This is a genomic window from Streptomyces triculaminicus (assembly GCF_017349075.1).
Taxonomy (GTDB): Bacteria; Actinomycetota; Actinomycetes; order Streptomycetales; family Streptomycetaceae; genus Streptomyces; species Streptomyces triculaminicus.
The window spans coordinates 229,878-285,624 of sequence record NZ_JAFMOF010000005.1 but is presented as its reverse complement, the minus strand read 5'-3'; the positions used below and the strand labels follow the sequence as shown (position 1 = coordinate 285,624).

The following is a 55,747-nucleotide window of genomic DNA, read 5'->3' as shown; positions in this document are numbered from 1 at the left end:
GACTCATGGTGATGCCGTCGCTGTCGGCTTTGGCGAGCTCGATCAGATGCAGATCGGCGGCGTCCTCAAGCGTGGCGCGCCTGACAGTGTCTTCGCCGGCGGTGTCGATGACGGCCTGCCGCCACCAGTCGTCGATGGTCATGCGGGCCGAGATCCCGTCGTGGATACGACGTACGTCGTCCCAGAACTTGTCCTGCCAGTGCGTTTCGAGAGCGGCAGCGATCCCGCCGATGGTGCGCGGGATGTCGGGGAGTTCCGTCGTTCGTGGCGTCGACATGGCAGTCAGTATGCCGCCGCGCCGGGGCCGGTGGGTGTTCTTTGGGCGTCACGCTCCGGAGCGCCCCGGCTCCGCGACGGCACCGCACCGGCGGGGCCGAGCCGCCCCAGGTGTCAGCCGTCCCGGTCGTTCTCGGCGAGGGCCGCGGTCACCATGGGGCGGAGGTGGTGGAGGGGTGGGAGGCGGGAGAGGAGCCAGTGTTCCAGGGTTCTGTCCGGGTCGGCCCGGGGTGTGGTGCCCTCGGTGACGTGGCCGGCGAAGACGCGGGTCACCTTGTCGCCGTCCGTGACGATGAAGCCGCGGTAGCCCAGCCCCGGCGTCCGGGGCCGGGATGCCGTGCCGGCCGGTGGGAGGGCGGCCGTGAGCGTGCGGAACTCCTCGGCGGCGCCGGGGTCGAGGCGCCAGCGAGGGGCGGGGCGGCCGCTGAAGAGGTCCAGTTCCACCAGCATCGGTCTCTTTTTACTCCGCTCGGCTTCGGCTGACGACGGCCGGCCCGGTCACCTGATGACGACCGAGCGTCCGGCGTAGAAGTAGCCGCAGAAGTCGCGGTAATTTCCGCGGTTGCACGTTTCCGGGTTGGTGATCCGGTTGCCGCTGTTGTCGTAGTCCCGGGCCGGCGTCGAGCCGGGCTTGTGGCCCCAGAAATTGCCGCTCTGGAGCCGGTACCAGTGGAAGTCGTAGCCCGGCCAGATGACAAGCGCTGTGAGCCAGCGGGGTTTCTCGCTGTCCGGCAGGCATTGGAAGCGGCGGACGAAACCGTCGGCGAGGGCGGCGTTGGTGACGTTCGGGCAGGCCATGGTCCCGGTCTGGGCGCTGTGCGCCCGGCCGGGCTGGGCGAAGGTGTCGGTGCGTATGTTGCGCGCGTAGTTGTAGCAGTTGTTGCGCGGCTGGACTTGTGGGGTGTTCCAGAAGCCGGGGTTGAACTGGCCGAATTCGATGTAACAGGTGGCGGCCGGTTCGATTTCCCGGGCGGTCGTTCGCAGCGGGTGCGCGGGGAGCGCCGGGGAGCGGGTCCAGGCCGGCGGTTCGGCCGCGAAGGCGTCGATCTCGCCGAGCACCAGCTCGCGCAGCCCGTCGTCGAGCGGGGTCTGTTCGTGCTCGGCCAGCCGCGTGTCCGTGTGGCGGGTCATGCCCTCCACGACGTGGCGGGCCAGCTCGGCCGAGCGGCCCGGGTTGCGGGCGCCCAGGGTGCCCAGGGAGAAACTGCGGGGTACGGACTCCGGCCAGGGCTCGTCGTCGCTGACGGCGGAGACCACGACTTCGCGGTATCCCAGGCCGTCGTACCCCGCTCCCGGTATCCCCACCGCCTCTTCCGCCGCATCGGCCACATCCGACAACAGATTTCTCACCACACTCTCGTCGGTGATGATCCAGGACGGGTCGGGACGGCCGGAGAAAATGCTGACATCGATGCGCAGCATATCGCCACTCCTCATCTGCGGAAGAATCGATGCCCTTTGTGGTAGCAGTGCCGCGTGGGCAGGGTCAATCCTTTTCACAGAAGTGAAGTTGAGCCCCTCCGATTACCGTTCCGAACGTGCAGCCGGCGGAATTCTGGAGTCCGGCTCAGGCGAATTCCGAATTGCCGACGGGCGCGATTCGCGCATAAATGCAAGATGCTTGGCGGAGAGGCCGCCCCGTCCGCCCGCCGCGCGCGGAAGCGCCCGGCCCGAACAGATCCTGCACGCACTGCCCGGCGGTCGGTCCACCAGGCAGTGCGCGTCTCTATGATGCCTCGCCCGGAGCAGGGTCAGGGCCCAGGGCTCAGCTGAAGGGCACGTTCACGCAGGCGAGCCGGGCTCCGGCCGTTCCGGCGTGGCCGGGGGTGGTGTCGGTGGCGTGGTCGTGGATGACGACGGAGCGTGCCTCGCCGGGGCGGAAGCGCCATGCCACGGTCGCCGAGGAATGGGCGCCGCCGCGCGCGTCGGTGGTGAAGTCGAGCCACACCTCGTTGAGGGGGTTGGCGTACGCGGGGTCGGTCGACGGCTGCTGGGGGTCCTTGACGTTCTGGTAGTGCGGCCCGGACGCCTCGGGCGTGCTGCCGCACGGCTGGGTGTGGACATGCGCGCCGAACGTGCGGTTCGGCTGAACGCCGTCCAGGCGCAGTTCGACGCGGGTCGTGCCGGCGCCGGGGCTCTCCACGACCGTGACCCGGCTACCGCTCGGTATCGCCTTGGCGTCGAAGGTCACCGCCTGATGCGCGCCGCCTCCGGCGGCCCGGAACTGGCCGCCCACGAAGACCTCGGGATCGGCCGCCCCCGTCATGGGCGACACGACGGCCATCGCGGCGGCGAGCACTGATACGAGAACGGCCATAATCCACCTCTTCCAGCGCGAACTGCGCGACTGCCCCGGCGACTGCCCGGTCCGGGCCATGCCCCCGACCCACGGTAACGAGCCCCCGTACCCCCGCGCGGCGAACGCGGGTGAGCGCCTCGGCGTACCGGGGCGTGAACGCCCGAGGACACCGCCCCGCCCTTCGCCGCGAGCCCCTGACGTAGCGTCAAATATTCGGCCCCACAGGCCTTCACAGTCACCCCCGTCCCGCGCAGTCTGAAGGCATGACCCCCCTCACCGAGAATCCCTTCACCCTCGGCGTGGCCTCCGGCGACTGCCTGCCCGACTCCGTCGTCCTGTGGACCAGGCTCGCTCCCCGTCCCTACGAGCCGGGCAACGGCCTGCCCGCCGAGGGCGCCGTCGACGTCCAGTGGGAACTGGCCTGCGACGAATCGTTCCGGCGGCTCCGGCAGAGCGGCACCGTTCCCGCACCCGCCGCCGACAACCACACCGTGCACCTCGAGGTACGCGGCCTGGATCCCGGCGGCGTCTACTGGTACCGGTTCCGGGTCGGCAGATGGATCAGCCCCGTGGGCCGCACCCGTACCGCTCCCGCGGCGGACGCCGTGCCGGACGGCGTCGGGTTCGCGGTCGTGTCCTGCATGCAGTACGACGAGGGCTACTACACCGCCCTGGGCCATCTCGCCCGGGAGGACCTCGACGCCGTCCTCTGCATCGGGGACTACATCTACGAGAACGCCATCAACGCCCAGGCCGGTGCGCGGCAGTACACCGACGATCCGCTCCCGGAGTTCTTCGACCACTGGACCTGGAACCTGACCGACTACCGCCTGCGGTACGCGCTCGGCAAGTCCGACCCCGACCTGCAGGCCGCGCACGCCGCGCACCCCTGGTTCGTCACCTGGGACGACCACGAGGTGGAGAACAACTACGCGGGGCTGGTCTCCCAGAACAACGACCCCGTCGACGTCTTCCGCGCCCGGCGCGCCGCCGCCTACCAGGCGTACTGGGAGAACATGCCGCTGCGCGAGGCGCTCCGGCCCACCGGGCCCGACATGCCCCTCTACCGCCGCTTCCACTACGGGCGGCTGGCGCAGCTCGACATCCTCGACACCCGGCAGTACCGCTCCGACCAGGCGTACGGCGACGGCTGGAAGTACCCGGGGCCCGAGTCCGAGGACCCCGCCCGCACGATCACCGGGGACGCCCAGGAGCGCTGGCTCCTCGACGGTCTGAGCGCCTCCACCGCCCGCTGGAACGTCATAGCCCAGCAGGTCGCCTTCAGCCGGCGCAAGAACACCACCGCCGACCGCTCCGAGGTGTCGATGGACGCCTGGGACGGCTATCCCGCGTCCCGCGAGCGCGTGCTGGCCGGCGTGGAGCGGGCGGGCGTGGAGAACCTGGTCGTCCTCTCCGGCGACGTCCACGTCCACTACGCCATGGACGTCAAGCGGGACTTCGACGACCCCGGCTCCCGCACCCTGGGCGTCGAGGTGGTCGGCACGTCCGTCTCCAGCGGCTTCGACGGCGAGGAGCGCCCGGACGACTGGAATCTGATGCTGGCGGCCAACCCGCACATGAAGTACTACGACGCCCGCCGCGGGTACGTGGTCGTCACGCTCGACCGGAGCCGGCTGCAGGCCGACTTCCGCACGGTGAGCGGGGTCGTGACACCGGGCGGGGACATCTCCACCGCCGCCCGGTTCGTCTCCGAGGCCGGGGCGCCGGGCTTCAGCCGGGCGTAGCGCGGGCGCGCGCCTTCAGGGCGTACGCGGCAGTGCCGGACGCGGCAGCGCCGTACGTAGCGCAGATCACCAGATGTAAGGGACACGCACCGGGGTCGCTCATGACACCATGGAAGTCTCTTGAAAGTTGCAGATTCTTCCATGGAGTCACCCATGACGGACCCCGGCCGCTCCCAGGCGGCAGACGGCCGGAGCACCGGCCGTCCCGCCGCCTCCGCGGCCGCTCGCCGCACCAGTCTGCTCGTCACCCTCATCCTCGGCGGCCTCACGGCCGTCCCGCCGCTGTCCATGGACATGTACCTCCCGGCCCTGCCGGAGGTCACCGACGCCCTGCGCTCTCCCGCGGCGACCGTCCAGCTCACCCTGACCGCCTGCCTCATGGGCATGGCGCTGGGCCAGCTCGTCGTCGGCCCGATGAGCGACAAGTGGGGGCGCCGGCGCCCCCTCCTGGCCGGCATGGTGATCTATGTCCTGGCCACCGCCGCCTGCGCCCTGGCGCCCGACGCCGGGCTGCTGATCGCCTTCCGCCTGCTCCAGGGGCTGGCCGGCGCGGCCGGCATCGTCATCGCCCGCGCGGTCGTCCGTGACCTCTACGACGGCGTGGCCATGGCCCGCTTCTTCTCCACCCTCATGCTGATCTCCGGCGTCGCCCCCGTCGCGGCGCCGCTCATCGGCGGGCAGATCCTGCGGCTGACCGACTGGCGCGGCGTCTTCGTCGTCCTCACCGCCATCGGCCTCCTCCTCACCCTCCTCGTCTGGCGCCGGCTGGACGAGACGCTGCCGCCGGACCGCCGGCAGGCCGGCGGGCTGGGCGAGGCGCTGCGGGCCATGCGGGGCCTGCTCGCCGACCGCGTCTTCACCGGCTACATGCTCGCGGGCGGCTTCGCCTTCTCCGCGCTCTTCGCCTACATCTCCGCCTCGCCCTTCGTCATCCAGGCCATCTACGGGGCGTCGCCGCAGACCTTCAGTCTGCTCTTCGGCGTCAACTCCGTGGGGCTCGTCGTCGTCGGCCAGATCAATGGCAAGCTGCTGGTCGGCCGCGTCAGCATGGACAAGGTCCTGGCGGTGGGCCTGAGCGTCATCGCCGTCGCGTCGGCGGCCCTGCTCGTGATGGCCTCCGGGGTGTTCGGCCGGGTGGGGCTGGCGCCCGTCGCGGCCGGGCTCTTCGTGCTGATGTCCGCGATGGGCCTGGCCATGCCCAACACCAACGCCCAGGCCCTGATGCGCTCCGGCAACGCCGCCGGCTCCGCGTCCGCCCTGCTGGGGACGTCCACCTTCCTGCTCGGGGCCGTCGCCTCCCCGCTCGTCGGGATCGCGGGGGAGGGGACGGCGGTGCCCATGGCGGCCGTCCAGCTGGCCTGCGCGCTGGCGGCCCTCGTCTGCTTCGCCGGGCTGTGCCGGCCGTGGCGGAAGCGGCCGGAGGCTTCGGACGGGCCTGAAGGGGCTGCAGGGACTACAGGGTCGGAAAGGGCAGAAGGGGCGGGAGCGGCGGAAAGGACCGCCACAGGAGTCACAGAAGCAACAGCAGACACGGCAGCCGCCTAAACTTGCAGGAATGCACGCCCCCGCACACCCGCCGACCGGCGAGGCCCGGCTCACTGGTGAGACCCTGCGCACCGCTCTCGCCGGCCTCCTCGACGGGCTTCCGCCCCGGCAGGCCACCCAGGCCGTCGAGCGGCTGATCGCCAACTACCGGGGGCGCACCCCCACCCACACGCCCGTCCTGCGCGACCGTTCCGACGTCGTCGCCTACGCGGCGTACCGGATGCCCGCGACCTTCGAGGCCGTACGCTCCGCGCTGGAAGCGTTCCGCGACCGGCTGCCGGAGTGGACGCCCGCCTCGCACGTGGACGTCGGCGGCGGCACGGGCGCGGCCACCTGGGCGGTGGCGGCCGCCTGGGCGGAGGGCGGGCACCGCACCACGGTCCTGGACTGGGCCGAGCCCGCCCTGTCGCTGGGCGCGGAACTCGCCCGCGAGGCCCCGTCCGAGGCGCTGCGCACGGCCCAGTGGCGGCGGCAGACCATCGGGGACAAGCTCGTCATACCCGAGGCCGACCTGGTCACCGTCTCGTACGTGCTGGGCGAGCTCACCGAGGACGGCCGCCGGGCGGTGACCGACGAGGCCGCCCGCGCCGCGCGGGCCGTGGTCGTCATCGAGCCGGGCACCCCGGACGGATACCTGCGGATCATCGAGGCCCGCGACCGTCTGATCGCCGCCGGGTTCCGCGTGGTCGCGCCCTGCCCGCACAGCGCCGCGTGCCCCATCGAGGCGGGCACGGACTGGTGCCACTTCTCGGCGCGGGTGAGCCGTTCCTCGCTGCACCGGCAGGTCAAGGGCGGTTCGCTGGCGTACGAGGACGAGAAGTTCTCCTACGTGGCGGCGGTGCGGGACGTCGCGGTCCCCGAGTCGCCCTCCCGGATCGTGCGCAGGCCGCAGATCCGCAAGGGGCAGGTGCTGCTGGAGCTGTGCACGCCGGAGGAGGGCCTGGCCCGCGAGACGGTGACCAAGCGGCACGGCGCCCTCTACCGGGCGGCGCGCGACGCCGACTGGGGCGACGAGTGGCCGCCGCCCGAAGAGCCGTAGAGGTGGTGGCCGGGTGGCCGGGGCGGGGCCCCGGTCACCCGGCGCGGGCGGTCAGCCCCTGAGCTCCTGCGTGCAGCACTTCACGCTGCCGCCGCCCTTGAGCAGCTCCCCGAGGTCCATGCCGATCGGCTCGAACCCTCTCTCCCGCAGCGGCCCGAAGAGGCCCACCGCGGCCTGCGGCAGCAGGACGTGGCGCCCGTCGGAGACGGCGTTGAGGCCGAGGGCGGCCGCGTCCTCCTCGCCGGCGATCAGCGCGTCGGGGAAGAGCCGCTCGAGCACGGCCCGGCTGCCGGGCGAGAACGCGCCGGGGTAGTACATGAGCTGGCCGTCGGTGGAGTCGTCGAGGACGCACAGCGCCGTGTCCAGGTGGTAGTAGCGCGGGTCGACCAGGTCGAGGCCGATGACCGGGCGGCCGAAGAACTCCTGCGCCTCGGGGTGCGAGAGCGGGCTGCTGCGGAAGCCGCGCCCGGCCAGCAGCCAGGTGGCGGTGACGGCGAAGTCCCCCTCGCCCTCGTTGATGTGGTTCGGCTCGCGCACGTCCGCGTAGCCGTGCGAGCGGAACCACTCCAGGTGCACCCCCGCCTCGGCCCAGCGCTCGGGGTGGGCGAAGCGGGCGCCGAGCACCCGGCCGTCGACCACGGTGGCGCCGTTGGCGGCGTAGACCATGTCGGGCAGGTCGGGGCGCGGGGTCAGCTCCTCCACGGTGTGGCCGAGGGAGCGGTAGCGGTCGCGGAGGTCCTCCCACTGCGCGAGGGCGAGCGGCAGATCGACCGGCTTGCCCGGGTCCATCCAGGGGTTGATCGAGTATGTGACCCGGAAGTACGTGGGCGGGCACATCAGGTAGCGCCGAGGGGTGGATGCACGCGGGGCTGTACGCAAGTCGCGCTCCTCACGGTGGTGTTGGGCACGTACGCCGGAGTCGTACGTGCCCAAATCGTCCACGCTGCGCGACCTTCGCGCATGAACCGTACGGGTGGTTTATCGGCCACCCCGTGACGTAGTCCCGGCGGCTACGCACCGCCGCGGCCGGCCCGCCCCTCCCGCAGCGAACGCAGCAGCTCCCGCTTGGCCGCGTTCGCGTCGGTGCCGCCGCCCCCGCGCCCGCCGCGGCCGCCGCCGCGCAGCGTGGCGCGGGAGAGGTTGCTGCGGGTGCCGCCGACTCCGAGCATGCCGCCCGCGTTGCCCTTGCTCATGGGGTTCTCCCTTCGTTCGATCTCGAGACGGTCCGTCTCGCGACATCCCTTACTTTGGACGAGACGTATCGTCTTGTCAAGGAATAGAGACGATACGTTTCGCCTCAAGCGCTCGCTACACTGCGCCGCATGGCCACTACCAAGACCCCCGACGCCACCCGACGCAGCGAACGTTCCCGCCGCGCGATCTTCGACGCCGCCCTGGAACTGGTCGGCGAGGTGGGCTACGACAAGCTCACGATCGAGGGCATCGCCTCCCGCGCGGGCGTCGGCAAGCAGACGATCTACCGCTGGTGGCCCTCCAAGGCCGCCGTGCTCCTCGACGCGTTCATCGTCGACGCGGGGGACGAGCCGATCGAGCTGCCCGACACCGGCGACCTGGCCGCCGACCTCAAGTTCGTGCTGCGCGCCACCGTCGACGAGTTCAACGACCCGAAGTTCGAGGCCCCCTACCGGGCGCTCGCGGTCGCCGGAGCCAATGACCCCGAGCTGTCCGAACAGTTCGTGAACCGGCTGCAGGACACCGGCGTCCAGGCCTACGTCGAGCGGCTGCGGCGCGCCCAGGAGGCCGGCACGGTCGCCGAGCGCGTCGATCTGCGGATCGCCGCCGAGATGATCCTCAGCCCCTTCTCCCAGCGCTGGCTCATGCGTACGGCCCCGCTCACCTACGACTTCGTCGACACCCTCGTCGACCTGGTGCTGACCGGCATCACCCGGCGCTGAAGCCCCCTCGAACTCCGCGGACGCCGCGCCGGGGGCCGCGCACGGCCCCCGCGCGAGCCTCCGGCGCGTCCGGTCTCACACCCCCCGGGTACGTTCGGCGGTCACACCAGGAGCAGGATGGTGGCAGCATTGACCGGAGACCGCGGTCGAAGTGAGGGGATAGATGGAACGCAAGAGCAGGTTCTCCCAATGGCTGCGCCGCCCCCGGAGCGGAGCGGGCGGCGATACGGGTACGGGGGCGGCCACCGGAGCCGCCCGCGAGGAGCTGCTCCTGGCCGCGGCCGCCGCCGGATTCCCCCTGGCGCCCGCCGCGCACCCGTCCGGCTACGGCTGTTCCTGTGAGCGCATCGGCTGTCCCACCCCCGGGCGCCATCCCGTCTCGTTCGCCTGGCAGACCCTCGCCACCACCGACGCCGACAAGGTCACCAAATGGCTGCGCAGCCAGCCGGAGGCCAACTTCGTCACCGCCACCGGCATCGCGCACGACGTCCTCGACGTCCCCGCGCAGGCCGGCCGGCAGGCGCTGGACCGGCTGACGGCGGCGGGCGTCGACGTGGGCCCGGTCGCCGTGGTCGCCCAGGACGAGCGGATGCTGTTCTTCACCGCCACCCGCGGCACCCCGGACGACGAGGACGAGTGGTGGCCCTGCGAGCTGGACTGCCATCCGGAGACCATGGACGAGCATCCGGGCCTGCGCTGGCACTGCCGCGGCAGCTATGTGCTGCTGCCGCCCTCCCTGCTGCCCGGTGACGAGCCGGTGGTCTGGCTGCACGGCGCCGAACGCCCCCTGCCGGACCCGCTGACCCTGCTGGAGGCGCTCACCGACGCCTGCGCCCAGTACGCGGGAGAGCGCCAGGACCACGAGCCGGCCCACCCCTGGCCGATCGGCCGCTGACCGACGCGGGACACCCGCGGGTGCGGGCGGCCGGAGAGGGCCGGGACGTCACTCGCCCTTGACGGCGGTCAGCGACTCGATCCGGTTGAGGAAGACGGTCCGGGCGCCGCCGTCCGCGCCGGGAGCCTCCTGCGCCGGCACCCGCACCGCCGACTCCGAGACCCGCGTGTACGTCACCGCCTGCTTGAGGTCGCCCTTGAGCAGCGCCTTCGTACGCGGCTCGGTGACCGACGGGCGCACGCCCTTGACCATCGTGCGCTTCTCCCGGTGATGCGCGGTGAAGAACACCATGGCCCCGCCGCCGACCGTGCGCAGGGCCAGCGGGGGGAAGTCCGGAGCCTTGTCCGGGGTGTCGATGTACTCGGTCCAGAACGTGGGGGTCCGCGCGAGCTGAGCGCGCTCCTCGCGCAGTTGCGCGGGCTGGCCCCCGGGCAGGAACGGCCCGTTGTTCCCGGTGCGCAGATACTCGGTGTACGCGCGGCTCAGCGCGCCCGGCGCCACGGCCGTCCCGGTGTCGCCACTGGCCGGCACGGCCTCGGCGTACCCGTCCTTGTCGACGGCGAACTCCGGCACCTTCCCCGCCGCCAGCAGCGTCAGGTACGAGGCCTTCCAGGGCTCCCGGGCGCCGTCGCGCGTGAAGACCACCAGCCAGCGGTTGCGGTCGCGGTTGCTGAGGGTGTCGGCCACGAAGAACTTCGGCCAGCCGGCCGCCTTCGGGATCGTGAAGCGGGCGTCCCGCAGCTTCAGCGCGGGGTACCCCGGATTGCCGCCCGGGGTGGCGGCACGCTGGGCGGCCAGGTCCGCCTTGGCTATCTCGGCCAGCGCACCGCCCTCGACCCGGTCCACCAGGGCCGGGTCGAGCGTGCGGTACGCCTTGTTGTAGCCGTCGGTGAAACTGTCGAGGACCTTGGCGGCCTCAGCCCTGCTGCTCACCGACGGGATGAGAGCCCGTTCGCCGTGCACCGTCACGCAGCCCGTCGCCGTCGCCAGCAACGGCAGCGTCAGAGCCGCCGCCGTCAACACTCGGCGTGGCCGTGGCGACCGGCGTCTCATCGCGCTTCGACTCCTCGGTGGCTGCTCGGGACGGCGCCACCCTACCCGCCCGGCCCGGGGCGAAGAACACCACCAGGGTCGGGACCAGGTACAGCCCCCACGCCGCGACCTGAAGCCACGTCGGATCGGGCTGGAAGTTGAAGACGCCCTTGAGCAGCGTGCCGTACCAGCTGTCGGCGGGGATCTGCTCGCTGACGTCGAAGGCCCTGTTCGCCAGGCCCGGCAGGAAGCGGGCCTCCTGCAGGTCGTGGAAGCCGTAGGCGAGCACGCCCGCCGCGACCACGATCAGCATGGCGCCGGTCCAGGTGAAGAACTTCGCCAGATTGATCTTCAGGGCGCCCCGGTAGAACAGCCAGCCGAGCAGCACGGCCGTCAGCAGGCCGAGCATCGCGCCGACCAGCGGCCGGATCCCGTCGTCGGTGGCGTCGGCGGCGGCCCAGATGAACAGCGCGGTCTCCAGGCCCTCCCGGCCGACCGCCAGGAAGGCCGTGAGGACCAGCGCACCGGTGCCCATGGCCAGCGCCGCGTCGAGCTTGCCGTGCAGCTCCTTCTTCAGATGCCGCGCGGTGCGCCGCATCCAGAAGACCATCCACGTCACCAGCCCGACCGCGATGATCGACAGCGAGCCGCCGAGCATCTCCTGGGCCTCGAACGTCAGGGTCTGCGAGCCGAACGTCAGCAGCGCGCCGAAGCCCATGCTGATCAGCACGGCCACGCCGATGCCCGTCCACACCGGCGGCAGCGCGTCCTTGCGCCCGGTCTTGACCAGGTACGCGACCAGGATGCAGACGACGAGGCTGGCCTCGAGGCCCTCACGCAGGCCGATCAGGTAGTTGCCGAACACGCGGCCTCTCCTTCCGTGCGGGGGTCGTTCACGCGAACAGACCCTTGCCCCACCAGTCGTCGTCGCCCTCGATGCCCGGCGGCACCGCGAAGATCGCCGAGCCCACGTGCTGGATGTACTCGTTCAGCGCGTCGTTGCGGGAGAGGTTCGTCTGCAGCGGCACGAAGGCGTCCCGCACGTCGCGCTGGTACGCGATGAAGAACAGCCCCGCCTCCAGCCGGCCCAGCTTGTCCGTGCCGTCGGTGAAGGAGTAGCCGCGACGCAGGATGGTGGCGCCGCTGTTGCTGTCCGGGTGGGCCAGACGCACATGAGAGTCCGGCTTCATCATCTTGAGGTTGGGCTCGTCGCGCTCGCGCTGCTTGCCCACCGGGGCACCCTGGGCCTTGTCACGGCCGAAGATGTCCTCCTGCTCGCGCAGCGAGGTGCGGTCCCAGGTCTCGATGTGCATCCGGATGCGGCGGGCGACGAGGTAGGAGCCGCCGGCCATCCAGGCCGCGCCGTCCTTCCCGCTCGCCCAGACGTGCTTGTCCAGGGCGGCGGTGTCGGTGCCCGAGACGTTCCGGGTGCCGTCCTTGAAGCCCATCATGTTGCGCGGGGTCTGGGCGTCCGGCGTCGTCGAGGACGTCTTGCCGAAGCCGAGCTGCGACCAGCGGATGGCGACCTTGCCCATGCCGATGCGGGCGAGGTTGCGGATCGCGTGCACCGCGACCTGCGGGTCGTCGGCGCAGGCCTGGACGCACAGGTCGCCGCCGCTGCGGGCCGGGTCGAGGTTGTCGCCGGGGAAGGCGGGCAGGTCGATCAGGGCCTGCGGGCGCCGGTCCTTGATCCCGAAGCGGTCCTTGCCGTCCTTCTCGAACAGGCCGGGGCCCACGCCGAAGGTCAGGGTCAGCCGGGAGGGCTTGAGGCCGAGGGCCTCGCCGGTGTCGTCCGGCGGCAGCTCCTCCTGCCCGCCGAACGCGCCGTCGCCGATCTCGTGACCGGCCGTCATCCGCTCGGCGGCGGCCGTCCACTCCTTCAGCACCTTGATCAGCGCCTCGCGGTCGGACGTGGTGACGTCGAACGACGCGAAGTGCAGCCGGTCCTGGACGGGCGTGGCGATGCCGGCCTGGTGGGCGCCGCGGAACGGCACCGCGTCGCCGGCCGAGGCGGCCGGACGGGCGTCGCCGCCGGTGCGCAGCGCGACGGCGGTGCCGCCCGCGGCGGCGGCACCGAGCGCGAGCCCGGCGCCGCCCCAGCCGAGCACGGAGCGGCGGGAGGGGGCGGCCTTCGCCGTCGTCTCCTCGGCCGTCTGCCCGGCCGTGGCGTCGGTCGTGGCGCCGGTGGTGGTCTGTGGTGTCTCGTCAGCCATGGAAGTTCCCCCGCCCTTACTTCGCGACCGCGCCGGCGAGCTTGGACAGCGGCTCGGCCAGGGCGTTGACGGCGTCGGAGAGCTTCTTGCGGTCGTCCTTGCCGACGCTGTCGTACGCCTTGAAGGTGTCGCCGTCGCGGTAGTCGTCCAGCAGCTTCTTCAGCTCGCCGAACTGCTTGTCCAGGTCCTTGGTGAGGCCCGAGTCGTTCTTGGAGGCGACCGGCTTCAGCAGCTCGTAGGCCTTCTCGGCGCCCTCGACGTTGCCCTGGAAGTCGATGAGGTCGGTGTGGCTGTAGCGCTCCTCCTCACCGGTCACCTTGCCGGTGGCCACCTCGTCGAGCAGCTCCTTGGCGCCGTTGGCCATGCTGGTCGGGGTGATCTCGGCGGTGCCGACGACCTTCTGCCAGCCCTTGAGGTCCGTCATCAGCTGCTCGGCCAGCTTCTTGTCGTCCTCGGTGATCTGCTTGTCCTCCCAGAGGGACTTCTCCAGCTTGTGCCAGCCGGTCCACTTCTGGTCCTTCTCCAGGCCGTCCTCGCGGACGTCCACCTTCGGGTCGATGTCACCGAAGGACTCGGCCACGGGCTCGGTGCGCTCCCAGCCGATGCGGGAGACGGCGTACTGCTTCTTCGCCTCGTCCACGTCGCCGGCCTTGACGGCGTCGGCGAACTTCTGCGCCGCCGGGATCGTCTCGTCGGCCTGCTGCTGGACGTACTTGCGGTACTCGGCGACCGCCTTGTCCAGCGCGGGGTCGCTCTTCTCCTGCTTGCCGTCGCCGGTGACGGTGACCTTCTGGCGGATGCCGTCACCCTTCATTCCGGGCTTGCAGGCGATTTCGTACGCGCCGGCCTTCTTGATCGTCGCGACGATCTCCGCCTTGGTGCCGGGGCCTATGTTCTCCCGCTCCGCGACAATCCGGTCGCCCGAGCCGTAGACATAGACCTCGGTGACCTTCGAGCCCTTGTTCTCGACATTGATCTTGATGTGACCGGCCGGGAAAGAGGTCTTCGAGACCTCGCACTTGTCATCCGTGGCCTTGACCAGAATGGCGTCCGAGTCCTTCTTGTCCGACTTCTCGGCACAACCGGACACGGTGGTCAGGGCCGCGGCCACCGCGATGGCGGCGACGGCGGAGGAGCGGAGGACTCGCATGAAGGGCTCCAGCTTGCTCGGAGAGCGGACGAGGGTGTGGCCTAAAACGATCGGTCGAATTAGGCCGCCCTAACTTATCTGAGGCTTGCCTACCCTGTTCCCCATCGGGTGAGTGATTCTGCTCTCACGAAGCAAAATCTCGTCCCGCCCGTCTCGGGATCACCAAAGGTTCTCCGGTGTGCGGATGATCAATTACATCGACGGGCTGTCCATAGACCCTGCCGAGCAATGCGGGCGCATAGACCTCGGCCGGCGGACCGTCCGCCACGACGCGCCCTTCGTGCAGGACGACGACGCGATCGGCGTATGCCCCGGCCAGGCCGAGGTCGTGCAGGACGACCACCACCGCGTCCCCGGCGACGGCGCGTTCGCGGCACACGCGCAGCACGAGCTCCTGATGCCGCAGGTCCAGCGCGGCCGTCGGCTCGTCGAGCAGCAGCAGCGGGGCGCGCTGCGCGAGGACGCGGGCCAGCGCGACCCGGGCCCGTTCGCCACCGGAGAGCGCGGCGAACGGGCGGGAGACGAATCCGGCCGCCTCCGTGGCGGCCATCGCCGCCTCGACGGCCGCGTCGTCCTCGTCCTCGGCGGGCGTCCCCGCCCAGGGCGCGCGGCCCATCCGGACGACCTCCCCGGCGGTGAAAGGGAACGACAGCTCGGCCGCCTGCGGCAGCACCGCCCGGCGCAGGGCCAGTTCGCCGGCGCTCCACCCGCCGGCGGGCCCGCCGTCGATCCGCACCTCGCCCTCGGCGGCGGGCAGATCGTGGGCCAGCGCGGCCAGAAGCGTGGACTTCCCGGCGCCGTTGGGCCCGACGAGCGCCACGACCTCGCCGGCGGCGACGGAGAGGCAGACCCCGTCCAGCACTGTCCGGCCACCGAGCCGCACCCGCAGGGCGCGGGCCTCGGCCCGTACGGAGCCGAGGGGGCGGGGGGAGGGGAGACGCCGCCTCGCCCGGCGGGCGAAGAACGAGCGCATCACGCCCAACCTCCCTGCTTCCGCCGCGTCCTGCGCAACAGCCAGAAGAAGAACGGGCTGCCGAAGAGGGCGGTCAGGACGCCCAGCGGCAGCTCCGCCGGCTGGGCGGCCGTGCGGGCCGCGAGGTCGGCGGCGACCAGGACGAGCGCGCCGCCCAAGGCGCTGCCCGGCACGAGGAAGCGGTGTCCCGGGCCCGCCGCCATCCGCAGCAGGTGCGGCACCAACAGCCCTACGAACGTGATGATTCCGGCCACGGCCACCGCCGCCGCCGTCAGCAGGGCCACCACCAGCACCAGGATCAGCCGGAGTCGCTCGACCTCCACGCCCAGGTGGCGGGCCGGACGCTCGCCGAGGGCGAGGAGGTCCAGCTTCCGGGCGTACCAGGGGGCGACGGCCAGCCCGGCCAGGGCGCACGGGAGGACCGCGAGCACCTTCGGCCAGGTCGCCTGGGCGAGCGAGCCCAGCTGCCAGAAGGTGATCTGTGTGAGCTGCGCGTTGTCGGCGAGGAAGACGCACAGTCCGATGAGCGCGCCGGCGAAGGCGTTCACCGCGATGCCGGTGAGGATCAGCGTCACCACCTCCGTACGGCCGCCCGAGCGCGCGAGCGCGTAGACGAGCAGGACGGTCGCCAGCCCGCCCGCGAACGCGCAGGCGGTCACCGTCCAGGTGCCGAGGAAGCCGAGCCCCAGCGCGATCGAGGCGACCGCGCCGACCGCCGCGCCCGAGGAGACGCCGATGACGCCCGGTTCGGCCAGCGGATTGCCGAACACCCCCTGCATCAGCGCCCCCGCGCACCCCAGTGCCGCCCCGACCAGCAGCGCCAGCGCCAGGCGCGGCAGCCGTACGTTCCACAGCACGCTCTCGCCGACCCGGTCGAGCGGCTCACCGCCGAGGCCGGCGCGGTGCAGGAGCGAGCCCAGCACGTCGCCGACGGGGATGTCGTACGCGCCGAGGCCGGCGGACAGCAGGCAGAGGGCGAGGAGGGCGGCGGTCATGCCCAGGGCGAGGAGGGGGCCGGCACGGCGGCGTCCCGCCGGCGCGGGGGCGGCGCCGGCCGGGGACGCTGCGGCGTGCTCCCGACAGGCGGCGGGAGGAGCGGGCTTCGGCGAGAGGGCCATTCAGCGGCCGCCCTTGTGGATCTGCTCGACGAGGGTCTTGAGCACGGCGTCCGTGCGCGGCCCGAAGTTCAGCAGGACGCCGTCGTCGACGGAGGCGACGCGGCGGTCCAGGCCGGCGGGGGTCTGGCCGACGCCGGGGATCTTCAGCAGGCCGTCCACGCCGCCGACCGATGCCAGTCCCTTGCTCATCACGAGGATCACGTCCGGCGCGGCCTTGGCCAGTGCCTCGCTGGTGAGGGGGGTGAAGTCCTTCTGCAGGCCGGACTCCTTGCCCGCGTCGACGCCGCCCGCCGCCTCGATGAGCGAGTCGGCTCCCGAGCCCGCGCCGCCCATGAGGTAGACGGAGGCCGAGCCGCGCAGGTAGAGGAAGGCGACGCGCGGCTTTCGGGCGCCGCCTCCGGGGATGCCCTTCTTCACCGCGTCGAGGCGCTGCGCGGTGCGCTCGCGCAGCCGGTCCCCGGCGGTGCGGACGCCGAGCGCCGCGGCCACCTTCTCGATGCGGGTGCCGACGTCGGCCAGCTTCTTCGCCGGGTCGAGGACGACGAGCGGGACGCCGGCCGCCCGGATCTGGGCGACGGCCTCGGCGGGGCCGGTGGTGGTCTCGGCCAGCACGAGGGTGGGCTTGAGCGAGAGCACGCTCTCGGCCGAGACGTCGTGCGCGCGCGTGACGACCGGCAGTTCGCGCGCCTGCTCGAACGTGGCGGTGATGTCGCGGGCGACGACCCTGCCGCCCAGACCGAGGCCGAAAACCACCTCGGACAGCGAGCCGGTGAGTGGGACGATGCGATCAGTGGCGGTGACGGTGACGTCATGGCCGTCGGCGGACCGCACGGTGACGGGGAGTCGTGACTCCGGTGTCCCGGGGAGCGGTTCGACGCGGTCGGCCGCCGCCCGCTGCCCCTCGGCGGTGCCCGCCGGCGTGCCGGACGCGCCGCAGCCGGTGAGGATGGCGGCCAGGGCCAGCAGGGCCACGAGGGCGCCGAGCGGGCGTGGGAGGCCCATCGGCCCGCCCACCGACTGGCGTTGGGACACGTTCCCGCCTTTCCGTGGCAAATCAATCCGGATGTAGCTTAGGTTAGCCTTACCTAAATTGCTATGGAGGAAAGGGGCCTTCCATGCCGCCGTTCAGACCTGCCCGCGCGAGCGTGGTCGCGCTGCTCGCGGCCGTGCTGACGGCATGGGCGCCCGGGCCCCTCGCGCACGCGGAGGACGAGCGGACGGTGTCGGGCGGGCGGCTGGACTGGGGCATCAAGTCCTCCTTCCAGGGCTATGTCACCGGGCCCGTCGCGCACGGCGGCTGGACCCTGCGGGGCGGGGCGGCCACGGTCGGCGACAGCCGGTTCCGGTTCCACTCCGCGAAGGGCGCCTACCGGCCCGGCAGCGGCTTCTTCGAGGCCGGCTTCGCGGGCGGCGTGCGCTTCACCGGGCACGCCAAGCCCGACGGCTCCCACGAGCTCGACCTCACCCTCGAGCGGCCCGGCGTCCGGCTCTCGGGCGGCCGCGGCACCCTCTACGCCGACGTGACCGGCAAGGCCAAGGGCACGGGCGAGGTCAGCACCGCCTCCCACGTCCCCTTCGCCTCGCTCGATCTGACGGGCATCGACCTGCGGGGCGGCGGCGGGTCCGTCACCCTCGCGAACGTTCCCGCCACGCTCACCGCGCAGGGCGCGAAGGCGTTCGCCGGCTACTACACCGAAGGCACCGCCCTGGATCGGGTGAGCCTGTCCGCCGACGTCGTGGCCGGCGGGCCGGCGTCGCCCGACGCGCGCCCCTCCGGCTCGCCGCAGCCGAGCGCGCCGGAGGAAAAGGAGCGGCGCAAGGGGGAGTTCACCGGCGCGGCCGTCGACTGGGGCGTGCGCCGGACCTTCCGGGAGTACGTCACCGGGACCATCGCCCGGGGCTCCTGGAAGCTCGCCGACGGCGCCCAGGACGGCGGCGCGCTCTTCCGCTTCCCCGCAGGCAAGGGCTCCTACGACGCCGCCTCCGGCACCCTCGACGCGGCCTTCGCCGGCACCCTGCGCTTCACCGGCAAGGACCTCGACCTCGCGCTGAGCCGGGTGGCGGTGGCGGCCAAGGACGGCAAGGGCACGCTCTCGGCGGACGTGACGAGGGGCGGCGGCACGGAGAAGAACGTTCCCCTCGTCACCTTCGACGCCTCCGGCCTCAAGGAGAAGGACGGCCTCGCCGCCGTCGCCGAGGCCCCCGCGAAGCTCACGGCCGAGGGCTCCAAGGCGTTCGGCGGCCTCTACCAGGAGGGCGCGGAGATGGACCCCGTCTCCCTCGCCGTCCCCCTCCGGGCCTCGGCACGGCTGCCCGCCCTGCCGGACCTGGGCGGCGCGCCCACGACGGAGGCGGCGGCGTCGCCGTCGGCCGCGCAGAGCGCCCCGGCCTCCTCGTCCTCCTTCCCCGTGCTCCCGGTCGCCATCGGTGCGGGGGTGCTGGTGGCGGCGGGCGCCGCGTACGTCGTGACACGGAAGCGGCGGACCTCGAACGGAACCTGACACTCCGTCGGATGTGGCGCACCACGCACCGGCCGCGACCGCCCCGGACCTTCCCCGCCCTCCGGCTCCCTGATGTCATGGGGCCGCACGGCTTGATTCACGTATCTCATGTCCCTCTAGGAGAGAACACACGATGACCGCCACCGCACGCCGCGCCGCACTCGCCGCGCTGGCCACGGCGACCGCTCTGGGCGCCACCGCGCTGACCGTGCCCGCGCACGCTGCGGGCACCCCGGCGCAGGCCGAAGGGCAGAAGGCCGACAGCAAGACGACCGACGCGAAGACGGCCGACGGGCAGAAGACCGACGCCCAGCAGCCGCCGAAGACGGAGATCACGGACGGCTCGCTGAGATGGGGAGTGAAGGAGAGCTTCCGTAAGTACGTCGTCCTCGCCAAGGGCAAGATCGAGCTCGGTGACGGCGCCCGGCAGGCCCGCAAGAACGGCGACTTCACCTTCGCCGGGGGCAAGGGCACCTACGACCCCTCGACGCACGCCCTGACCACCACCTTCAAGGGCAGCGTGCGCTTCCTGGCGCACCCCGAGAAGGAGAACTACCAGCTCGACCTCAAGTTCTCCGACATCAAGGTCGTCACCGACGCCACCGCCAAGGGCAAGAAGGGCAGCATCACCGCCGACGTCACGCGCGGCGGCAAGACCGAGCAGGACGTCGCCATCGCCTCCCTGGACGTCGGGGCGGGCAAGATGAGCGGCGGCGAAGGCGGCGCGGTCACCTACGCGAAGATACCGGCGAAGCTCACCAAGGCCGGCGCGGAGGTGTTCTCCTTCCAGGGCTCGTCCCCCTACGCGGAGGGCCAGGACGTCGACCCGGCCACCCTCGCGGTGAAGGTGGGCGCCGCGCAGCAGCCCAAGCCGGAGGACCCCAAGCCGAAGCCCGAGGACCCCAAGCCCAAGCCGGAAGACCCCAAGCCGGACGAGAACCCGAAGCCCGGCGAGAAGCCCGCCCCCGGCACCGTCCTCGACGGCAACCTCGACTGGGGCGTGAAGCAGTCCTTCCGCGCGTACATCGAGAAGAGCAAGGGCAAGGTGGAGCTCGGTGACGGCGCCCTGCAGAAGAGCGCCGGCTACCGCTTCCCCAAGGGCCACGGCAAGTTCGAGGCCTCGAGCGGCGCGGTCGAGGCGGAGTTCAACGGCAGCGTCCGCTTCACGGCGCACGACGGCAAGCTCGACCTGAAGCTCAGCGGCATCAAGGTCAAGGCGACCGGCACCAACGGCATGCTGACCGCCGACGTCACCTCCAGCGGCACCGTCAGCAAGGACGTGCCGCTGGCGACCCTCAAGCTCACGGAGGGCTCGCTCAAGGCCAAGGACGGCGTCGTCGCGCTGGCCGGCGTCCCCGCGACGCTGACCGGGCAGGGCGCCAAGGCCTTCGCCGGCTACTACACGGCGGGCGAGACCCTCGACCCGGTGACCCTGGCCGTGGCGCTCGACGCGAACGCCAAGCTGCCCGACGGCACCGAGTTCGAGAACTGCGAGGCCGTGTCGGCCGCGGGCAAGGCGCCGCTGCGCAAGGGCGAGCCCGGCTACAGCGCCAAGCTCGACACGGACGGCGACGGCGTCGCCTGCGAGGAGTCCGGCTCGAACACCGCCACCACCGGCGGCTCCACGACCGGCGGTTCGACCACCGGGGGCTCCACCACGGGCGGCTCCGGCTCCACCACCGACACCGGCTCGCTCGCGCAGACCGGCTCCAGCACCCCGACCGGCCCGCTCCTCGGCGCGGCCGGCGCGATGCTGCTCGCGGGCAGCGGCGCCGTCTACGCCACGCGCCGCCGTCGCGACACCCAGGGCTGATCCCTCCCGCCCTCACGAACACCCGCGCCCGCCGGTACGGTCACCGGCGGGCGCGGGTCCTGCTCGCGCCGCCCGCGTCGTCGCGGGCGGAGGTTCAGGCGCTCAGCGGGAACTCCCGGCCCAGCGCCTCGAAGACGGCGGTGTTCAGCGCGAACGCCCGCCGGCACTCCTCGATCACCCGCTGCTTCTCCAGGTCGTCCACCGGCAGCGCGTCCAGCAGCGAGCGGTACTCCCGCTTGAAGGCGGCGGGGTTGCCGATGGCCTCGAAGACGTAGAAGCGCACGCCGTCGCCCTTGCGCTCGAAGCCCCAGGTCTTCTCGGCGGTGCCGCGGATGATCTGGCCGCCGGAGAGGTCGCCCAGATAGCGGGTGTAGTGGTGGGCCACATAGCCGGCGGGCCAGGTGCGGGCGCAGTCCTCGATGCGGGCCGCGTACGCCGCCGTGGCGGGCAGCGGCACCAGGTCCGTACGCCAGCCGGGGCCGCCCAGGTGGGCCAGGTCCCGCTCCAGCTGGGCGGCGCGGGCCAGCTCGGGCCGTATGAACGGACCGGCGACGGGGTCGGCGGACAGGGCCCCGGACCCGGCCTCCAGGGCCTGGTAGACGAACCAGAGCTGTTCGGTGTAGCGGCGGTAGGCGGCGAGTCCGAGCCGGCCACCGAGCATGTCGCTCATGAACGACGTGTTCTCGGCCTCCGTGTGCTGCTGGTGGGAGGCGGTGCGGATCAGCGTGGAGAACGGGGTCGGGGCGGGCGCGTCCAAGAGGACCTCCGGTGACCGAGGAGACGGGAAGGGCGGAGGGAACGGGCGGAAACGGATGCGCCGGGGCGCGCCGTCTCCTCCCATCCTCCCCACTTAGGCTTACCTAAGTCAATCGCTTCCCGACATGCTGTCGGTAAAAACTCTACGGAAGCGTCAGGATCTCCGCACCCGTGTCCGTCACCACGAGCGTGTGCTCGAACTGGGCCGTGCGCTTGCGGTCCTTGGTGACGACCGTCCAGCCGTCCTCCCACATGTCGTACTCGTACGTCCCCAGCGTCAGCATCGGCTCGATCGTGAAGGTCATGCCGGGCTGGATGAGGGTGTCGTGGTGGGGGCTGTCGTAGTGGGGGACGATCAGGCCCGAGTGGAAGGACGAGTTGATGCCGTGGCCGGTGAAGTCGCGGACGACGCCGTAGCCGAAGCGCTTGGCGTACGACTCGATGACCCGGCCGATGATGTTGACGCGGCGGCCGGGCTTGACCGCCTTGATGGCCCGGTTGAGCGCCTCGCGGGTCCGCTCGACGAGCAGGCGCGACTCCTCGTCGACGTCGCCGCACAGGTAGGTGGCGTTGTTGTCGCCGTGCACGCCGCCGATGAAGGCCGTCACGTCGAGGTTCACGATGTCGCCGTCGCGCAGGACGGTGGAGTCCGGGATGCCGTGGCAGATGACCTCGTTGATCGACGCGCACAGCGACTTGGGGAAGCTGCGGTAGCCGAGCGTGGAGGGGTACGCGCCGTGGTCGCACATGTACTCGTGCGCGACCCGGTCCAGCTCGTCCGTGGTGACGCCCGGCGCGATGTGCTTGGCCGCCTCCTCCATCGCCCGCGCGGCGATGCCGCCGGCGATCCGCATCTTCTCGATCGTCTCGGCGTCCTGGACCTCGGGGCCGGTGTACGGGGTGGGCGCGGCCTTGCCCACGTACTCGGGCCGCGGGATCGAGGCGGGGACGGAACGGGTGGGGGAGAGCGTCCCCGGGACAAGAAGCGACTGGCCAGACATGTCAGCGAGTGTAGCCAGGGCCCATCGGGGACCATTGCCGCGAGAGCCGAACGCGAGGACGAGGAGGAGGCCCCGATGGCCCTGTTCAAGAAGCGCCAGGCCGGCAAACCTGGCGAGTGGTACTACTGCCTCAAGCACGGCACGGTGGAGGAGGGCCCGGAGTGCCGGGCGGCGGACCGGCTGGGGCCGTACGGGACCCGGCAGGAGGCGTCGCACGCGATGGAGACGGCGCGCGAGCGGAACGAGGAGTGGCGCGAGGACCCGCGCTGGAACGACGACGCCCCCGGCGGCGGGGGCAAGGAGGGCTGAGGCGCGGGCGCCGGCCGGGGCCGCGGGTGCGGCCCGGCCGGCGCCCGAGGCGTGACGGGCGCGGGGCTCAGGCGGCCGTCGTCACCGCCTCCGCGGCCTTGCGCTCGCGCATCCGCACCGCGTGCTCGTCCGTGCGCTGGTCGTAGGACATCAGCTTCGGCAGCGACACCGCCAGCAGCCCCACCGACGCCACGCACGCCAGGCCGCCCGCCCACACCGAGGTCCGGACGTTGGTCAGCGCGGCCGTGCCGCCCGCGCGGACCTGGCCCAGCTGCGGGCCCACGGAGTAGGACAGCAGCTCGATGCCCGCCAGCCGGCCGCGCAGCTCGTCGGGGATCGTCTGGTCCCAGATCGCCGAGCGGAACAGCCCGCTCACCGTGTCGCAGGCGCCGGCCGCGGCCAGGAACAGCAGCACCAGCCAGATGTTGTGCATCCAGCCCGCCACCGCCATGGCCAGGCCCCAGCCGGCGGCCGCGTAGACCACCATCCGGCCGTGCCGGTCGACGCGCGAGACCCACCCGCTGGTCAGGGTCACCCCCAGCGAGCCCACCGCGCCGGCCCCGTACATCAGGCCCAGCGCCCACCGCGCGTCCAGGTCGTCGGCGAGGAACGGGAAGATCGCCGTGGGGAAGGCGAAGAACATCGCCGCCATGTCGATCGCGTACGTGCCCAGCAGCTCCTTGCGGCTCCACGCGTAGCGCGCGCCCTCCAGGACGCCGCGCAGCGAGGGCTTCTCTGCGTCGTGCGAGGCGGGGGAGGGGGCGAGCCGGAAGGCGAGCAGCACGGAGAGGGCGTACGAGGCGACGTCCAGGGCGTAGGCGAAGCCCAGGCCGGAGAAGGCGATCACCACGCCCGCGACCGAGGGGCCGGCGATGGCGCCGACCTGCCAGCGCAGCGAGTTCAGGGCGATGGCGGCGGGCAGCTGGTCGTGGGCGACGATCCTCGGCACGATCGCCTGCAGCGCCGGGCGCTGCAGGCCGGTCAGGGCGCTGACCAGCGCGGCCACCACGTACAGCGGCCAGATCATCGGATGCGGCAGCAGGGTGTTGAGCAGCAGCATCGCGCTCAGGACGCCGAGCCCGGCCTCCGTCCACAGGATCAGCTTGCGGCGGTCCATAGCATCGGCGAGCGCTCCGCCGTAGAGGCCGAAGACGATCAGCGGGACGAGCTCGACCGCGCCGATCGCGCCGACCGCGAGCGTCGAGCCGGTGAGCTCCTTCAGCTGCAGCGGCACCGCGACGAAGGTCAGGAAGCTGCCGAAGACCGTCACCAGCCCCGCCAGCCACATGCGGCGGAAGTCGGCCGAGGCGTGCCAGGGGGTCAGGTCGGGCAGCAGGGCGCGCAGACGGCCGACGGGAGAGGGACTGGGGGAGGGGGATGGTGCTCGCTCACGGGGCACCATGGTGCGGGTGGGGTAGGGCCCGGGCAAAACGTTTTTTCCGGTCAGGCGGCGCCGGCCGGCCGCCGGGGCGTCACCACCGGTCCGGCGGTGGCGCGGTGAGCTGGTCGGCGAGGCGGGCCAGGCGGTCGCGGAAGCGGCGGCCGCGCGCGGCGGGCGGGGCGTTCTCCCCGGCCGCGGCGCTGACCAGGTGCTGGACGGTCTCCAGGTCGAGCTCCGCCGACGCCGGCACGGCCAGCGCGTCGTGCGCGAGGGTGTGGAGGTCGCCGTGCCGGGCGTCGTCGCGGCCGTCGAGGGCCAGCACCGTCGCCCCGCCGCGCCGGGCGTCGTGCACCCGCTCCAGCAGCCCCTCCCCGGGCCGCTCCGGCGCCACCACCAGCAGCGTCTCCCCGCGCCGGGCCGCCTCGAGCCGGCCCAGCCCGATCGACAGATGCGCGGGCGCGCCGGCCGGTACCCGGTGGCGCACCAGCGTGGGGCACAGCTCCGCGGCCCCGGACCAGGCGGCCTCCTCGTCCAAGTGGGCGGCCAGGTGCCAGGGCTCGTACGCCGCGGTCCCCACCAGCAGTAGCCCCCCGCCGTGGGCGCCGACCGACGTCCGCAGCGTCCCCGCGAAGCCACGGGCGGCCCGCAGCCACTCGGTTCCGGCGAGTGCCTCGCGCAGCAGTGCGACCCGTACGGCGTCCATGCGCCGCATCCTGCCCCAACCGCCGCACGGAGAAGTGGAGTTGCCGGGCGCCTCACCCGTTCGGGCGCGCGGGCCGGCCGGGGTCCGGCGCACCGGGGCCCGGCCGAGGGGGAAAGCGGCGTGACAGTATCGCCGTCATGACTACTTCTGATGACGTGAAGGACGTGAAGAAGGCCCCGGCCAAGGACCCTTGGGACCTTCCCGATGTATCCGGCCTGGTGGTCGGCGTGCTCGGCGGCACCGGCGATCAGGGTCGCGGTCTGGCCTACCGGCTGGCCAAGGCCGGCCAGAAGGTGATCATCGGATCGCGGGCGGCCGAGCGGGCCCGCACCGCGGCCGAGGAGCTGGGCCTGGGCATCGAGGGCCTGGACAACGCCGAGTGCGCGCGCCGCAGCGACATCGTGATCGTCGCCGTGCCGTGGGACGGCCACGCCAAGACCCTCGAGGCGCTGCGCGAGGAGCTCGCCGGCAAGCTCGTCGTCGACTGCGTCAACCCGCTCGGCTTCGACAAGCAGGGCGCCTACGCCCTCAAGCCCGAGGAGGGCAGCGCCGCGCAGCAGGCCGCCGCGCTGCTGCCCGACTCGCGGGTGACCGCCGCCTTCCACCACCTGTCCGCCGTGCTGCTCTCCGACCCGGAGATCGAGGAGATCGACACCGATGTGATGGTGCTCGGCGAGAAGCGGGCCGACACCGACATCGTGCAGGCGCTGGCCGGCCGTATCCCCGGCATGCGCGGCGTCTTCGCGGGCCGGCTGCGCAACGCCCACCAGGTGGAGTCGCTGGTCGCCAACCTGATCTCCGTCAACCGCCGCCACAAGGCGCACGCGGGTCTGCGCGTCACCGACGTCTGACGCGGTCCGGGGCATGGGGGACAATGACCGGGATCGTACGCACATGCGTCCCCGGACAGGAGCCGCCCCCATGCCCCGCCTCGCCCTCTACGCCCTCGCCGTGTGCGCCCTCTCGATCGCGGCGGCCGTCGTCTCGTTCGCCCGGGGCAGCTGGCTGGGCATCGTCTGGATCCTGCTCCTCGGCGTCTCGTCGAACATCGCCTGGTACTACGTGCGCAAGGCGAAGAACGACAAGGCGGCGGAGCAGGGCCGCGTCACGGGTTGAGCGACTCTATGGAGTTGCCCTCCCAGAAGCGGAACAGTCGCTGACCGTTCCAGGTGTCCCAGTCGCTGACGCCCAGGGCCCGCAGCACCTCGTCGATCATGTCGAAGAAGGCGTGGTTGACCTCGGGGATCCACAGGAAGCCGAAGACCGCGAGCAGCCCGAACGGCGCGAAGGAATCGAGCTGGCGGCGGATGCCGTACGGCAGCCAGGGCTCGATCACCCCGTAGCCGTCGAGGCCGGGGACGGGCAGGAAGTTCAGGATCGCGGCGGTCACCTGCAGCAGGGCCAGGAACCCGAGGGCGTAGCGGAGGTCCTCCGGCACGCCGTCCAGGGCGTCCAGCCAGAACGGGGCGGTGACCACGAGCGCGAAGACGACGTTCGTCAGCGGGCCGGCGGCCGAGATCAGGCTGTGCTTCCAGCGGCTGCGGATGCGGTGGCGCTCGATGAAGACCGCGCCGCCGGGCAGGCCGATGCCACCCATGATCACGAAGATCACCGGCAGCACGATGCTCAGCAGGGCGTGGGTGTAGGCGAGCGGGTTGAGCGTGAGGTAGCCCCTGGCCTCGACGGAGATGTCGCCGCCGTGCAGGGCGGTGCGCGCGTGCGCGTACTCGTGCAGGCAGAGCGAGACGATCCAGGCCGAGGTCACGAACAGGAACACGGGAAAGCCCTGGTTCGCCGCGAAGCCGGTCCACACCGCCCATATGGAGACCGCCATGATGGCGACGAGGGCGAGGAAGACGGGGCTGATGCGCCGCTCGCCGCGGGTCGCTTCGGATGCCATGTCTGAGTGCTCCTGGGGAGGGGAGGCCGCCGGGTACGCCCGGGGCGCGCGGATGTACCGGGCGACGGTACTCGGTGGGGGACGATATTTCGTAGCGCGAGGTTCGCGCGGGGGGAGAATAAGGCAGTGCGTTACGGCATCCTCGGCAGTACCCAGGTCCACACCGACGACGGGAACCCCGTTCCCCTCGGGGGCGCCCGCCTGCGCGGGCTGCTGGCCGCGCTGGCCCTGCACCCCGGCCGGGTGCTGGGCGTCCAGGCGCTGATCGACGAGATCTGGGACGGCGAGCCGCCCGCCGACGCCACGGGCGCCCTGCAGGCGCTCGTCGGCCGGCTGCGGCGGGCCGTCGGGCACGCGACGGTCGCCTCCGCCGACGGCGGGTACCGGCTGTGCGCCGAGCCGGACGACGTCGACCTGCACCGTTTCGAGCGGCTCGCCGACGAGGGCGAGCGGGCGCTGGCCGACGCCGACCCCGCCAAGGCGGCCGCGCTCCTCGACGACGCCCTCGCCCTCTGGCGCGGCCCGGCCCTCGCCGACCTGCCCGCCCGCACGGCCACGGCGGCCCGCTGCGCCGCCCGCCGCCTCGCCGCCCGCCGCGGCCGCCTGGCCGCCGACGTCGCCCTCGGCAACGCCGCCGCGGCCCTGCCGGCCCTCGCCGAGCTCTGCGACGCCCACCCCCTGGACGAGCCCCTCCAGGCGCTGCGCCTGCGCGCCCTGCGCGCCGCCGGCCGCCCGGCGCAGGCGCTGGCCGCGTACGCCGACCTCGCCCGCACCCTGGCCGACCGGCTGGGCACCGACCCCGGCCCCGAGCTGCGCGCCCTGCACTCCGAGTTGCTCGCGGCCCCGGCGGAGCCGGCCGGCTCCACGGGCCATGAGGCGCAGGCGGGCACGGGTGAGGCGGGCGGACGCGCCACCGGCCGGGCGCCGGACGGTCCGTACGCCGGCACCGCCGCACCGTCCGCCGCACCGGACGCCGCCGTGCCCCCGCCCGGCAATCTGCGGGCGCGGCTCACCTCCTTCGTCGGCCGGGAGGACGACCTCGCCCTGATCCGGGAGGACCTCGGGCGGCACCGGCTGGTGACGCTGCTGGGGCCCGGCGGGGCCGGGAAGACGAGGCTGTCGCAGGAGGCCGCCGAGGCCGCCGCCGCGGCGGGGGAGCGGTGGCCCGACGGGGTGTGGTTCGCCGAGCTCGCGCCCGTCGACGATCCGGAGACCGTGCCCGAGGCGGTGCTGACCACGCTCGGGGCGCGCGAGACCGTGGTGCGCGGCACGACCGCCGAGGGACTGCGGGCCGCCACCGACGCCACCGCGCTCGACCCCCTCGGACGGCTCGCCGAACACTGCGCGCGCCGCCGGATGCTGCTCGTGCTGGACAACTGCGAGCACGTCGTCGGCGCGGCCGCCCGGCTCGCCGAGACGCTCCTCGCCCACTGCCCCGGCGTCGCCGTGCTCGCCACCAGCAGGGAACCCCTCGCCGTGCCCGGCGAGCTGGTGCGGCCCGTCGAGCCGCTGCCCGACCCCGTGGCCCTGCGGCTGCTCGCCGACCGGGGCGCCGCCGCCCGGCCCGGCTTCCGGGTGGAGGACGACCCCGCCGCGTCCGCCGAGATCTGCCGCCGGCTGGACGGGCTGCCGCTCGCCATCGAGCTCGCCGCCGCCCGGCTGCGGCTGCTCACCCCGCGCGGGCTCGCCGACCGCCTCGACGACCGCTTCCGGCTGCTGACCTCCGGCAGCCGCACCGTCCTGCCCCGCCAGCAGACGCTGAGAGCCGTGGTCGACTGGTCCTGGGACCTGCTCGACGAGCCCGAACGCGCCGTGCTGCGCCGCCTGTCCGTCTTCTCCGGCGGATGCGACCTCGCGGCCGCCGAGGAGGTGTGCGCCGACGGCACGGCCGTCGACGCCCTGGACGTACCGGTCCTGCTCGGCTCGCTGGTCGACAAGTCGCTGGTGGTCGCGGCCCCCGCCGCCGACGGCCAGATGCGCTACCGGCTGCTGGAGACCGTCGGGGAGTACGCCGGCGAGCGGCTGGACGAGGCCGGCGAGCGGGCCGCGGTCGAACGGCTCCACCTCGTCGCCTTCCGCGAACTGGCCCGCACCGCCGACCCCCTGCTGCGCGGCACCGGCCAACGCGCCTGGCTGGAGCGGCTGGAGCTCGAGCACGACAACCTCCGCTCCGCGCTGCGCCGGGCCGTCGCCGCGCGGGACGAGCAGGAGGCGCTGTGCCTGGTGCTGTCCCTGGGCTGGTTCTGGCAGCTGCGCGACCACCGCGCCGACGCCCGGCACTGGTCGGAGGCCGCCGCGGCCCTCGGCCCGGACCCCTTCGCCGAACCGGTCGCGCCCGCCCCGCCCCTCCACGTCACCTGCACGGAGACGCCCCGCCGATGGCGCCCGACCTGCTTCAGGAGGCGCGCCGCGGCGTCCGGCTGATCGCGATCTCCAACGTGGACGCCAACATGCGCGAGATCGGCACCCCCGAGATGCAGCGGCTGCTGCGCGGCATCGTCACCGCCTACGGCGACGGCCAGCCGCAGAACTGCCGGGTGCCGGGCATGATGTGGTACTACGCGGTCCTGATGACCGGCGCCGCCGACGACATGTACGCGATCCTGGACGGCGCCGTGGAACGCTGCCGCCGCCTCGGCTTCCGGTGGGAGCTCGCCAACATGCTCCAGCTGCGCGCCAAGGTGCTCAACGACAGCCCCGACCGCCTGGGCCAGGGCATCACGGACGCCGACGAGAGCCTGGAGCTCTTCCGCGACCTCGGCGACTCCTGGGGCGTGGCCGAGGCGCTGTCCGGCCGCGGCGAGGCCCTGGAGAAGCACGGCCGGTTCGCGGCCGCCGCCGCGGACTACCGCGAGGCCGTCGACCGGGTCCGCGAGCTGGGCTCGGTCGGTCAGGTGCCGATGCTGCGCGCGCGCCTGGCCACGGTGCTGGCGGAGGACGGGGAGATCGAGCCGGCGGAGGTCGAGCGGATCTACCGCGAGGCGCTCGTCGAGGCCGAGCGGACCGGCCCGGACGCGGCCGCCTTCATCCGCGTCCACCTCGGCATCCTCCTGGGCCGCGGCGGGCGCGCGGCGGAGGCCCGGGAGATCTTCGAGTCGCTGGCCGAGGACTTCGGGGAGCGGGCCATCGCCGTCTTCGAGGCCCTGATGAGCGGGCTGCTGGCCTGGTTGGACACCCTCCAGGGGCGCCCGGCGGACGCGCTGCCCCGGCTGAGGGCCGCCCTGGCGAAGGCCGAGGATCCGCTCAGCGTGCTGATCGCGCCGCAGCTCGCCACGGCCCAGCTGCTCGGCGCCGCCCACGCCTATGCCGTGCTGGGCGGCGAGGACGACGCCCTGCGGGCCGCCCGGCTGCTCGGCGCCTCCGCGGCGCTGCGGCCGGACGTCTTCCACATATCGTCGCTGGAGCGGGAGATCCGCGATGCCGGGGCGGGGGCCGCCCGTGCCGTCATGGGCGCCGAGGCGTACGAGCGCGCATACGCCGAGGGCGCCGGCCTCTCCCTCGCGGAGGCCGCCGCCCTCGTATGACGCGCGTCGCGGTCCGGCGCCGGCGGACCGGGCCCGGTTCGGGTCCGGCCGCCTCAGGTCTTGTTGCGGAACTTCGCGACCGCCAGCGGCGCCGTCACCAGCGTGATGCCCGCGGCCCAGGCCAGCGTCATCCACATCGAGTGGGCGACCGGTCCGCCGCGCATCAGGTGGCGGGAGGCGTCGGCGAGGTTGGACAGCGGGTTGTACTTCGTGAAGCCCTCCAGCCAGCCGGGCATCTTGGCCGTCGGCGCGAAGATCGAGCTGCCGAACTGGAGCGGCATCAGGATGATCATCGCCATGCCCTGGACGGCCTGCGGGGTCTTCAGGGACAGGCCGAGCAGGATGAAGACCCACATCAGCGAGGCGCCGAACACCATGGACAGAGCGACCGCGGCCAGCAGGTGCAGCGGGGTGGTGGTGATGGACAGGCCGAGGGCGAAGCCCATGCCGAGCAGGATGGCGGTGGCGACGAGCATCCGGCCGACCTCGACCACGATCTTCGCGACGAGGACGGAGGACCGGGATATCGGCATGGTGCGGAAGCGGTCCATCACCCCCTTCTTGAAGTCGTCGTTGACGCCTGTGCCGACGGCCATGGCGATGTTCATGCCCTGCATGGCCATCAGGCCGGGCACCAGGTAGTTGAGGTACTCCTGCTCGTGGCCCTTGCCGGCCATCGAGCCGCCGAAGACGTAGGTGAAGAGCAGGATGAAGATGATCGGCATGATCACGGCGTCGAACATCGACTCCGGGTCCGCCTTGATCTGCAGCATGTTGCGCCGCGCGAGCGCCCCGATGTGCCGCACATTGGCCCGCAGGCCGATCCGGCCCTCGTGGGCGGGCGCCGCCGTGGGCGCGCTGACCGTCGCCGCGCTCATGCCGCGACCTCCTGGAACTCGTCGGTGCGGGTGTCCTGTGCCTCGCTCGGGGCGGACGTCTTCTGGCCCGTGACGGCGAGGAAGACCTCGTCGAGGCTGGGCAGGTGGGTGCTGATCCCGGCGAGGGCGAAGCCGCGCTCGCCCAGCAGGCCCACCACGGCGGTCAGCTGCTCGTCGCTGACGATCGGGACGTTGACCACGCCCTCCGTCGCGTCGGCGGTGGCGCCGGCGATGCCGTCCAGCCCGGCGCGGGTGACCTCCGCGGCCAGCCGGTGCAGGTCCGCCGGGTCCGCCGGGCGGACCTGCAGGGTGCGCCCGCCGACCTTGGCCTTCAGCTCGTCGACGCGGCCGCCGGCGATCACCCGGCCGCGGTCGACGACCGTCAGCTCGTGGGCGAGCTGCTCGGCCTCCTCCATGTACTGCGTGGTCAGCAGGACGGTGGTGCCCTCGCCGACCATCCGCTGCACCTCCTCCCACACCTCGTTGCGGGTGCGGGGGTCGAGGCCGGTGGTGGGCTCGTCCAGATAGAGCACGGAGGGCCGGCCGATCATGGAGGCGGCCAGGTCGAGGCGGCGGCGCATGCCGCCGGAGTAGTTCATGGCGGGCCGCTTGGCGGCCTCGGTCAGGGAGAAGCGCTCCAGCATCTCGTCCGCCCGCCGCCGGGCGTCCTTGCGGGAGAGGTCGAGCAGCCGCCCGATCATGTAGAGGTTCTCGCGGCCGGAGAGCTTCTCGTCGACGGAGGCGTACTGGCCGGTGAGCCCGATGACCCGGCGCAGCTGCCGGGGCTGGCGCACCACGTCGTAGCCGGCGACGCGGGCGGTGCCCGCGTCCGGCCGGATGAGGGTGGACAGGCAGCGCACCAGGGTGGTCTTGCCCGCGCCGTTGGGGCCGAGGACACCGAGGACGGTGCCCTCGCGTACGTCCAGGTCGACTCCGTCCAGGGCCTTCGTCTCGCCGAAGTGCTTGACCAGGCCCCGGACTTCGACGGCGTTCCCGCCGCGTGCCGGGATGTCTTTTCGCGTCATGCCGACTACGGTGCCAGCCCCCGCCGACACCGCGTCGACAATTTTCCGGCGGTGGGGGCCGGGCGCCGACAGAGCGCCGACAGGCCGCCGACACGGCGCCGGCGGGCCGGCCGGCGCCCGGTCCCCACGGGGCGGATCAGTGGAAGGAGTGCTCCTCGGCCGGGTACGCCCCGCCGACGACGTCCTCCGCGAACGCCTTGGCCGCGTCGCCCAGCGCCTCGCGCAGCCGTGCGTACTGCTTGACGAAGCGCGGCACCCGGCCGTCCGTCATGCCGGCCATGTCGGTCCACACCAGCACCTGGGCGTCGCACTCGGCGCCGGCGCCGATGCCCACCGTGGGGATGTGCAGCACGCGGGTGACCTCGGCGGCCAGCTCCGCCGGGACCAGCTCCAGCACGACCGCGAAGGCGCCCGCGTCCTGGACGGCCTTGGCGTCGCGCAGCAGCTGTGCCGCCGCCTCCTCGCCGCGCCCCTGCACGGGGTAGCCGCCGTAGGCGTTGACGGACTGGGGGGTCAGGCCGATGTGCGCCATGACCGGGATGCCGGCCTGGACCAGCAGCTCGATCTGGTGGGCCGACCGCTCGCCGCCCTCCAGCTTGACCGCGCCGACGCCCGCCTCCTTCACCAGCCGGGTGGCGCTGCGCAGCGCCTGCACCGGGCCCTCCTGGTACGAGCCGAAGGGCAGGTCGCCGACGACCAGGGCGCGCCGGGTGCCCCGTACGACGGCGGCCGACAGAAGGGTGATCTCGTCCATGGTGACGGGCACCGTGGACTCGTAGCCGAGGTGACAGTTGCCCATGGAGTCGCCCACGAGCATGACGGGGATGCCGGCCTCGTCGAAGACGGAGGCGGTCATCGCGTCGTAGGCGGTGAGCATGGGCCACTTCTCGCCGCGCTCCTTGGCGGCGGCGATGTCACGGACGGTGATGCGTCGAGAGCTCGTTCCGCCGTACAGCGACTTGGGGTTCTTCGCGCCGCTGTCGGGCGCCTTCACGGCATGCGTCATGGCCATGGCTCCTGTATGTGTCGTCTCGAGGCGCCCTGACGGCGTCCCCGGATCACCTCCATGCTGACACGGCCCGGGCGGGCGCGGAAGTGAACCCCGGGTACGGCCGGAAGGGTGGCCGGCGGCGGCCGTGCGCGCGGCGTCCGTAAAGTCCTTCCCATACGAGACGGGACCGTTCCGGAAGTGTCCTAGGGTGGTCCGCATGGCAACCCCCGACACCGCCGCCCCGCCGCCGCGCAAGGTCCCCGAGGCCGTGCACCGCAGGCGCTGGGCCGTCCTGGCCGTGCTGCTGTGCAGCCTGCTCGTGGTCGTCCTGGGCAACTCCGTCCTCAACGTCGCGATGAAGACCATCGCCGCGCCCGCGCCCGAGGGGCTGGGTGCGACCCAGAGCGAGCTGGAGTGGGCGATCAACGCCTACACGCTCGTCTTCGCCGGCATGCTGTTCACCGCCGGCCTGCTCGGCGACCGGTGGGGCCGCAGGCGGGTCCTGATCTTCGGCATGGCCGTCTTCGGCGTCGGCTCCGCGCTCGCCTCCATGGCCGGCTCCCCCGAGGAACTCATCGCCTTCCGCGCCCTCATGGGCTTCGGCGGGGCGTTCGTGATGCCCTCGACGCTCGCGATCATCGTCAACGTCTTCGAGCGGGAGGAGCAGCCCAAGGCCATCGGCATCTGGGCCGGCGCGGTCGGGCTCGCCATCGCCATAGGGCCGATCACCGGCGGGCTGCTGCTCAGCCACTTCTGGTGGGGCTCGGTCTTCCTGATCAACATCCCGATCGTCACCGCCGTCCTGATCGCGATGGTGGTGCTCGTGCCGGACTCGAAGAACCCCCGGCCCGGCCGGCTCGACCCGCTCGGGGTGCTGCTGTCCGTCGTCGGGCTCGTCCTGCTGGTGTACGGCATCATCAAGGGCGGCCAGCTCGCCGACTTCACCGTGCCCGAGGTCTACGGGACGGCCGGGGGCGGCCTGCTCGTGCTCGTCCTGTTCGTCCTGCACGAGCGGCGCAGCAGCCACCCCGCCATGGACGTGCGCTACTTCCGCAACCCGGCCTTCTCGGCGGCCGTCGCCTCGCTGGCGCTGGTCTTCTTCGGGCTGATGGGCGTCACGTTCTTCATGGTCTTCTACCTCCAGAGCGCGCGCGGCTTCACCCCGCTGCAGAGCGGGCTGCTGATGCTGCCGCTCGCCGCCGCCCAGATGATCTTCGCGCCGCGTACCCGGATCGTCGTCGAGCGGTTCGGCGCGCGCGCCGTGTGCACCGGCGGCATGGTCGTCATGGCCGCGACGATGGCCGGCTACGCCCTGCTGGACACCGACACCCCCCTGTGGGTCCTGGAGGTCCTCTTCCTCTTCCAGGGCGCCGCGATGGCCCACATCACGCCGCCCGCCACCGTCTCGATCATGCAGTCGCTGCCCCGCGAGAAGGCCGGCTCCGGCTCGGCGGTGAACAACACCTTCCGCCAGATCGGCGGCGCCCTCGGGGTCGCCGTGCTCGGCTCGGTGCTCTCCACCGTCTACCGCGACGGCGTCTCCGACCGCCTCGCGGCCGTCCCCGGCCTGAGCGAGGAGGCCCGGCACACGGCCGGCGAGTCCATCGAGGCCACCCTCACCGTCGCCCGGGGCCTCGGCCCGGCGGGACGCGAGCTCGTCGGCCCGGCCCATGACGCCTTCATCCACGCCATGCACGTCACCGTCCTCGGCGCCAGCGCCTTCGCCCTGCTCGGGGCCCTGGTCGCGGTGCTCTTCCTGCCCGCCAAGGGCGCGGCCCGCGCCACGGCCGGCGCGGCCGGCCCGGCCCCCCGGGCGCGGCAGACCGAGGCGGAGAGCGGGGCGGAGGGATGACGGGCGAGGGCACCACGAGCGCGTCGGCCGGGGCGCCGGCCGAGCGCCGCGGCCGGCCGCGCAGCCCGGCCGTCGACACCGCCGTCGTCGAGACGGTGCTGCGGCTGCTCGAGGACGGCGTCGGCGTCGCCGAGCTGTCCATGGAGCGCATAGCCCGCGAGGCGGGCGTCGGCAAGGCCACCGTCTACCGGCGCTGGGCGGGCAAGGAGGCGCTGATGCTCGACGTGCTGCGCTCCCTCGACGAGGCCGTGCCCGGCCCTGCCGGCGCCTGTGTGCGCGACGACCTCGTCGCCCTCCTGGAGTTCCTGCGCCGGCGCGGCCTGGCCAAGCGCTCCTCCGCCGTGCTGCGCACGGTCGTCGCCCAGGTGCAGGCGCGGCCCGCGCTGTGGGCCGAGTACCACGACACGGTCGTGGCGGCCCGGCGCGAGGCGTTCGAGGCGGTGCTGCGCCGCGGCATGGCGAGCGGGGAGATCCGCGCCGACCTCGACACCGAACTCCTCACCGACCTCTTCGTGAGCCCGATGCTCTCCCGCGCGCTGTTCCACGAGTGGCGGGAGCTGCCGGAGGGCCTGTCCGAGCGGATCGTGGACACCCTGCTGGAGGGCGTACGGCCCGCGTGAGAGGTACGTGTACGGCGCACGCGGGCGGACTCGCCCGAATGTGCCCGTTGTGTCACAGCACCCGGGCACGCCCCCGTTCGCAGGAACCCGGCCGGGCCGGACGCTCGTCCTCCTCCCCGACGCCCCGCCCAGGGGTGTCCGGGTGAGCCCCGCCGCCATGATCACCTATGGTCGGGTGGCGGGGAAGCAGCGACGGAGCAGTGAGGACAGCGGATGCCGCAGGCATACATGGAGGAGACGGGTCTCGAGGGCACGGGTCCGGAGCGGACCGGCTCCGGAGCCCGGCACTTCCTGAGCCGGGAGCGGGAGCAGTGGACAAGCCCGGGCATCTGGCGGCGCGGCGTGATCGTCGCGGCCGTCGCCGTCCTGCTCGCCCTGCTGATGCTGCTGCACGCCGACATCCCCAACAAGGTCGGCAACCTCGGCAGCCTCACCGAGACGTTCCTGCCCTGGCTGGGCCTGCTGATCCCGGTGCTGTTCGGGCTCGCGCTGCTGCGCCGCTCGGCGACGGCCCTCATAGCCCTGCTGCTGCCGGCCGTCATCTGGCTCAACCTCTTCGGCGGCCTGCTCAGCGACAAGTCCGGCAAGGGCGGCGACCTCACCGTCGCCACCCACAACGTCAACGCCCAGAACCCCGACCCCGCCGCCACCGCCCGGGCCCTCGCCGCCTCCGGCGCCGACGTGGTCGCCCTGGAGGAGCTCAGCGACGCCTCCCGCTACGAGCGGGCGATGGCGGACACGTACAAGTACCACGCCGTGCACGGCACGGTCGGGGTATGGAGCAAGTACCCGCTCTCCGACGACCGCCCCGTCGACATCCAGATGGGCTGGACCCGGGCGCTGCGCGCCACCGTCCAGACCCCGCGGGGCCCGGTCGCCGTCTACGTCGCCCACCTGCCGTCGGTCCGCGTGAAGTTCAACGCCGGCTTCACCGCCGGGCAGCGCGACAACAGCGCCGCGGCCCTCGGCCGTGCCATCGCCCGCGAGCCCGTGCGCAAGGTCGTCCTCCTCGGCGACCTCAACGGCACCATGAACGACCGCTCGCTCGCCCCCGTCACCTCGCAGCTGCGCTCCGCGCAGGGCGCGGCCGGCGACGGCTTCGGCTTCAGCTGGCCGGCGAGCTTCCCCATGGCGCGGATCGACCAGATCATGGTGCGCGGCGTGGACCCGGTCTCCGCGTGGACCCTGCCGGCCACGCCGAGCGACCACCTGCCGGTGGCGGCGCGCGTCAAGGTCTGATCCGACGGCCCGTAGGGTGGAGGGCTGCCCACCGCACCCTCCCCCGAAAGGCCCCCATGCCCCTGGCGCTGCTCGCCCTCGCAGTCTCCGCCTTCGGCATAGGGACGACCGAGTTCGTCATGATGGGCCTGCTGCCCAACGTCGCCGACGACCTGCACACGTCCGTCCCCACCGCCGGATACCTGGTCTCGGCCTACGCCCTCGGCGTCGTCGTCGGCGCCCCCCTGCTCACCGCCCTGGGCTCCCGGATCCCTCGCAAGCGCATGCTCATCCTGCTCATGGCGCTCTTCACCGTCGGGAACCTGGCCTCCGCGCTCGCCCCCACCTTCGGCCCGCTCGTCGCCGCCCGGGTGCTGGCGGGCCTGCCGCACGGCGCCTTCTTCGGCGTGGGGTCCGTCGTCGCCGCCCGGCTGGTGGCCCCGGGGCGGCAGGCCCGGGCCGTCGCCACGATGTTCCTCGGCCTGACCGTCGCCAACATCGTCGGCGTCCCCGCCGCCACCCTGCTGGGGCAGCACCTGGGATGGCGCGCGACGTTCCTCGTCGTGGCCGCGATCGGCCTCGCGGCCATGGCCGCCCTCGCCCGCCTGATCCCCCGGCTGCCGCCCGAGCAGGGCGCGGGGCTGGGCAAGGAGCTGCGCGCCCTGGGCGGCCGCCAGGTGCTGCTGGGCCTGCTGACCACGGTCTTCGGCTTCGCGGGCGTCTTCGCCGTCTACAGCTACCTCTCCGCGATGGCGGTGGAGGTCACCGGCTTCTCCGAAACCTCGGTCACGTTCGTGCTGGCGCTCTTCGGCGTCGGCATGACCCTGGGCGTCCTCGCGGCCGGCCCCCTCACCGACCGCGCCCCGCGCCCCACGCTCTACGGAGCCCTGGCCGGCCTCGCGGCGGTCCTCCTCGTCCTCGACCTCATCGCGCACGTGAAGTGGGCCGTGCTGGTGGCGGTCGTCCTGCTCGGCGCCGCGGGCTCCATGACCAGCACCCCCCTCCAGATGCTCATCATGAACAAGGCCAAGGCCGCGCCGACCCTGGCCGCCGCCTCCAACCACTCGGCCTTCAACCTCGCCAACGCGGGCGGCGCGTGGCTGGGCGGCGCGGCCATCGCGGCGGGCTGGGGCTGGACCTCGCCCACGCTGGTGGGAGCGGCCCTGGCGGTGATGGGCCTGGCGATCGCGGTCCTGGCGGGCGCCCTGGACCGGGGCGAGGACTCCCGCGTGGTGGCGGGGGCACACTGGGAGCATGTGCCGCAGCATCAAGACGCTCAGACCGCCGGTCACGCCCGAGGCGACTGAGGACGACGTCCGCGCCGCCGCCCTGCAGTACGTACGGAAGGTGTCGGGGTTCCACGCCCCGGCCGCGCACAACCGGGCCGTCTTCGACGAAGCCGTCGACGCCGTGGCCGAGGCCACGGCGCGGTTGCTGGACGGGCTGGTGGTGCGGGGCGCGAAGTGAGGCGCCGGGGCCCTTGACGGCGGGCCCGGGGCGGGGTCAGACCTCGCGCCAGGCGTTGGTGATCGGCAGGCGGCGGTCCTTGCCGAAGCCCTTGGCGGAGATCTTCGTGCCCGGCGGGTACTGACGGCGCTTGTACTCCGCCGTGTCCACCAGCCGCAGGACGCGCGTGACGAGCTCCGCGTCGAAGCCCTCCGCGACGATCGAGGCCAGGCCCCGGTCGCGGTCGACGTACAGCTCCAGGATCCGGTCGAGGACCTCGTAGTCGGGCAGCGAGTCCGTGTCCACCTGGCCGGGGCGCAGCTCGGCGCTCGGCGGCTTGGTGATGGAGTTCTCCGGGATCGGCGGGGTCTCGCCGCGTTCGGCCGCCGCCCGGTTGCGCCAGCGGGCGAGGCGGAAGACGCCCGTCTTGTAGACGTCCTTGATCGGGCCGTACGCGCCGACGGAGTCGCCGTAGAGGGTGGAGTAGCCGCACGCCAGCTCGGACTTGTTGCCCGGCGCGAGGACGATGTGGCCCTCCTGGTTGGAGATCGCCATCAGCATCGTGCCGCGCAGCCGCGACTGGAGGTTCTCCTCGGCGAGACCGGTCAGGCTCAGCGCGCCCATGTAGCCGTCGAACATCGGCGCGATCGGCACGGTGCGGAAGTGCAGGCCGGTGCGCCGGGCGAGGTCCTCGGCGTCGGCGAGGGAGTGGTCGGAGGAGTAGCGCGAGGGCATGGCCACGCCGTACACGTTCGCCGCGCCGACCGCGTCGCAGGCGATCGCGGCGACCAGCGCGGAGTCGATGCCTCCGGACAGGCCGATCAGGACGCTGCGGAAGCCGTTCTTCTGTACGTACGCCCGCAGGCCCGTCACCAGCGCCTTGTAGACCTCCTCGTCGTCGCCCAGGTGCGGCGTCTCGCCGCCGGTGAACTCCGGGGCGCGGGAGGGCAGGGGGTCGGCGGAGATCGTGACGTGCTCGATGCGCAGGCCGTCGTCGACGACGCCGGAGGGGGCCTTCGCCGGGGCGGCCGGCAGCTCGAGGTCGAGCACCACGCAGGTCTCCTCGAACTGCGGGGCGCGCGTGATGATCCGGCCGTCGCGGTCGACGACGATCGAGTCGCCGTCGAAGACCAGCTCGTCCTGACCGCCCGTCATGGCCAGGTAGGCGAGGGCGCAGCCGGCCTCCCGGGCCCGGGTGCGGACCAGCTCCAGGCGGGTGTCGTCCTTCTCGCGCTCGTAGGGGGAGGCGTTGACGGAGAGCAGCAGCCCGGCCCCGGCGGAGCGGGTGGCGGGCACGCGGCCGCCGTCCTGCCAGAGGTCCTCGCAGATGGCCAGGGCGACGTCCACGCCGTGCACGCGGATCACCGGCAGCGTGTCACCGGGCACGAAGTAGCGGAACTCGTCGAAGACCCCGTAGTTCGGCAGGTGGTGCTTGGCGAAGGCGAGCACCACCTCGCCGCGGTGCAGGACGGCGGCGGCGTTGCGCGGGGCGCCGGCCGGGCGGCCCAGCTCGTGGACGGCCTCCTCCTGGCGGTCGAGGTAGCCGACGACCACCGGCAGCTCGCCGAGGCCCTCCTCCTCGAGGCGGGCGGCGAGGGAGCGCAGGGCGTCGCGGCTGGCCTCGACGAAGGAGGGGCGCAGCGCCAGGTCCTCGACGGGATAGCCGGTCAGCGCCATCTCGGGGAACGCCACCAGGTGGGCTCCCTGCCCGGCGGAGTGCCGGGTCCAGCGCATGATCGTTTCGGTGTTGCCGGCGATGTCACCGACGCGGGAGTCGATCTGGTTCAGGGCGAGCCGAAGGTGAGCCACGCCACCATGTTAATCGTCTGACTGACGCGATGTGGTGTGAGGGCGGCCACGCGGGGTGCCGGAACGCGAATGCGCCTGGCGACAAAATGTGATCTTGTGACAAGCTGCGCGATCTGCCCGTGGCGAATTCCGGCCACGGGTTCATTGATGTTTTGTCAGAGAATTTCCTTAGGAGACTCGTTGAGCACGCAGCCGCCGCAGTGGGGTCCGCCGTCCCCGAACAGCAGTCCCTACCCTCCGGCCGCGCCCGCCCAGAACCCCTACCCGGGCGGTTACCCCCAGCAGGCGCCCGCCGGCTACGGATACCCGGCCGCCGCCCCGGCCCCCGGCTACCCGCAGCACGGTGCGGCCCATTTCGGTCTGTCGATGAAGCGCCGTAATCCCTTCGCCGCCTGGCTGGGTCTGCCGCTCATCACCTTCGGCATCTACGGCCTGGTCTGGTACTACAAGATCAATAAGGAGATGGCGGAGTTCGACAACCGCCGTCAGATCGACCCCGGGATGTCGCTGCTCGCCGTCACGCTGGGCATGTTCCTGATCGTGCCGCCGTACGTCTCGCTCTACAGGACCGGCCGGCGGATCGCCGACGCCCAGCGCGCCGCGGGCCTGCAGCCCACCTGCAGCGGTGGCCTCGGCCTGCTGCTGGCTTTCCTCGGCTTCTACGGTCTGTACTACCAGATCCAGCTGAACAAGGTCGTCGACCGTTACGGCCAGATCCAGCCCGGCACCCAGGTGCCGCTGGCCGCCTGATCCGGCATCCGCGCGCACCCGCCGCGCGTGAAGGGGCCCGCGCCGCATCCGGCGCGGGCCCCTTCTGCGTGCGGCGCCCGCTAGTCGCGGTAGCCCAGCACCGTCATCATCCCGGACTCCGCGTGGTAGACGTTGTGGCAGTGGATCATCCACAGCCCGGGGTTGTCCGCGTCGAAGTCGGCGCTCAGCCGCTCGCCCGGACGGATGACGGCGGTGTCCTTGCGGGGCCCGCCGCCGGGCAGGGCGAAGGTGTGGCCGTGCAGGTGCATGGGGTGCCACATGGCGGTGTCGTTGACGAACACCAGCCGCACCCGCTCGCCCGCCCGCACCGGGTAGCGCTGATCGGGCGCGTACGTCCTGCCGTCGATGGCCCAGTCGTACTTCGCCATCGAGCCGGTGAGCCGGAGCGTGACCGTACGGTCGGGGCGACGGTCCGTCAGCCGTACGCTCCCGTGGGCCTTCAGCCGGCCGGCGGTCAGCGGGGCGCTCTCCAGCTCCCGCGGGCGTACGTCCTCCGCCGGCGCCGCGCCGCCGCCCGTGCGCAGCAGGGCCAGCGCCGTGCGCTTCTTGCCCTCCGCCAGCGCGGTCAGCGGAAAGACGCCGTCACCGGCCTCGACCAGGACGTCGTAGCGCTCGCCCATGCCGAGCAGGAGGGAGTCCGTCTCCACGTGCTCGACGGGGAAGCCGTCGGTGTGGGTGACGGTCATCCGGTGGCCGCCGAGGGCCACCCGGAAGGCGGTGTCGCCGCCCGCGTTGATCAGGCGGATCCGGATCCGGTCGCCGGGCCTGGCGGTGAAGGTCTGCGGGGCCCGCGGCGTACGGCCGTTGACGAGGTAGTGGGGGTAGGCGACGTCGCCGGCGTCGCCGCCGAGGACGTCGCTGGTGGCGCCCATCAGCATCCGCGAGGGGCCCCCGGGGGCGGGGCTCGCGCCGCCGCCGTGATCCATGCCGCCGTGGTCCATGCCGCCGTGCTTCATACCCCCGTGGTTCATGCCGCCGTGGTCCATGCCCGCCATGCCCTTGGCGAGTTCCGCGAGCACGGCGTCCGGAGTGCTGCCGTCGACCCCGTCGACCCAGTCGTCGAGCACGACGACCCACTCCTTGTCGTACGCCAGCGGCTCCTTGGGGTCCTCCACGATCAGCGGCGCGTACAGCCCCCGGTCCTGCTGGGTGCCCGAGTGGGGGTGCAGCCAGTAGGTGCCGGGGTGGGCGACCTTGAAGCGGTAGTCGAACGACGCCCCGGGCCTGATGGCCCGTTGGGTCAGGCCGGGGGCGCCGTCCATGTCGTTGCGCAGCGCCAGCCCGTGCCAGTGCACGGAGGTGGGCTCGGGCAGGTGGTTGGCGAGGGTGAGGGCGAGCGTGTCGCCGGCGGTGACGCGGATCTCCTCGCCGGGCAGCGCGTCGCCGTACGCCCAGGACGCGACCGTGGTGCCGCCGCCCAGATCGAGCCGGGCCGCGGTGGCGGTGAGCCGGACGGTGCGTACGGCACCGGAGCCGGCGCGCGCGGCCTCGGCGGCGGCGACCTCCTTGCCGTCGGGGGAGACATAGCCGGCCGGGGCGGCCGTACCGCCGGACTTCCCGGGGGAGTCCGAGCAGGCGGCGAGCACGCCGCTTCCGGCCATGGCGAGGCCCGCGCCGAGCACGGCGCGGCGGGTGGTTGTGCGCATGAGGAAGTGCACCTCGTGGGGTGTCGGTGGTGGGTACGGGCGGCAGCGAGCACGCTGCCGGCCTATACGCGCAGCACCGACAACCGGGCGAGGGCCTTGCGCCGTGGCGGTGGAACGGGCCACAGCGAGCGCGAGAACCACGCGCGGGCCGCCACGGGGACCGCGCCGGCGAGGTGGCCCGCCGCGGCGAGGGAGAGAAGAAGGACGGCCGCCGCGCCGGCGCCGAGGACGGCGAGGCAGACGGACATGGGGTCCATGCCGCCGCCGTGCGCCGGATCGCCGGCGTGCGAGGCGTGCGGGGTGTGCGTCGAGGGGGAAGCGGCGGCCGGCGCGGACGGGCGCCCGGGCGCCTCGTGCGTCATGGACGCCGCCATGGCCTGCGACGGGGCGTGGGCGCCGCCGTCGTGGCCGCGCGGGTGGCCGAGTGTGTGCATGGTCACGATGCCCAGCACCAGCGCGGCGAACAGCAGCAGCCGGCCGCACCACGCCGTGGCACCCCGCCGTCCTTGCACCGCCTGCCTCCACCGGCCCGTCGATCGTGACGGCACCCTACCCCCTCGGGGTATCCGGGCCGCGGGCCGGGCCGCCCGGCGGGCCGGACGGGATGTGCGCGCGGGGGCACCAAGGCCCGATTATGGGGCGAAAACGCTCGACGCACGGCCCCGAAGGACGCTCTCCCCCCATGACCCTCACGGAACAGGCGCGGGAGGACAGTCCCCGCGCCGCCGCCGTCCCCGCGCCCGCTCCCACCCGGGCGCAGTTCATCTCGTGGACGACGCTCGCGATGATGACCACCGCCTCCGTGGCGAACCTGCGCCCTTCGCCCTCGATGGCCCTCTACGGGCTGGCCGCCGTCTTCCTCTACCTCCTGCCGGCGGTCGTCTTCCTGCTGCCGACCGCCCTGGTCTCCGCCGAGCTGGCCTCCGGCTGGCCCGGCGGCGTGTACCGGTGGGTCAGCGAGGGGCTGTCCAAGCCGCTGGGCTTCCTGGCCGTGTGGTGCCAGTTCGCGATGACCATCGCGTACTACCCCAGCCTGCTGGCCTATGTGGCCAGCACCTTCGCCTATGTCATCGACCCCTCGCTCGCCGACGACGGCCTCTACATCGCCGTCGTCATCGTGGTCGTCTACTGGGCGGGCGTCCTGATCTCCTCGCGCGGCACCAAGGCGGTGGCCGGGCTCTCGAGCATGGGCCTGGTCGTCGGCACGCTGATCCCCGGCGTCGTCCTGGTCGCCCTCGGCATGGTCTTCCTGGCCCAGGGCAACCCGCCCGCCGCCCCCATGGACACCTCGCACGTCCTCCCGCCGTGGACCGGACTGGCCAGCCTCGTCCTGATCGTCAACAACTTCCTGTCCTACGCGGGCATGGAGATGAACGGCGTCCACGTCTCCGCCCTGCGCGAGCCCGGCCGGCAGTACCCGCGCGCGGTCTTCCTGGCCACCGGACTCGTCCTGCTGATCTTCATCCTGCCCGCGCTGGCCATCAGCTGGGTGATGCCGGGCGAGGACCTGAGCCTGACCGCCGGAGTGATGCAGGCCTTCCAGGGCTTCTTCGACCACTTCCACGTGGGCTGGCTGACCAAGGTCGTGGGCGTCCTGCTCGTGGCCGCGGCGCTCGGCGGCATGCTGACCTGGATGGCCGGGCCGTCCCAGGGCCTGCTGATGGTCTCGCGGCAGGAGGGCTATCTGCCGCCCGTTCTGCAGCGGCTCAACAAGCGCGGCGTCCCCCGCAACATCATGGTCGCCCAGGGCGCGCTGACCACCGTCATCGCGGGCCTGTACGCCTTCCTGCCCGACGTCTCCAGCGCGTACTGGATCTTCTCCGTCGTCACCACGCAGATCTACCTCGTCGTCTACCTGCTGATGTTCGCCGCCGTCGTGCGGCTGCGCGCCCTGCGGCCGGACCGGCCGCGCGGCTTCCGGGTGCCGGCCGTCCACCTGGTGGCGGGCGTCGGCTTCGCCGCCTCCGCCGCGGCGATGTGCATCGGCTTCGTGCCGCCGGAGCAGTTCGGCGGCCAGCCGCTGTGGCGCTACGTGCTGATCGTGGGCGGCGGGCTGCTGACCCTCGGGCTCCTCGCGCCGCTGGCCTTCCTGGCGTTCCGCAAGCCGCACTGGGTGACCGCCGGGGACCGCGAGGCCGACCCGGTCGAGTAGCTTGTGCGTGCTCTCCGGCGACGGGCGGACGGGCGGGGACGACACGAGGGGGACTGGATGAGCGGTACGGAACGGCCACCCGGACGGATGCTGCGCGTCGGCGGCGTCCCCCTGCACGTGGTGTGCGAGGGCTCGGGGCCCGTGTGCGTGCTCAGCGGCGGGCTCGGCATGGGCTGGTTCGACTGGGAACCCGTCGTTCCGCTGCTTTCCCCCTACCGCACGGTGGTCCGCTTCGACCGCCCCGGACTGGGCTTCAGCGCCCCGCCGCTGGGCCCGCCCACCGCCGCCTCCGAGGGCGCCCGCATAGCGGGCGTCCTCGACGCGCTCGGTCTCCCGGGCCCCGCCACTGTCGTCGGCCACTCGCTCGCCGCCTTCCACGCCGAGGCCTTCGCCCGGCTCCACCCCGAGCGCACGGCCGGCCTCGTACTGGCCGACGCCAGCGTCGAGGAGAACGCCCGGCCCGTGCCGGCTCTGGGGCTGCGCACCGCCGCCGCGCACGTGCGCGGCCTGGCCTTCGCCGCCGCCGGGCTGCCCCGCGCCCTGGGGCCCGCGCTGCGCAACCTCAGCGTCCGCGCCGCCTCCCTCACCGGCGACGACCCGGCCCCCGCCGGCCTGGTGCGGCGCGTCTACGGCAGCGGGCGGGTGGTGCGGGCCACGCTGATGGAGAACGCCCGCTACTACGACGTGGCCGCCGAACTCGAGGACCTGCGCACCCACCACCCGCTGCCGCCCGCCCCCGTCACCGTGCTCGCCGCCTCCACCGGCACCGGCTCGGCGGAGGAGCGCCGCTGGCTCGAGCGCCAGCGGGCCCTCGCCGGGCGGCTGGACGGCCGCTTCGAGGCCGTCGCCCCCGCCGGGCACCTGCTGATGTACGACCGGCCGCAGTCCATCGCCGCCGCCGTCCTCGCGACCCCGTTCCTGCGCGGCTGACGCTCCGCCGGGCCTCCTCGTCCGGCCTCTCGTCCGGCCTCCTCACCTGGTCGGCGGCGGCCGGCGGGTGCCGCGCGCGGGCGGACGGCAGTGTGGTCGGCGACAGGGGGCGTCCGGTACGCAGGCGAGGAGTACCCAGGTGAGGCCACAGCACGACCCCACACCGTTCGGCGGCCCGATCGAGCGCGGCGCGGCCTACGTCCTGCAGTGGCGGGCCGACCCCCGCTACGTGCTGTGCGGGCACGCCACCGAGGGCTTCGTCGACGTCCGCGAGCACGGCTCGGTCACCGAACGGCACAGCGCCTGGCACATCGACACCGACACCGGCGTCGTCACCCTCGCCGCCGACGCCCACGACCCCGTGCCCCGTGTGCTGACGCTCCTGCTGGGCCCGGCGGGGCACGGCCCCGCCCTGCGCAGGCTGGCCACCCCCGCCGACACCGCCCAGCGATGGAACTGGACCGGCCGCGCCCTGATGAGCCACAAGCACTCCACGGCCGACAAGCTCGCCCTCCACGTGGGCCGCGAGCGCGGCGCCGGCGGCTACGGGCTGCGGATGGTCCTGCCCAAGAAAGGGGTGCCCGACCACGAATGGCAGCTCAGCCCGTGCACGAGTCCAGCATCTTCGTGAGGGTCTTGCGCTCGTCGGCGGTGATCGACAGGGCGTAGGTGCTCTTCACCGACACCCACGCCCGGCCGTAGACGCACCAGGAGGCACGGTCCGGCGGCTGCCACTGGTCGGGGGACTGGTCGCCCTTGGAACGGTTGGTGGCCGCCGAGACGGTGAGCAGCTGCGGATGCGTCAGGTCGTTGGCGAGCGCCTTGCGGCGGGTGTTGTCCCACTTGTCGGCGCCCGACCGCCAGGCGTTGGCCAGCGGCACGATGTGGTCGATGTCGACCTGGGCGGCCTTGGTGTACGTCTTGCCGTCGTACAGGCTGCGCCAGCTGCCCGAGACGGCCCGGCACTCGGCGTCGCGCTTGACGTCCTTCCCGTCGCGCTCCAGGACCGTCTCGCGGGTGTCGCACTTGTTGCCCTGCTGCGCCCAGTGCGGGAAGGCGGCCCGGCTGTAGCCGGACATCGAGTGCGGCGCCTCCTCCTTCAGCCCCGCCAGCTGCGTCCGGGCCTGTCCGGCCGGCGGCAGGCCGGGCAGGGTGAACGGGTCCTTGCCCTTCGCGTCCGGTTTCCCGCCCCCGGCGTCGTCCTTGCCGCAGCCGGCCGTCCCGGCCAGCGCGACCACGGCGGCCGTGGCGACGGCCGCCGCCCTGACGACGGCCCGAGCCCCGGCCCCGGCGTGACGGAGTTTCCGCATCCGGCATCCCCCCTCGCGTCCCGCGAAGAGGCTTCCCGCCCGGTACGGGAGGAAATCCCGCGGATCGGGAGGGGCAAGATCCACCCTGCGAACGTACGATGCACCCATAAGGCGGAACGGTGCGGCTGCCGCCCGGAAACCCCCCGGTAACCCCGGGACGTGATACTCAAGGTCCAGCCTGTGCCCGCACCCGGTGAAACGAGCCGTCTGACCTGCAAGGATAGGTAGCTATGGATAAGCAGCAGGAGTTCGTGCTCCGCACGCTCGAAGAGCGCGACATCCGGTTCGTCCGGCTGTGGTTCACCGACGTCCTCGGCTACCTGAAGTCCGTGGCCGTCGCCCCCGCGGAGCTCGAGCAGGCCTTCGACGAGGGCATCGGCTTCGACGGGTCCGCGATCGAGGGCTTCGCCCGGGTCTACGAGTCCGACATGATCGCCAAGCCGGACCCGGGGACCTTCCAGATCCTGCCCTGGCGCGCCGAGGCCCCCGGCACCGCCCGGATGTTCTGCGACATCCTCATGCCGGACGGCTCGCCCTCCTACGCCGACCCCCGCTACGTCCTCAAGCGCATCCTGGCCAAGACCTCCGACCTCGGCTTCACCTTCTACACCCACCCCGAGATCGAGTTCTTCCTGCTCAAGGACAAGCCGGTCGACGGCAGCCGCCCGGTGCCCGCCGACTCCTCCGGCTACTTCGACCACACCCCGCAGAACGTCGGCATGGACTTCCGCCGCCAGGCCATCACCATGCTGGAGTCCATGGGCATCTCGGTGGAGTTCAGCCACCACGAGGGCGCCCCCGGCCAGCAGGAGATCGACCTGCGCTACGCCGACGCTCTCTCCACCGCCGACAACATCATGACCTTCCGGCTCGTGATGAAGCAGGTGGCGCTCGAGCAGGGCGTGCAGGCCACGTTCATGCCCAAGCCGTTCTCCGAGTACCCCGGCTCCGGCATGCACACCCACCTCTCCCTCTTCGAGGGCGACCGCAACGCCTTCTACGAGTCCGGCGCCGAGTACCAGCTCTCCAAGGTCGGCAAGTCCTTCATCGCCGGCCTGCTGCGGCACGCGGGCGAGATCTCCGCCGTGACCAACCAGTGGGTCAACTCCTACAAGCGCATCTGGGGCGGCTCCCAGCGCACCGCCGGCGCCGGCGGCGAGGCCCCCTCGTACATCTGCTGGGGCCACAACAACCGCTCGGCCCTCATCCGCGTCCCGATGTACAAGCCCGGCAAGACCGGCTCCACCCGGGTCGAGGTCCGCTCCATCGACTCCGGCGCCAACCCCTACCTGACCTACGCGGTTCTGCTGGCCGCGGGGCTTAAGGGCATCGAAGAGGGGTACGAGCTCCCCGCAGGCGCCGACGACGACGTCTGGGCGCTGTCCGACGCCGAGCGTCGGGCCATGGGCATCGAGCCGCTGCCGCAGAACCTCGGCGAGGCCATCGAGCTCATGGAGCGCAGCGAGCTGGTCGCCGAGACCCTGGGCGAGCACGTCTTCGACTTCTTCCTGCGCAACAAGAAGCAGGAGTGGGAGGAGTACCGCTCCGAGGTCACCGCCTTCGAGCTGCGCAAGATGCTGCCGGTGCTCTGAGCGGGGCCTGGCCCCCACCGCGGACGGACGAAAGGCTCCCGATGACAGTGCCGGAGGGTCGGCGCAGCAGTGCGTACAGCAGGCTGCTGAAGTACGGCTTCACCGACCCGGCCGCCGCCGAGCGGCTGCTGGACGACCCGGTGCTGGGGGCCGTGGGGTCCGATCCGGTGCTGCTCGACGCGCTCGGCGCCACCGCCGACCCCGATCTCGCGCTGCGCGGGCTGCTGCGGCTGGTGGAGGCGCAGGACGCCCGGGGGGACGGGGAGCGGCGGGAGCTGCTGGACACCCTGGTCACCCACAAGCCGCTGCGCGACCGGCTGCTGGGGGTGCTGGGGGTCTCCGAGGCGCTCGGCGACCACCTCTTCCGGCACCCGGGCGACTGGCACGCCCTCGACAGCTTCGAGTCGGCCGATCTGCACCCCGCCACCCCGGAGTTCGAACGGGCCCTGGCCGAGGGCGTCCGGCGCGGGCGCGACGCCGGGCTCACGCCCCCCGACGCGCTGCGCGCCGCCTACCGGCGCTCGCTGCTGGCCATAGCGGCCCGGGACATCAGCGGCACCATCGACGTCGCCCAGACCGCCGCCGAGCTCGCGGACCTGGCCACCGCCACCCTGCGCGCCGCCCTGGAGATCGCGGCCGACGAGCGGCCCGCGGACGCCGCCGCCTGCCGGCTGGCCGTCATCGGCATGGGCAAGTGCGGCGGCCAGGAGCTCAATTACGTCTCCGACGTCGACGTGATCTTCGTGGCGGAGGCGAGGGAGGGCACGCCCGAGGGGCCGGCCCTGCAGGCCGCCACCCGGCTCGCCTCGCGGATGATGCGGGTGTGCTCCGACGTCACCCCCGAGGGCACCATCTGGCCCGTCGACGCCAACCTCCGCCCCGAGGGCCGCAACGGCCCCCTGGTACGCACCCTCACCAGCCACCTCGCCTATTACCAGCGGTGGGCCAAGACCTGGGAGTTCCAGGCCCTGCTCAAGGCCCGGCCCGTCGCGGGCGACCTCGCCCTCGGGCAGGCCTACGTCGCCGCCGTCTCCCCCCTGGTCTGGCAGGCCGCCGAGCGCGAGAACTTCGTCGCCGACGTCCAGCAGATGCGCCGCCGCGTCGTCGAGTCCATCCCCGCCACCCAGGTCGAACGCGAGCTCAAGCTCGGCCCCGGAGGCCTGCGCGACGTCGAATTCGCCGTCCAGCTGCTGCAGTTGGTGCACGGCCGCAGCGACGCCGGCCTGCGCAGCGGCAGCACCCTCGAGGCGCTGGCCGCCCTCGCCGCCGGCGGCTACGTCGGCCGCGAGGACGCCAAGGCGCTCGACTCCGCCTACCGCTTCCTGCGCGCTCTGGAACACCGCATCCAGCTCTACCGGCTGCGCCGCACCCACCTCGTCCCCGAGGACGAGGCCGACCTGCGCCGGCTGGGCCGCTCGCTGGGCCGTACCTGCGACTGGCCCGCCGGCAAGGAGCCCGTCGCCGAACTCGGCAGGCAGTGGCGGCTGCACGCCCGCGAGGTGCGGCGCCTGCACGAGAAGCTCTTCTACCGGCCCCTGCTGGACGCCGTCGCCCAGCTCGAGCCCGGTGAGATCCGGCTCAGCCCCAAGGCCGCCGGCCAGCGCCTGGAGGCCCTCGGCTACGCCGACCCGGCCGGCGCCCTGCGCCACCTGGAGGCCCTCGCCTCCGGCGTCACCCGCAAGGCGGCCATCCAGCGCACCCTGCTGCCCGTGCTGCTCGGCTGGTTCGCCGACTCCGCCGAGCCCGACGCCGGACTGTTCAACTTCCGCAAGGTCTCCGACGCCCTGGGCCGCACCCCCTGGTACCTGCGCCTGCTGCGCGACGAAGGGGTGGCCGCCGAGAACCTCGCCCGGGTGCTCTCCGCCGGGCGCCTCGCCCCCGACCTGCTGCTGCGCGCCCCCGAGGCCGTCGCCCTGCTCGGCGACCCCGGCGGCCTGCGCCCGCGCGGCCGCGAGGCCCTCGAGCAGGAGGTGATGGCCGCGGTCGGCCGCGCCGAGGACGCCGAGGCGGCGATCGTCGCCGCGCGCGGCGTGCGCCGCCGCGAGCTGTTCCGCACGGCCGCCGCCGACATCATCGGCGCCTACGGCCACACCGGCGACGGCCCCCACGCCACCGGCGAGCACGGCATCGGCTCCCGCGGCCACGCCGAGACCGCCGGCAGCGACCCGGGCGCCCGCGTACGGACCGTCGGCGACGCCGTCTCCGACATCAACGCCGCCACCATCGCCGGGGCCCTGCGCGCCGCCGTGCGGGCCGAGTGGGGCGACACCCTGCCCACCCGCTTCGCCGTCATCGCCATGGGCCGCTTCGGCGGCCACGAGCAGGGCTACGGCTCCGACGCCGACGTCCTCTTCGTCCACGAGCCGCGCGAGGGCGTCAGCGACGAGGAGGCCGGCAAGGCCGCCTTCGCCGTCGCCGGCGAGATGCGCCGCCTGCTGCAACTGCCCACCACCGACCCCCCGCTGCTGGTCGACGCCGACCTGCGGCCGGAGGGCAAGTCGGGGCCCATCGTGCGCAGCCTCGGCTCGTACGCCGCCTACTACCGGCGCTGGTCGCTGGTGTGGGAGAGCCAGGCCCTGCTCAGGGCCGAGCCGGTGGCCGGCGACGAGGAGCTGGGGCGGCGCTTCGTCGATCTGATCGACCCGCTGCGCTACCCCGCCGAGGGGCTGGGCGAGGACGCCGTGCGCGAGATCCGGCGGCTGAAGGCCCGCATGGAGAGCGAGCGGCTGCCGCGCGGCGCCGACCCCACCACCCACACCAAGCTCGGCCGTGGCGGGCTGTCGGACGTGGAGTGGACCGTGCAGCTGCTGCAGATGCGGCACGCCTGGGCCGAGCCGGGCCTGCGCACCACCCGCACCCGCGAGGCGCTGGCCGCGGCCTGCGCCGCGCGGCTGCTCTCCACCGAGGACGCCCGCATCCTGGACGAGGCCTGGGTGCTGGCCACGAGCGTGCGCAACGCCGTCATGCTCGTGCGCGGCCGTGCCGGGGACACGTTCCCCACCGACGCCCGGGAGCTGGCCGCCGTCGGGCGCTACCTCGGCTACGGACCGGGCCACGTGGGGGAGATGCTGGACGACTACCGCCGCACCACCCGGCGCGCCCGGGCCGTGGTCGAGGAGCTGTTCTACGGGGCCTGACCGGCCGCTCGGCGGCCGGCGGACCCCGTACCTCCCAGCATGCGGCTAGGCGCGGCGCACCGCCACATGGCGGGCCAGCCGGAAGGGGAACGCCCGGTACCAGGCGTAGGAGAGCGCGAAGCCGAACGCCAGGCAGAGCACCCCGCCCACGGCGTCCAGCCAGAAGTGGTTGGCGGTCGAGACGATCACGACCAGCGTCACCACCGGGTACAGCACCGCCAGCACGCGCGCCCACACCGCCCGCGTCAGCATGGCGATGGTCAGGCCGCACCACGTCGACCAGCCGATGTGCATCGACGGCATCGCGGCGTACTGGTTCGAGACGTCGGCCAGGTTGCCCGACGCCATCGAGCCCCAGGTGTGGTGCACCACGACCGTGTCGACGAAGCCGATGTTCTCCATCAGCCGCGGCGGCGCGAGCGGATACAGGTAGTAGCCGAGCAGGGCCACGCCCGTGGTGGCGAAGAGGGCGAGGCGGGCGGCGGCGTACCGCCCGGGATGCCAGCGGTAGAGCCAGACCAGCACGCCGATCGTCAGCAGGAAATGCAGCGTGGCGTAGTAGTAGTTCATGCCCACGACCAGCCACGTCACCGAATTCACGGCCCTGTTGACGGTGTGCTCCACGGCGATGTGCAGGGTCTGCTCGGCCCGCCAGATCCAGTCGGCGTTGCGCAGCGCCGCCGCCCGCTGCTCGGGGACGGCGTTGCGGACGAGCGAATACGTCCAGTAACTCACCGCGATCAGCAGCACCTCGAACCACAGGCGGGGGTGGCGCGGGGAGCGCAGCCTGCGCAGAAAGCGATGTTCCGCCGGCGGCGCGTCCCCCCGCTCCACGGTGGGTGGCGGGGCGGCCGTCCGGCCTTCCAGGGTCCTTGCTGTCGCTTCACCCATAGGGGAAGAGTCTGCCAGAAAGCGCCCGTCCGCAGATCGTCCTCAGGTCTGGTCCCCGCCCCTCAGCGCCCCTGGGGCGCGGGCCCTGATCCTTCCGCAGGGGTGTCCGGGCGCGGCCCCGGCGCCGACGCCGTCGACCCCCGGACCACCAGCTCGGGCAGGAAGACGAACTCGCTGTGCGGGGCCGGGGTGCCGCCGATCTCCTCCAGCAGTGCACGCACCGCCGCCTGCCCCATCGACCGCACCGGCTGCCGGATCGTGGTCAGCGGCGGATCGGTGAACGCGATCAGCGGCGAGTCGTCGAAGCCCACCACCGAGACGTCGCGCGGCACTTCGAGGCCGTGCTGACGCGCCCCCCGGATCACCCCCAGCGCCATCATGTCGCTGGCGCACACCACCGCCGTGCACCCCCGGTCGATGAGCGCGGAGGCCGCCGCCTGACCACCCTCAAGGGTGAACAGCGAATGCTCGATCAGCCGCTCCGCCTCCGTCTCGGGCACCCCCAGCACCTCGCGCATGCTCAGCAGGAAGCCCTCGATCTTGCGCTGCACCGGGACGTACCGCCGGGGCCCGAGCGCCAGCCCGATCCGCCGGTGGCCCAGTGCGGCCAAATGGGTGACGGCCAGCCGCACCGCGGCCCGGTCGTCGGGGGAGACGAACGGCGCCCGCACCTTCGACGAGAAGCCGTTGATCAGCACGAACGGCACGCCCTGGGCGCGCAGCCGCTCGTAGCGCTGCATGTCGGCGGAGGTGTCCGCGTGCAGCCCGGAGACGAAGAGGATGCCGGCCACGCCACGGTCGACGAGCATCTCCGTCAGCTCGTCCTCCGTGGACCCGCCGGGCGTCTGGGTGGCCAGCACGGGGGTGTACCCCTGGCGGGTGAGGGCCTGGCCGATCACCTGGGCGAAGGCCGGGAAGATGGGGTTGTCCAGCTCGGGGGTGATCAGCCCGACCAGTCCCTCGCTGCGCTGCCGCAGCCGGACGGGCCGTTCGTAGCCCAGTACGTCGAGCGCGGCCAGCACGGACTGGCGGGTGGAGGCGGCCACCCCCGGCTTTCCGTTGAGAACGCGACTGACGGTTGCTTCGCTGACACCCGCCTGGGCTGCGATATCGGCTAGCCGGGCGGTCACAGGAGGTGACTGTACCGGTCGCATCTCAGACTGCCCACCACACACATGTATTCGCAGGGATTCTGACCGTTCCGCCAGAGAATTCCAGGGCCTCGGTGGCCAGCACCGGACGGCCCGGCACCGGCAGGGTCGCCTCGCCGTCGAGCGTGTTGAGCGTGCACACAAAGCCCGGCCGGGAGAACGCCAGCACGCCCTCCGGCGCGTCGAGCCACGTCATCTCCCCGTCGCCCAGCCCCGGCAGCTCCCGCCGCAGCGCCATCGCCGAGCGGTACAGCTCCAGGGTGGAGCGCGGGTCTCCCGACTGCGCCTCCACCGACAGGGCCGCCCACGCCTCGGGCTGCGGCAGCCAGCTCCCGCCCGGCCCGAAGCCGAACGGCGCCTGCCCGCCCGACCACGGCAGCGGCACCCGGCAGCCGTCGCGCGTACCGTCCTGCCCGTCGCCCCGGAAGAACGCCGGGTCCTGGCGCACCTCGTCCGGCAGGTCCACGACCTCGGGCAGCCCCAGCTCCTCGCCCTGGTAGACGTACACCGAGCCCGGCAGCGCCAGCATCAGCAGCGCGGCCGCCCGCGCCCGGCGCAGGCCCAGCTCCCCGTCGCCGGCGCCGTAACGGGTGGCGTGCCGCACCACGTCGTGGTTGGACAGCACCCACGTCGTGGGCGCCCCCACCGACAGGGTGGCGGCCAGCGACTCGTCGATGACCTCCCGCATCGGGCGCGCGCCCCAGTCGCAGGTCAGGAACTGGAAGTTGAACGCCTGGTGCAGCTCGTCCGGGCGTACGTACAGCGCCAGCCGCTCCGACGTCGGCGCCCACGCCTCCGCCACCCCGATCCGCTGACCCGGGTAGGAGTCCAGCAGCCGCCGCCAGGCGCGGTGGATCTCGTGCACCCCGTCCTGGTCGAAGAACGGCAGCACCTGCGCGCCGATCAGCTTCGCCTGCTCGGTGCGCCCGATGTCCGGCAGCCCCGGCGCCTTGACCATGCCGTGCGCCACGTCGATCCGGAAGCCGTCCACGCCCAGGTCCAGCCAGAACCGCAGCACGGACTCGAACTCGGCCCGCACCTCGGCGTTGTCCCAGTTGAGGTCCGGCTGCTCGGGCGCGAACAGGTGGAGGTACCACTCGCCCGGCGTGCCGTCCGCGTCCGTGGTGCGGGTCCAGGCCGGACCGCCGAAGACGGACTCCCAGTCGTTCGGTGGGAGTTCGCCGGACGGGCCCCGGCCGGGACGGAAGTGGTAGCGCTCGCGGGCCGCCCCCTCCGACCGGTCCGCGAGCGCGGCCTCGAACCAGGCGTGCCGGTCGGAGGTGTGGTTCGGCACGATGTCCACGATGACCCGCAGCCCCAGCCGGTGCGCCTCGCGGACCAGGTCGTCCGCGTCCGACAGCTCCCCGAACAGCGGGTCCACGGCCCGGTAGTCCGCCACGTCGTAGCCGCCGTCCGCCTGCGGCGAGGCGTAGAACGGCGTCAGCCACAGCGCGTCCACGCCCAGGCCCGCCAGGTACGGCAGCCGCTGCCGGATGCCCCGCAGATCGCCGATGCCGTCCCCGTCGCTGTCGGCGAACGAGCGCACGTACACCTGGTAGATGACAGCGCTGCGCCACCAGCCGTCGGCCTGCCGGGAGGCGTCGGCGGCCGGGCGGACGGAGGGCGCCAGATCCTGGGTCATGTACTTCCTATCGGCTCGTAGTCACGTAGTACGGGTCGTGTGCAGGGCTCAACGACGGTGCGCGCACAAGGTCAGCCCTTGGTGCCGCCGGCGGTGAGCCCCGCCACCAGGTGTCGCTGGGCGACGAAGAAGACCAGGCCGGCCGGGACGGTGATCAGCACGGCGGCCGCCGTCATCAGCCCCCACTCGGCCTTCTGCTGGCCGACGAACGTCTGCAGGCCGACCGCCAGCGTGTAGTGGTCCTCGCTGCTCATGAACTGGCTGGCGAAGGCGACCTCGCCCCAGGCCGTGATGAAGGAGTAGAAGCCGGTCACGGCCAGCCCCGGCCGGGCCAGCGGCAGGATCAGCCGCCAGAACGTGCCGAACGGCGTGAGCCCGTCGACCCGGCCCGCCTCGTCGATCTCGGCCGGGATCGAGTCGAAGTAGCCCTTGAGCATCCACGCGCAGAACGGCACCGACACCGAGCAGTAGGTGAGGATCAGACCGGCGTGGGAGTCCAGCAGCTCGAGCTGCCCGAGGATGGTGTAGAGCGGCACGATCAGCACCGCCATCGGGAACATCTGCACCACGAGGAAGGTCCACATCAGCGGCCGCTGC

The 55,747-nt window shown here is 73.0% G+C and carries 50 protein-coding genes and 1 pseudogene (2 of these 51 only partly in view); 22 read left to right on the top strand and 29 right to left on the bottom strand.

Going from position 1 to position 55,747, the window contains the following annotated elements; all coding sequences use genetic code 11:
* The 4 genes from J1792_RS29605 to J1792_RS29590 all read right to left on the bottom strand — a co-directional run.
* Positions 1-277 carry the 5' portion of a hypothetical protein gene (locus tag J1792_RS29605; RefSeq protein ID WP_086575475.1) on the bottom strand. It extends 44 nt beyond the left edge of the window, so 277 of the gene's 321 nt are visible here — the first part of the coding sequence; its start codon is at positions 275-277; the stop codon falls past the left edge of the window.
* A 113-nt stretch (positions 278-390) separates the two neighbouring features.
* On the bottom strand, positions 391-726 hold the full coding sequence (locus J1792_RS29600; RefSeq protein WP_207248580.1) for a hypothetical protein: 336 nt from the start codon (positions 724-726) through the stop codon (positions 391-393).
* Positions 727-774: 48 nt separating this feature from the next.
* A complete protein-coding gene (locus J1792_RS29595; RefSeq protein WP_207248579.1) occupies positions 775-1,698 on the bottom strand; it encodes a hypothetical protein in 924 nt (307 codons plus the stop codon).
* A 343-nt stretch (positions 1,699-2,041) separates the two neighbouring features.
* Positions 2,042-2,593, bottom strand: a complete 552-nt coding sequence (locus tag J1792_RS29590) for a superoxide dismutase family protein (RefSeq protein ID WP_086574903.1) — start codon at positions 2,591-2,593, stop codon at positions 2,042-2,044.
* A 245-nt stretch (positions 2,594-2,838) separates the two neighbouring features.
* Between J1792_RS29590 and J1792_RS29585 the strand changes: the two genes are divergently transcribed.
* The 3 genes from J1792_RS29585 to J1792_RS29575 all read left to right on the top strand — a co-directional run bounded on the left by J1792_RS29585 (position 2,839) and on the right by J1792_RS29575 (position 6,904).
* On the top strand, positions 2,839-4,320 hold the full coding sequence (locus J1792_RS29585) for an alkaline phosphatase D family protein (RefSeq protein WP_207248578.1): 1,482 nt from the start codon (positions 2,839-2,841) through the stop codon (positions 4,318-4,320).
* 153 nt (positions 4,321-4,473) lie between these two features.
* Positions 4,474-5,865 carry a multidrug effflux MFS transporter gene (locus tag J1792_RS29580; protein WP_086572579.1) on the top strand — a complete coding sequence of 464 codons (1,392 nt, stop codon included), beginning with the start codon at positions 4,474-4,476 and terminating at the stop codon, positions 5,863-5,865.
* 10 nt (positions 5,866-5,875) lie between these two features.
* Entirely contained in the window at positions 5,876-6,904 is a 1,029-nt protein-coding gene (locus tag J1792_RS29575; protein WP_086572577.1) for a small ribosomal subunit Rsm22 family protein, read from the top strand.
* Between the two features lie 51 nt (positions 6,905-6,955).
* On the opposite strand, the gene ddaH is transcribed toward J1792_RS29575, so the two are convergent.
* Together ddaH and J1792_RS29565 are read right to left on the bottom strand one after the other, a co-directional pair.
* Positions 6,956-7,837 carry a dimethylargininase gene (ddaH, locus tag J1792_RS29570; RefSeq protein WP_342749541.1) on the bottom strand — a complete coding sequence of 294 codons (882 nt, stop codon included), beginning with the start codon at positions 7,835-7,837 and terminating at the stop codon, positions 6,956-6,958.
* Between the two features lie 77 nt (positions 7,838-7,914).
* A complete protein-coding gene (locus tag J1792_RS29565; RefSeq protein WP_207248577.1) occupies positions 7,915-8,097 on the bottom strand; it encodes a DUF6243 family protein in 183 nt (60 codons plus the stop codon).
* Between the two features lie 129 nt (positions 8,098-8,226).
* On the opposite strand from J1792_RS29565, the gene J1792_RS29560 reads away from it, so the two are divergent.
* Positions 8,227-8,820: a TetR/AcrR family transcriptional regulator gene (locus J1792_RS29560; RefSeq protein ID WP_086572574.1), complete on the top strand. Its 594-nt coding sequence runs from the start codon at positions 8,227-8,229 to the stop codon at positions 8,818-8,820.
* A 163-nt stretch (positions 8,821-8,983) separates the two neighbouring features.
* Positions 8,984-9,715 carry a bifunctional DNA primase/polymerase gene (locus J1792_RS29555; protein WP_086572572.1) on the top strand — a complete coding sequence of 244 codons (732 nt, stop codon included), beginning with the start codon at positions 8,984-8,986 and terminating at the stop codon, positions 9,713-9,715.
* 48 nt (positions 9,716-9,763) lie between these two features.
* On the opposite strand, the gene J1792_RS29550 is transcribed toward J1792_RS29555, so the two are convergent.
* The 7 genes from J1792_RS29550 to J1792_RS29520 form a co-directional block, all read right to left on the bottom strand.
* On the bottom strand, positions 9,764-10,738 hold the full coding sequence (locus J1792_RS29550) for an SCO2278 family lipoprotein (RefSeq protein WP_483883522.1): 975 nt from the start codon (positions 10,736-10,738) through the stop codon (positions 9,764-9,766).
* Positions 10,632-11,612, bottom strand: coding sequence for an iron uptake transporter permease EfeU (gene efeU, locus J1792_RS29545; protein ID WP_207248576.1), 981 nt, complete (start codon positions 11,610-11,612; stop codon positions 10,632-10,634). The genes J1792_RS29550 and efeU overlap by 107 nt, the downstream gene beginning before the upstream one ends.
* A gap of 28 nt (positions 11,613-11,640) precedes the next feature.
* The gene (gene efeB, locus J1792_RS29540; protein ID WP_086572566.1) at positions 11,641-12,960 is read right to left on the bottom strand and encodes an iron uptake transporter deferrochelatase/peroxidase subunit; all 1,320 of its coding nucleotides are present in this window, start codon (positions 12,958-12,960) and stop codon (positions 11,641-11,643) included.
* Positions 12,961-12,976: 16 nt separating this feature from the next.
* The gene (gene efeO / locus J1792_RS29535; protein WP_086572564.1) at positions 12,977-14,110 is read right to left on the bottom strand and encodes an iron uptake system protein EfeO; all 1,134 of its coding nucleotides are present in this window, start codon (positions 14,108-14,110) and stop codon (positions 12,977-12,979) included.
* 124 nt (positions 14,111-14,234) lie between these two features.
* A complete protein-coding gene (locus J1792_RS29530; protein WP_086572562.1) occupies positions 14,235-15,083 on the bottom strand; it encodes a heme ABC transporter ATP-binding protein in 849 nt (282 codons plus the stop codon).
* Positions 15,083-16,201, bottom strand: a complete 1,119-nt coding sequence (locus J1792_RS29525; RefSeq protein WP_207248575.1) for a FecCD family ABC transporter permease — start codon at positions 16,199-16,201, stop codon at positions 15,083-15,085. Before J1792_RS29525 ends, J1792_RS29530 begins: the two co-directional genes overlap by 1 nt.
* Positions 16,202-17,203, bottom strand: coding sequence for a heme/hemin ABC transporter substrate-binding protein (locus tag J1792_RS29520; protein WP_207248691.1), 1,002 nt, complete (start codon positions 17,201-17,203; stop codon positions 16,202-16,204).
* A gap of 113 nt (positions 17,204-17,316) precedes the next feature.
* Here J1792_RS29520 and J1792_RS29515 point away from each other — a divergent pair, with 113 nt between their 5' ends.
* Both J1792_RS29515 and J1792_RS29510 read left to right on the top strand, forming a co-directional pair.
* Positions 17,317-18,702, top strand: a complete 1,386-nt coding sequence (locus J1792_RS29515) for an HtaA domain-containing protein (RefSeq protein ID WP_207248574.1) — start codon at positions 17,317-17,319, stop codon at positions 18,700-18,702.
* A 133-nt stretch (positions 18,703-18,835) separates the two neighbouring features.
* Positions 18,836-20,515, top strand: coding sequence for an HtaA domain-containing protein (locus J1792_RS29510; RefSeq protein WP_207248573.1), 1,680 nt, complete (start codon positions 18,836-18,838; stop codon positions 20,513-20,515).
* A 94-nt stretch (positions 20,516-20,609) separates the two neighbouring features.
* Here J1792_RS29510 and J1792_RS29505 read toward each other — a convergent pair whose 3' ends face one another.
* Complete coding sequence (locus J1792_RS29505) at positions 20,610-21,272, bottom strand: biliverdin-producing heme oxygenase (RefSeq protein WP_086572554.1); 663 nt, start codon at positions 21,270-21,272, stop codon at positions 20,610-20,612.
* Positions 21,273-21,414: 142 nt separating this feature from the next.
* Positions 21,415-22,272: a type I methionyl aminopeptidase gene (gene map, locus J1792_RS29500; RefSeq protein WP_207248572.1), complete on the bottom strand. Its 858-nt coding sequence runs from the start codon at positions 22,270-22,272 to the stop codon at positions 21,415-21,417.
* A 75-nt stretch (positions 22,273-22,347) separates the two neighbouring features.
* Between map and J1792_RS29495 the strand changes: the two genes are divergently transcribed.
* Complete coding sequence (locus tag J1792_RS29495) at positions 22,348-22,581, top strand: hypothetical protein (protein WP_086572550.1); 234 nt, start codon at positions 22,348-22,350, stop codon at positions 22,579-22,581.
* 67 nt (positions 22,582-22,648) lie between these two features.
* Here J1792_RS29495 and J1792_RS29490 read toward each other — a convergent pair whose 3' ends face one another.
* On the bottom strand, positions 22,649-23,983 hold the full coding sequence (locus tag J1792_RS29490; RefSeq protein WP_207248571.1) for an MFS transporter: 1,335 nt from the start codon (positions 23,981-23,983) through the stop codon (positions 22,649-22,651).
* Between the two features lie 70 nt (positions 23,984-24,053).
* Positions 24,054-24,665, bottom strand: a complete 612-nt coding sequence (locus tag J1792_RS29485) for a hypothetical protein (RefSeq protein ID WP_086572983.1) — start codon at positions 24,663-24,665, stop codon at positions 24,054-24,056.
* 137 nt (positions 24,666-24,802) lie between these two features.
* On the opposite strand from J1792_RS29485, the gene npdG reads away from it, so the two are divergent.
* Complete coding sequence (npdG, locus tag J1792_RS29480; protein ID WP_086572985.1) at positions 24,803-25,516, top strand: NADPH-dependent F420 reductase; 714 nt, start codon at positions 24,803-24,805, stop codon at positions 25,514-25,516.
* 70 nt (positions 25,517-25,586) lie between these two features.
* Complete coding sequence (locus tag J1792_RS29475; protein WP_086572986.1) at positions 25,587-25,781, top strand: hypothetical protein; 195 nt, start codon at positions 25,587-25,589, stop codon at positions 25,779-25,781.
* On the opposite strand, the gene J1792_RS29470 is transcribed toward J1792_RS29475, so the two are convergent.
* Complete coding sequence (locus J1792_RS29470) at positions 25,771-26,565, bottom strand: site-2 protease family protein (protein WP_086572988.1); 795 nt, start codon at positions 26,563-26,565, stop codon at positions 25,771-25,773. The genes J1792_RS29475 and J1792_RS29470 overlap by 11 nt on opposite strands.
* A 126-nt stretch (positions 26,566-26,691) precedes the next feature.
* Between J1792_RS29470 and J1792_RS29465 the strand changes: the two are divergent.
* A pseudogene (locus J1792_RS29465) lies at positions 26,692-30,089 on the top strand (AfsR/SARP family transcriptional regulator).
* Between the two features lie 53 nt (positions 30,090-30,142).
* On the opposite strand, the gene J1792_RS29460 reads toward J1792_RS29465, so the two are convergent.
* The 3 genes from J1792_RS29460 to panB form a co-directional block, all read right to left on the bottom strand.
* A complete protein-coding gene (locus J1792_RS29460; RefSeq protein ID WP_086571847.1) occupies positions 30,143-30,967 on the bottom strand; it encodes an ABC transporter permease in 825 nt (274 codons plus the stop codon).
* Complete coding sequence (locus J1792_RS29455; RefSeq protein WP_086571849.1) at positions 30,964-31,992, bottom strand: ATP-binding cassette domain-containing protein; 1,029 nt, start codon at positions 31,990-31,992, stop codon at positions 30,964-30,966. The genes J1792_RS29460 and J1792_RS29455 overlap by 4 nt, the downstream gene beginning before the upstream one ends.
* Before the next feature lie 136 nt (positions 31,993-32,128).
* Positions 32,129-32,998: a 3-methyl-2-oxobutanoate hydroxymethyltransferase gene (panB, locus tag J1792_RS29450; protein ID WP_086571854.1), complete on the bottom strand. Its 870-nt coding sequence runs from the start codon at positions 32,996-32,998 to the stop codon at positions 32,129-32,131.
* Positions 32,999-33,200: 202 nt separating this feature from the next.
* On the opposite strand from panB, the gene J1792_RS29445 reads away from it, so the two are divergent.
* From J1792_RS29445 to J1792_RS29425, 5 genes are all read left to right on the top strand, one after another.
* Positions 33,201-34,835, top strand: coding sequence for an MFS transporter (locus tag J1792_RS29445; RefSeq protein WP_086571856.1), 1,635 nt, complete (start codon positions 33,201-33,203; stop codon positions 34,833-34,835).
* Positions 34,832-35,455, top strand: coding sequence for a TetR/AcrR family transcriptional regulator (locus tag J1792_RS29440; RefSeq protein ID WP_086571850.1), 624 nt, complete (start codon positions 34,832-34,834; stop codon positions 35,453-35,455). Before J1792_RS29445 ends, J1792_RS29440 begins: the two co-directional genes overlap by 4 nt.
* 213 nt (positions 35,456-35,668) lie before the next feature.
* Positions 35,669-36,694 (top strand): endonuclease/exonuclease/phosphatase family protein, encoded by a 1,026-nt coding sequence (locus tag J1792_RS29435; RefSeq protein WP_086571852.1) that lies wholly within the window; start codon positions 35,669-35,671, stop codon positions 36,692-36,694.
* Positions 36,695-36,750: 56 nt separating this feature from the next.
* Entirely contained in the window at positions 36,751-37,980 is a 1,230-nt protein-coding gene (locus tag J1792_RS29430) for an MFS transporter (RefSeq protein ID WP_207248570.1), read from the top strand.
* Positions 37,928-38,140, top strand: coding sequence for a DUF2277 domain-containing protein (locus J1792_RS29425; protein ID WP_086572359.1), 213 nt, complete (start codon positions 37,928-37,930; stop codon positions 38,138-38,140). The genes J1792_RS29430 and J1792_RS29425 overlap by 53 nt, the downstream gene beginning before the upstream one ends.
* A gap of 36 nt (positions 38,141-38,176) precedes the next feature.
* On the opposite strand, the gene J1792_RS29420 is transcribed toward J1792_RS29425, so the two are convergent.
* Complete coding sequence (locus J1792_RS29420) at positions 38,177-39,928, bottom strand: NAD+ synthase (RefSeq protein ID WP_207248569.1); 1,752 nt, start codon at positions 39,926-39,928, stop codon at positions 38,177-38,179.
* 180 nt (positions 39,929-40,108) lie between these two features.
* Here J1792_RS29420 and J1792_RS29415 point away from each other — a divergent pair, with 180 nt between their 5' ends.
* Positions 40,109-40,678 carry a DUF4234 domain-containing protein gene (locus tag J1792_RS29415; protein WP_242646805.1) on the top strand — a complete coding sequence of 190 codons (570 nt, stop codon included), beginning with the start codon at positions 40,109-40,111 and terminating at the stop codon, positions 40,676-40,678.
* Positions 40,679-40,758: 80 nt separating this feature from the next.
* Here the strand turns inward: J1792_RS29415 and J1792_RS29410 are convergent, their stop codons facing one another.
* Positions 40,759-42,345 (bottom strand): multicopper oxidase family protein, encoded by a 1,587-nt coding sequence (locus J1792_RS29410; protein ID WP_207248568.1) that lies wholly within the window; start codon positions 42,343-42,345, stop codon positions 40,759-40,761.
* 62 nt (positions 42,346-42,407) lie between these two features.
* Positions 42,408-42,857, bottom strand: a complete 450-nt coding sequence (locus J1792_RS29405) for a DUF6153 family protein (RefSeq protein ID WP_086572364.1) — start codon at positions 42,855-42,857, stop codon at positions 42,408-42,410.
* A gap of 170 nt (positions 42,858-43,027) precedes the next feature.
* Between J1792_RS29405 and gadC the strand changes: the two genes are divergently transcribed.
* The 3 genes from gadC (at position 43,028) to J1792_RS29390 (ending at position 46,058) form a co-directional block, all read left to right on the top strand.
* Positions 43,028-44,497 (top strand): glutamate/gamma-aminobutyrate antiporter GadC, encoded by a 1,470-nt coding sequence (gadC, locus tag J1792_RS29400; RefSeq protein WP_086572366.1) that lies wholly within the window; start codon positions 43,028-43,030, stop codon positions 44,495-44,497.
* Positions 44,498-44,554: 57 nt separating this feature from the next.
* Positions 44,555-45,427, top strand: a complete 873-nt coding sequence (locus J1792_RS29395; RefSeq protein ID WP_086572368.1) for an alpha/beta fold hydrolase — start codon at positions 44,555-44,557, stop codon at positions 45,425-45,427.
* 139 nt (positions 45,428-45,566) lie between these two features.
* Positions 45,567-46,058 (top strand): hypothetical protein, encoded by a 492-nt coding sequence (locus tag J1792_RS29390; RefSeq protein ID WP_086572370.1) that lies wholly within the window; start codon positions 45,567-45,569, stop codon positions 46,056-46,058.
* Here J1792_RS29390 and J1792_RS29385 read toward each other — a convergent pair.
* Positions 46,027-46,737 carry an HNH endonuclease family protein gene (locus J1792_RS29385; RefSeq protein ID WP_086572372.1) on the bottom strand — a complete coding sequence of 237 codons (711 nt, stop codon included), beginning with the start codon at positions 46,735-46,737 and terminating at the stop codon, positions 46,027-46,029. The two genes, J1792_RS29390 and J1792_RS29385, sit on opposite strands and share 32 nt — an antisense overlap.
* A 230-nt stretch (positions 46,738-46,967) precedes the next feature.
* Here J1792_RS29385 and glnA2 point away from each other — a divergent pair, with 230 nt between their 5' ends.
* Together glnA2 and J1792_RS29375 are read left to right on the top strand one after the other, a co-directional pair.
* On the top strand, positions 46,968-48,329 hold the full coding sequence (gene glnA2 / locus J1792_RS29380) for a gamma-glutamylpolyamine synthetase GlnA2 (RefSeq protein WP_086572374.1): 1,362 nt from the start codon (positions 46,968-46,970) through the stop codon (positions 48,327-48,329).
* A gap of 41 nt (positions 48,330-48,370) precedes the next feature.
* Complete coding sequence (locus J1792_RS29375) at positions 48,371-51,466, top strand: bifunctional [glutamine synthetase] adenylyltransferase/[glutamine synthetase]-adenylyl-L-tyrosine phosphorylase (RefSeq protein ID WP_086572376.1); 3,096 nt, start codon at positions 48,371-48,373, stop codon at positions 51,464-51,466.
* A gap of 45 nt (positions 51,467-51,511) precedes the next feature.
* Here J1792_RS29375 and J1792_RS29370 read toward each other — a convergent pair whose 3' ends face one another.
* The 4 genes from J1792_RS29370 to J1792_RS29355 form a co-directional block, all read right to left on the bottom strand.
* Entirely contained in the window at positions 51,512-52,357 is an 846-nt protein-coding gene (locus tag J1792_RS29370; RefSeq protein WP_086572378.1) for a phosphatase PAP2 family protein, read from the bottom strand.
* Between the two features lie 62 nt (positions 52,358-52,419).
* Positions 52,420-53,487, bottom strand: coding sequence for a LacI family DNA-binding transcriptional regulator (locus tag J1792_RS29365; RefSeq protein WP_307843125.1), 1,068 nt, complete (start codon positions 53,485-53,487; stop codon positions 52,420-52,422).
* Between the two features lie 25 nt (positions 53,488-53,512).
* On the bottom strand, positions 53,513-55,150 hold the full coding sequence (locus tag J1792_RS29360; RefSeq protein WP_207248566.1) for a glycoside hydrolase family 13 protein: 1,638 nt from the start codon (positions 55,148-55,150) through the stop codon (positions 53,513-53,515).
* A 71-nt stretch (positions 55,151-55,221) separates the two neighbouring features.
* Positions 55,222-55,747, bottom strand: partial view of a sugar ABC transporter permease gene (locus J1792_RS29355; RefSeq protein ID WP_086572383.1) — the 3' portion only. It continues 329 nt past the right edge of the window; only the last 526 of its 855 coding nucleotides appear in the window; its start codon lies off the right edge, out of view; its stop codon occupies positions 55,222-55,224.

Excerpts from the sequence above, each read along its gene's own strand:
- efeO (WP_086572564.1), bottom strand. The coding sequence starts at position 14,110 with ATGCGAGTCCTCCGCTCCTCCGCCGTCGCCGCCATCGCGGTGGCCGCG.
- J1792_RS29375 (WP_086572376.1), top strand. The coding sequence starts at position 48,371 with ATGACAGTGCCGGAGGGTCGGCGCAGCAGTGCGTACAGCAGGCTGCTG.
- J1792_RS29565 (WP_207248577.1), bottom strand. The coding sequence starts at position 8,097 with ATGAGCAAGGGCAACGCGGGCGGCATGCTCGGAGTCGGCGGCACCCGC.
- J1792_RS29445 (WP_086571856.1), top strand. The coding sequence starts at position 33,201 with ATGGCAACCCCCGACACCGCCGCCCCGCCGCCGCGCAAGGTCCCCGAG.
- J1792_RS29530 (WP_086572562.1), bottom strand. The coding sequence starts at position 15,083 with ATGCGCTCGTTCTTCGCCCGCCGGGCGAGGCGGCGTCTCCCCTCCCCC.
- J1792_RS29360 (WP_207248566.1), bottom strand. The coding sequence starts at position 55,150 with ATGACCCAGGATCTGGCGCCCTCCGTCCGCCCGGCCGCCGACGCCTCC.
- J1792_RS29600 (WP_207248580.1), bottom strand. The coding sequence starts at position 726 with ATGCTGGTGGAACTGGACCTCTTCAGCGGCCGCCCCGCCCCTCGCTGG.
- J1792_RS29440 (WP_086571850.1), top strand. The coding sequence starts at position 34,832 with ATGACGGGCGAGGGCACCACGAGCGCGTCGGCCGGGGCGCCGGCCGAG.
- J1792_RS29410 (WP_207248568.1), bottom strand. The coding sequence starts at position 42,345 with ATGCGCACAACCACCCGCCGCGCCGTGCTCGGCGCGGGCCTCGCCATG.
- J1792_RS29555 (WP_086572572.1), top strand. The coding sequence starts at position 8,984 with ATGGAACGCAAGAGCAGGTTCTCCCAATGGCTGCGCCGCCCCCGGAGC.
- J1792_RS29425 (WP_086572359.1), top strand. The coding sequence starts at position 37,928 with ATGTGCCGCAGCATCAAGACGCTCAGACCGCCGGTCACGCCCGAGGCG.
- J1792_RS29585 (WP_207248578.1), top strand. The coding sequence starts at position 2,839 with ATGACCCCCCTCACCGAGAATCCCTTCACCCTCGGCGTGGCCTCCGGC.
- J1792_RS29580 (WP_086572579.1), top strand. The coding sequence starts at position 4,474 with ATGACGGACCCCGGCCGCTCCCAGGCGGCAGACGGCCGGAGCACCGGC.
- J1792_RS29490 (WP_207248571.1), bottom strand. The coding sequence starts at position 23,983 with ATGGTGCCCCGTGAGCGAGCACCATCCCCCTCCCCCAGTCCCTCTCCC.
- J1792_RS29475 (WP_086572986.1), top strand. The coding sequence starts at position 25,587 with ATGCCCCGCCTCGCCCTCTACGCCCTCGCCGTGTGCGCCCTCTCGATC.
- J1792_RS29435 (WP_086571852.1), top strand. The coding sequence starts at position 35,669 with ATGCCGCAGGCATACATGGAGGAGACGGGTCTCGAGGGCACGGGTCCG.
- panB (WP_086571854.1), bottom strand. The coding sequence starts at position 32,998 with ATGACGCATGCCGTGAAGGCGCCCGACAGCGGCGCGAAGAACCCCAAG.
- J1792_RS29370 (WP_086572378.1), bottom strand. The coding sequence starts at position 52,357 with ATGGGTGAAGCGACAGCAAGGACCCTGGAAGGCCGGACGGCCGCCCCG.
- efeB (WP_086572566.1), bottom strand. The coding sequence starts at position 12,960 with ATGGCTGACGAGACACCACAGACCACCACCGGCGCCACGACCGACGCC.
- map (WP_207248572.1), bottom strand. The coding sequence starts at position 22,272 with ATGTCTGGCCAGTCGCTTCTTGTCCCGGGGACGCTCTCCCCCACCCGT.
- J1792_RS29510 (WP_207248573.1), top strand. The coding sequence starts at position 18,836 with ATGACCGCCACCGCACGCCGCGCCGCACTCGCCGCGCTGGCCACGGCG.
- J1792_RS29575 (WP_086572577.1), top strand. The coding sequence starts at position 5,876 with ATGCACGCCCCCGCACACCCGCCGACCGGCGAGGCCCGGCTCACTGGT.
- J1792_RS29525 (WP_207248575.1), bottom strand. The coding sequence starts at position 16,201 with ATGGCCCTCTCGCCGAAGCCCGCTCCTCCCGCCGCCTGTCGGGAGCAC.
- J1792_RS29590 (WP_086574903.1), bottom strand. The coding sequence starts at position 2,593 with ATGGCCGTTCTCGTATCAGTGCTCGCCGCCGCGATGGCCGTCGTGTCG.
- J1792_RS29520 (WP_207248691.1), bottom strand. The coding sequence starts at position 17,203 with ATGGGCCTCCCACGCCCGCTCGGCGCCCTCGTGGCCCTGCTGGCCCTG.
- J1792_RS29515 (WP_207248574.1), top strand. The coding sequence starts at position 17,317 with ATGCCGCCGTTCAGACCTGCCCGCGCGAGCGTGGTCGCGCTGCTCGCG.
- gadC (WP_086572366.1), top strand. The coding sequence starts at position 43,028 with ATGACCCTCACGGAACAGGCGCGGGAGGACAGTCCCCGCGCCGCCGCC.
- npdG (WP_086572985.1), top strand. The coding sequence starts at position 24,803 with ATGACTACTTCTGATGACGTGAAGGACGTGAAGAAGGCCCCGGCCAAG.
- J1792_RS29430 (WP_207248570.1), top strand. The coding sequence starts at position 36,751 with ATGCCCCTGGCGCTGCTCGCCCTCGCAGTCTCCGCCTTCGGCATAGGG.
- J1792_RS29395 (WP_086572368.1), top strand. The coding sequence starts at position 44,555 with ATGAGCGGTACGGAACGGCCACCCGGACGGATGCTGCGCGTCGGCGGC.
- J1792_RS29455 (WP_086571849.1), bottom strand. The coding sequence starts at position 31,992 with ATGACGCGAAAAGACATCCCGGCACGCGGCGGGAACGCCGTCGAAGTC.
- J1792_RS29385 (WP_086572372.1), bottom strand. The coding sequence starts at position 46,737 with ATGCGGAAACTCCGTCACGCCGGGGCCGGGGCTCGGGCCGTCGTCAGG.
- J1792_RS29495 (WP_086572550.1), top strand. The coding sequence starts at position 22,348 with ATGGCCCTGTTCAAGAAGCGCCAGGCCGGCAAACCTGGCGAGTGGTAC.
- J1792_RS29460 (WP_086571847.1), bottom strand. The coding sequence starts at position 30,967 with ATGAGCGCGGCGACGGTCAGCGCGCCCACGGCGGCGCCCGCCCACGAG.
- glnA2 (WP_086572374.1), top strand. The coding sequence starts at position 46,968 with ATGGATAAGCAGCAGGAGTTCGTGCTCCGCACGCTCGAAGAGCGCGAC.
- J1792_RS29470 (WP_086572988.1), bottom strand. The coding sequence starts at position 26,565 with ATGGCATCCGAAGCGACCCGCGGCGAGCGGCGCATCAGCCCCGTCTTC.
- J1792_RS29485 (WP_086572983.1), bottom strand. The coding sequence starts at position 24,665 with ATGGACGCCGTACGGGTCGCACTGCTGCGCGAGGCACTCGCCGGAACC.
- J1792_RS29595 (WP_207248579.1), bottom strand. The coding sequence starts at position 1,698 with ATGCTGCGCATCGATGTCAGCATTTTCTCCGGCCGTCCCGACCCGTCC.
- J1792_RS29560 (WP_086572574.1), top strand. The coding sequence starts at position 8,227 with ATGGCCACTACCAAGACCCCCGACGCCACCCGACGCAGCGAACGTTCC.